The sequence below is a fragment of the Neolewinella persica DSM 23188 genome (assembly GCF_000373105.1).
Classification (GTDB): Bacteria; Bacteroidota; Bacteroidia; order Chitinophagales; family Saprospiraceae; genus Neolewinella; species Neolewinella persica.
Map to the genome: position 1 here is coordinate 220,511 of NZ_KB890447.1, position 57,671 is coordinate 278,181.

A 57,671-nucleotide genomic window follows, 5' to 3' on the forward strand; every position below is an offset into this window, starting at 1 on the left:
AGCGCAGCGACCCTGCACCCCCTGCAACCGGAGCGCAGCGACCCTGCAACTCCTGCAACCGGAGCGCAGCAACCCTGCAACTCCTGCAACCGGAGCGCAGCGACCTACAACAACCACTTAGAAGGCGGCACCCCAAAATGCGCCCTAAAGTGCCGGGAGAAAGTCGCCAGATCCATATAGCCAACAGTGTGGGCGATCGTGGTAAGGCTGACCCGATCCAGCCTGATCTGGTTTGCTGCGGCCTTCATGCGTAAGTTCGTCTGCATCCGGAGGGGCGTAATGCCGAAGGCTCGTTTGAAAAGGCGGGCAAAGTGATATTTAGATAAGCAAGAAACCCGCGCGAGGTCCGCCAGTGCGAAGTTTTCTGCATAGTGGCAACGTAGATATTGGCGGGCGGTTAACAGGCTTTTGCTCAGCTCCCGGCGGGTTGTTGGCTGATTAGCGACGGGGTGTAGGGCATCACCTAACGCGATGGCACTTTCCAAGAATGCCTTGATTTCTTGCTGGAGACCAGGGATTTGTGCGGTGGCCAGGGGGTCGGGAAGTGTGTCCCAGTCCGCCAGGTCGGTCAGCCCCAGCTCTGCAACGCGAAAGGTACCGCCGTAGAGAAAACCAAACCCGGATTCTTCCGGCAGGTCCGCCAGGAAGTCGATGCAAACGCCGGTGGTGGCCTGGCCGACCGCACCTGGTTTGGCGCCGTAGGCGGTACCGGCGGGAAGCAATAGAAATTCGCCGGCATCGAGCAAGACACGTTCTTTGCCCACAGTATATTGCTCTTGCCCCCGACCGACGTATTTGACGGCCACGCCCTTCGTTACTCCCATAAAGGTCGATTCCCGCGTTACGCGGGAACGGCGTACGATGGCCTCGGGGCTGTGGTGATCGAAGTTGATGCGGAACAAAGGGTGACGGTTTGGATGAGGGGTAGAACGATACTTGTACTGACGAAAATACGGCGCGGACGCGGGATGCCGGGAAAGTTGCCCGGCCTTCAGGCCGTGAGGGTTTTAAGCCTTGAGGCTTTTGTTAGGCCCGTAATGCCTCCGCTCGTTCCATACCAACCTTCCTAAACTGATCCACTCCCACCAAAAACCGCTCCAGAAAAGTGCCATCCACCTCCTGGAGGATGACCTCCCAGTAAAGCAGGCGGTAGAAAGTAGGCGTGATGGTTTCTTCCGAATCCACCCTGATGGGAAATGCCAGCCCTTGACTCAACTGGTCCGGGCTAACCCGCTGATGGGCGGACCACAGGACCTCGCGTTCCCAGGTAATGTGTCCGTCATTGGCTAAATCGAAGCGGCACTCCAGGATGCGGTTCAGGAAGACGTCGTATTGCTTGCTGCTGTTCCTGCTCAGCCCATCCTCGTAGGAAAAACGGACGGTATCTCCCTGGCCGTAATCGAGCTGGTTGAAGGCGGCTTTGCCAGTGATGCGCTTCCAGTAGTTGTTGAGGCTGTTGGTGCCGATGAACGACTGTCGGAGGTCAGGGGCTTTAACGTTCCAGGCGGCCATCCTGAGTAAGCATATACCGGTCAGCACGGAGACCCAACCCAGTGGATAGAGGAAGAAGGTCAACAGCGCAGCAATTAGCAGGCCGAGGCTTACGATGACCCGGTAAGCAAACCTGAGAAGGTAATTTCGGTGGCGCGATTTGGTCGTGACGAACTTGTCTTGCCGTCCCTTATTGACCAGGCGTAGCACCGCGAACATCAAAAAACTGGCAACAACCAGCAGGGAAATGGGAAGGGTGTCATTGGCATTATTGACCAAGGCAATTATGGTCACGATCAGGATACTGATTCCGGCCAGAAAATTGGCTTCGCCAACGGTTTCTTTCCTTGGCGCCAAGAGCGCACCGATTGGATCAATGGAGGGTGGAGGAGGAGGCGCATGAGGTAGAGACATGATAAATTGCTTTCCAATAAAATAAGGCGTTGACGTGCGTTTTTTAGTATTTTGCGGATGAATGCTTGGGGGTTTTCGACGAGGTTTTTTGAATCTATTGGTGTAGCCTTGACTTCTGCCAAGCGGGTGATAGCCCCGTCTCTTGCCAATTCCCTATCTTCCCCCTTTAAGAGAACCTCATTGCCCTCACGCCCATGTCACCCACCCTTTTAAGTAAAAAACTTGGTGTAGACCTTCAGCCCTGCCAGGAAGAAAACCCCGCCCGCTGTGCCCTCTCCGACCAGCACGGGCAATACGTCCTTGATGACCAGCAACGGATCGTCGGACTTAATCTCTTCGGCTATAACGGTGAGAAGGATCGCCCGGCCCTTCCATCGCCAGCCAATTGGCTCCACAAGTTGCCCCATCTGAAGTACCTCAACCTGGCCCAGTGCGGATTGACGGCGCTTGACTTAACCGGGCAAACGGAACTGGTCGTCCTCTTCGCCCAGGAAAACAAAGCCCTCAAAGAACTAACGTTTCCTACCGCCTTCCCCGCCCTCCTCCGCGCGGTCCTCGACCACTGCGCCCTGACACAAGTTATTTGGCCCGACAGCCCCGTACTGGAATTCCTCAACGTTAGCCGACAGCAGGAAAAAAGCCTGACGAACTGGTCCTTCGCCAGTGCCTGCCCCAGGCTTTACTTCTGTGATTTGAGCCATAATGGGCTAACTGGTTTTCAGCTGGGCGCTGGCTTTACCAATTTGGGCATTCTTTGTTTGGAGGATAATGCGTTGACGGAGGTGACTTTTGATGGGGTGATGCCGGGGTTGGAGAGTTTGCGGTTGAGTGGGAATCAATTGACCATACTACCAGCCAATTTTCAGAAAAACGCGGCTTCGGTTAAAAACCTTTTTCTAGAGAATAACCCGTGGCAAGATGATATCATTCGTGGCCTTTTAGAGGACTCTACGCCGGCTACCACCGTCAACAAACTGTTCGATTACCTTGATGATCAAGTGGGGAAAACTGATTATGACCGCGCCTGTAAGGTGATCATTGTTGGTAACGGAGGAGTTGGTAAAACTAATATTCTCAATCGGCTGACGGGGAAGGATTTTGACGGCAAGTCCGTAAGTACCCATGGTGTAAATATTGTGGAACATCGCATTGGGGAGTACGACGTCCAATTCTGGGACTTTGGCGGACAGGATATTTATCACGCTACCCACCGGCTTTTTCTTGGGGCAAACGTTGTTTACCTGGTCGTATGGGATAATGTAACGGAAAGACAAGAAACAAGCCGACGCGAGGAAAAAGGAGTAAATCATGATTATGAAAACTTCCGCTTGCCGTACTGGCTTGATTACGTTTATAGAAGTGCGGCCAGGAGTGGTGAAGCGAAAGCGGACGTACCCGTGCTGGTCGTGCAAACAAAAGTGGATGATCGTAGCAAGCGCCATGAGCACCCTGGCTATCGAAAGCGTTTTGATCAGCGGTTTGGTTATTACGAGGATGGTATCGCTATAGATTCGGAGACGGACGCTGGCTATGATGATCTTAAGTACCATCTTGGAAAAGTTTTAAAACTAGCTAAAAAGGGTACAGATACCTCACCTGGCCCCAAATTACCTGCTGATTATCTGAAAATTCGTAGTCGGCTGCAAGCCCTACGTAAGCAAGGAGATAAAAGCATAAACCTGACAAAATACCGCGAAGAAGTATGTGACGGCATTAAAATGGAACTTGCTCCTGAAGTTTTATTGGAAAGCTGGCTGCATAAAACAGGCGTTGTCTTTTATCAGCCGGGCTTATTTAAAGACCAAATTATTCTTGACCAGGAATGGGCGACCGAAGCAGTTTATACCCTGCTTGATCGGGAGGGCGCTAGTGATGCCTACAGATACATCCTAGCCAGAAACGGCCGGTTTACCGGTGCGGACTTAATTCGTTTTTGGTCGGGTTACAACCAGAGCGAACGTAATCTGTTCGTAGATTTCATGTTGTCCTGTTGGATGTGTTTCGAACAGCAGTCCGTTGCAGAAAGCGAAAAACCTTACCGCCACAGGTCTTTTGAGGAACGAGTTTTCATAGCTCCCCAGTTGCTGCCAAAAGAAAAGCCCCCAGCAGTACATAACATTACCGAGCTACTTGGAAGTCAGGAAAACTGGTGGCACGTACGTTATCAGCACCGTTGGTTGCACGGCCATCTGATGAATCGTTTTATCATTGAAACGCACCAACTGGCGGAAAATGATTGGATGTGGGAGTCGGGTATTCTCCTCAAAGACGACAAAGGTGCTTTTGCATTAATTGATTCCGATCGTGCTCAAGGGAGCATCTCCGTCCGGGTAACCAAGAATAAAGGTAAAGTCCTGCTAGACAAAGTTCTTGGTTTGCTTGAGCGGATACAGCAAAACGACGAGCCGGGGGTAACCTACCTTAGTGTGGATGGTGAGCAGGAAATTCTGGCCGATCAATTGGAGCAAGCCTACAAAACAAAGACTCCCTATGTGATCAGCGAAAACGGTCAGCAGCTACCTATTGACGATTTCGGTGCTTTTTTCTGGCGATTCGATAAGCCGCTAAACGTGGACGACTTTGACGGAGCCTCCGAAATGGCTAACCTTCAGAAAACTGGTCAAAGGACCAATAAACAAGAGCATCCTCCTATCTTAAGCCTACCGCCGAGGGAATACGGAGACGATGATTTAGCGGGCAAAGTATTGGCCCTTTGCGCCAATCCTACGAACCTTCCACACCTGAAATTCAAAAAAGAATTAGCGGCCATGGACGAGAGTGTCCGAAAAGGCTTTTACCTAGGTGCTCCGGTTTTCAAAGTAGCACAGGTGGATAAAAAATCCTTTCATTCCGCCCTGAGAAAACCCAAGCCGGATTACTTGCACTTTGTCGGGCATGGTACCGTAGATGCCCTCGCCGAGGATGCAAGGAAGATGGGGCTGGAAGCTTTTGACCAAAGTGGCATTATGCTGTGTGAAACTGGTGGAAACGCTAAGCTTTTACCGAAGACAACAATCTTGAACTGGTTGCAAAACGCTAACTTAAAACTGGTGGTATTCAATGCCTGTCATACGGCCGGTTTAGCCGAGGAATTAAGCATCGAAGGACCTCCCGCTATTGGTGTTGATGGGGAAATGGACGATAATGTTGCTCTGGCTTTCACGGAAGCCTTTTACGAGTACCTTTCTGATGAGGGGCTACAACAGTTAATTCAATCTTTCTTCCAAGCCCGAAATTATGCGAACGATGTCCACGGTTTTGCCGTACGTTATCAACTATACATAAATGGAAAACAAGTAACCGAATCAATATGAAAGAGTTAGAAAACAGCAAGCTGAAAGCAGCAATCACTACGCTACAACGACCCGATCTTCTGTCGAAACGCCTCCTGCAAGGGGAACCCATCAAAGAAAGGACATATTCTTTTCCGGCCGGGATGACAAAGGAAGAGGGAGCTGAATTGATGATCGCCATTGCCACCGTTACGGCGGTTGAAGACGAGGCGTTCGGAGCGCTATATGAGCGAGCGCGGATTCAAGAAAAACAAAGGACCGTTCGTTCCGGAGAGACCATAGAAATAATTGGACAGGCTTACCAGTTCTTACACGACCATTGGGGGGAAATTGCCTTTTTTGTTGAAGTGCTGGACCGCAGGAAGGCTTTTGATAAGTTGAAAGAGAAAAGCAAAAACTGGAAAGCAATTTTCGGAACTATTCTCGAAGAGGAGGAAGATAAAGAGGACGAATCTGAAGAGAAACCCGAATAAATTGTGATGCTTACTCCTCTTTTTCAAAAAATCATTTTACCATCTTTAATATCTAACACCGTTGGTGAAGTAGATTTTAATATGCGTATTCTCCCCGGCGCCGAAAACTTCCCCATAGGCAACAACAAAGGAGAAGAAGACAGTTACGAAGACGAGCAACCACGCCACTCCCGCAGCATCGCCCCCTTCGCCCTGGCCGAATACCCCGTCACCCAAACCCTTTGGACGGCAGTGTACAATCTGGCTGAGGAAAGAAACTTGAAGTTCGATGATGATCTACTACGCCCCAATCCTTCGAATTTCCTAGGCCCCAACCGGCCAGTAGAAAAAGTAAGCTGGAACGACGCCCACGAATTTTGCCGCATTCTGAACCTACTTTGTGGAAAGCCCGAAAAATACTTCCGCCTCCCCTCCGAAGCAGAATGGGAATACGCTGCCCGGGCGGGGAAACGGGAAACGCTCTATGCAGGAAGTAACCAGCTGAATGAAGTTGGTTGGTACGGTGAAAACAATAAAAAAGAAACCATGCCTGTCGGACTACTAACGCCAAACGTCTTCGGTTTGTACGACCTTAGCGGTAACGTATTTGAGTGGTGCGAAGACGATTGGCACGGAAATTATGAAAATCACCCATCGGACGGGCAGGCCTGGATTGATGATCCCGAAAAGCGCGCCTCCATCCGCGTGCGGCGCGGCGGCTCCTGGTACAACCTCGCCAGGTACTGTCGCTGCGCCCTCCGCATCGGGAACGGGCCGGACCTCCGTGACCGAGTCTACGGCTTCCGCCTCGCCGCCCCAGTTCAGTGAGCCCGGCCAGCCAGCGAGCGAGGCTCGGCGTAAGCCCTCGCGGTCCGCGGCGGAGCAAGCGGGACGCAAGGGGTGGAGTGGGGCCGAGCTAAAGCAAAGAAAGAGATGCAGATAAAAATATTTTCGATGCCGGTCTGGGGTGATGAAGCTCAGGAGGAAAAACTCAACAAATTCCTCCGGAGCCACCGAATTCTACAAGTAGAAAAACAATTCATTGCAGATGGCAGCAACAGCCAATGGTGTTTTTGCGTGGAATACCTGGAGGGAGGTGAGCCAATAAAGCGATCAAGTAGGAAGCAAGCCAAAGTAGACTACAGGGAAGTTTTATCCCTGGAGGCTTTTGCCCGGTTTGCCCGCTACCGGGAAATCAGAAAGGCCTTAGCGGTGAGTGAGGGGATTCCGCCCTACGTCATCTTTACGGATAAGGAGATCGCTGCCATGGCGGAAGTAAAGGAGCTTACAGTATCTAGTATACGCTCCATTAAGGGTATTGGTGAGAAGAAAATAGCCAAGTATGCCACTCATTTTATAGTGGTCAATACAGATGAAACGAAGAAGTAACCTTATCCCACTGATCGCCGAGCCGGAAAACCTGCGGCGCGCCTTCGTAAAGGCAAGACGCGGGAAAACGGCCAGTAAGGAAGTATTGGCTTTTACAGACGATTTGGACGACCAACTGCTTCAACTCAGAACTGATTTACTGAGCGGAGTGATAAGACACGGCGGGTACCGGAAATTCATCATCCACGAGCCAAAACGCAGGGAGATTTGCGCGGGTAGCTTTTCTCAAAACGTTTTGCACCACGCTATCCTGAACCATTGCCACGAAGATTTTGAGCGGCATCAGCTTTTTGATTCCTATGCCTGTCGGCGGGGTAAAGGAACCCATGCTGCCGTGGCGCGTGCCCAGGGTTTTTCGCGGCGTTACGCTTGGTACCTTAAGCTGGATGTGCGCAATTTTTTCGCTTCCGTTCATCATGAAACGCTAAGCGGACAGCTTCAGCGATTATTCAAAGATGAACGCTTGCTGAATATTTTCGACCAAACACTGTCTACTTACTCGGCCATTCCTGGCAGAGGCTTACCACTCGGCAACCTAACCAGTCAGTATTTCGCCAACCATTACCTCACCCCCGTAGATCGATGGGTGAAACAAACGATGTGCTGCCCGGCTTACGTGCGCTACATGGATGATATGGTGCTATGGCATGATGACAAAGCCCAACTGCTTTACGCCTTTCAGCAAATAACGGAAATCGTCCACTTAATACTGAAGGTTGAACTCAAGCCGGTAATACTAAATCGAACAACTAAAGGGCTTTCTTTTTTAGGCTACCGCATACTGCCCTATCAACTAAAACTTACGCACGCAAGTCGCAAGCGTTTAGGGCGTAAACTTGTCCGCCTCAATTCCGAATACCATCAAGGCCTCATTTCGGAAAAAGAAGCACAACGCCGTGCCCAAAGCCTCATCGCTTTTGTAGACCACGCAAATACTGCCGCATTACGCAAAGATTTGCTGAAAAAAGCCGACCTTGCTTCCGGGGCACCTCTATAAGCGCGCCTCCAACCGCGTGCAGCGCGGCGGCTCCTGGAACAACAACGCCAGGAACTGTCGCTGCGCCAACCGCAACAGGAACAGGCCGGACAACCGTAACCGAAACAACGGCTTCCGCCTCGCCGCCCCAGCTCACACCCGGCCGGATGGCCGGATCTGAACAGGAGGTGCTCCTGTTCCTGCATCAGCAGGACAAAGATGCCTTACCTTAAGGCGGGTCGGTGGGCCTAGTAGCAATGCCGAAACGCCCACCGCCCCTTTACAGAATAACAACTTATGTCCCTTACCGCACTTTTCGCTCCGGCAAACTCCCAGCAAAAGGTATTTACCATCGGCTCCACCTCCTTCCGGATGATCACACTGCCCGGAAAAGAGGGCTTCTGGATGGGGGAGGATGAATCGGCTAGAGATTCGGAGAAGCCCAGACACCAGCGGGATATTGCTCCTTTTGCACTGGCAGAATTTCTGGTGACCCAGCAGCTGTGGGAAGCGGTGGTAGCAAAGGGCCTTCAGCACCCTCAGGCGCGGACGCTGGTGCAAGGTCATGCAGAGGAGCAAACTTTGCCACTCAACCCCGCTTATTTCCGAGGGAAAAACCGACCAGTTGAATATGTGAATTGGCACGAGGCACGAAGATTTTGCGCAGTACTTAGCATGCTGACGGTCGGGAAACCTGATTTCTTTCGGCTGCCTAGCGAAGCTGAATGGGAATATGCCGCCCGTACGGGAGCCAGAGAAACTGTTTACGCGGGGAGTAACCAACTGGGGGAAGTGGCGTGGCATGATGGCAATAATGAAAAAGAAACCATGCCCGTTGGCCTTCTCCTGCCTAATGCATTCGGATTGTACGATCTGAGTGGCAACGTATGGGAATGGTGTGAAGACGATTGGCACGACGATTACAAGAACCATCCAGGCAACAGTGCTGCATGGAAAGATGGTGAAACGGAAGAGGCGCGCGCCTCCCTCCGCGTGCTGCGCGGCGGCTCCTGGGACTACGTCGCCAGGAACTGTCGCTGCGCCAACCGCTACTGGTTCAGGCCGGGCAACCGTGGCCGTTACTACGGCTTCCGCCTCGCCGCCCCAGTTTCAGATTCAGTGTGAGCACAGCCGGCCAGCACGTTCCCGGCGCAAGCCCTGGCAGCCTGCGGCGGAGCAAGCGGGCGGCAAGGGGTGTAGTGGGGGGCGTGGGAAGGGGACTTTGTAGCACAGGTCCGGGTTGATTGATTTTTCAAATCAAAGCGTCCGTAGCATTTTCTCATCCGATGCATCTTTCTGCTGGCGTAGCCGCAGGAAGTTCATCGGATGTGTAAAATGCGTGAAAGAGAAACGACAGTATATCCAGCATTGAGTGCAGTTGAGGCCGGAGTGAAATAAGCACTTAACCCAAGCTGGTCCGACACATCCGATGAACTTTTGCCCGGCTGCGCCAGGTCAAAAGATGCATCGGATGAGCGGCCGGACACACCGGCCTTTTTTGAGAAATTAATTAACCCAGATAAGACGTAGGGTTGGTGCCATGGCGAGTGACTACCCAATATCTTCGAAGCAGGAGCTCCTCGCCCGAAGCACCGCCGCGCGGCCGGAGGCCAACGCTTCCGCTCGTTGCCGGAGGCAACTTCGGCCAGGCCGGGGTACCCTGCTCTTTAAAAACCTTCCTTTGCACCCGCGACCGCGCCCACCTTAGTCTGGTAGTCCAGTAGTGCTTGTAGTCTAGTAGGGCCCCACGCGTTCAGTCCATCGCAATACTCGCCCTATCCCTTGCGGAAGCCCTACAAGACGACTGGACCACCAGACTACAAGACTATCCATTGTGGAAAACTATTTGTTGGAAAAACCCGTCTCCTTCGTACCTTGTGCAACAAGCGTAAAAGTCCCTATCCATGCCCGAATTCTGCCACCTACACTGCCACACCCAGTACTCCCTCCTCGACGGCGCGTCGGAGATCGGAACCATGATGGATAAGGCAGTTGCGGACGGTATGAAAGGCGTAGCCCTGACCGACCACGGCAACATGTTCGGTGCCTTTAAGTTCGTGAACGAAGCCGCGAAGCGGAACATCAAACCGATGATCGGCTGTGAGTTCTACATGGTGGAGGATCGGCACAAGAAGGCCTTTAGCCGCGCTGCCGGAGAGAAAGACAAGCGCTACCACCAGCTGATGCTGGCCAAGAATAAGACCGGCTACATTAACCTGAGTAAGCTCTGCTCCATTGGCTACATCGAAGGACTCTACGGTAAGTTCCCGCGCATCGATAAGGAGCTGATCGAAAAGTACCACGAAGGGCTGATCGTGACCAGCTGCTGCATTGGTGCGGAGATTCCGCAGCTGCTGATTGCCGGTAAGGACGACGAAGCGGAAGAAGCCCTCAAGTGGTGGCTGAACATCTTCGGCGAAGATTATTACATCGAAATTCAGCGTCACCGCGGCATCGATGACATTGATCTGGGGCGGGACCGCGAAGGCCGGACCATCTACTCCGGTAAAAGCCAGGAAGACATCAACGTGAAGCTGCTGGCCCTGGCCATGAAGCACAACGTGAAGGTGATCTGTACGAACGACAGCCACTACGTTGAGGAAGAAGATTACCTGCCGCACGACTTGCTGCTGTGCGTCAATACCGGCTCGTTAAAAGAAGACCCCAATCGCTTCAAATTCCCCAGCTCCGACTTCTACTTCAAGAAGCAAATGGAGATGTCGAACCTCTTTCACGACCACCCGGATTCGGTGGCCAATACGATGGAGGTCTACGATAAAATCGAAACGCTGAAGCTGGCCAGCGACGTACTGCTGCCCAACTTCCCGATGCCCGCCGAATTCGAGACGCAGGATGCTTACCTCCGCCACCTTACTTATGTGGGCGCTGAAAAACGGTATGGGGAGATCAACGAAGTTACCCGCGAACGGCTTGACTTCGAGCTCGACGTCATTAAAGCCTCGGGCTACCCGGGCTACTTTCTCATCGTTCAGGATTTTACCACTGCCGCTCGCGAGATGGGTGTGAGCGTGGGGCCTGGCCGTGGCTCGGCCGCCGGCTCGGCCGTCGCCTACTGCGTCGGCATCACCAACGTGGATCCGATCAAGTACGACCTCCTGTTCGAGAGATTCCTCAACCCGGAGCGGGTATCGATGCCCGATATCGATATTGACTTTGACGACGTGGGCCGGCAGAAGGTCATCGATTACGTCATCGATAAATACGGCCAGGAACAGGTGGCCCAGATCATTACCTACGGTACGATGGCGGCCAAGTCGTCGCTCCGCGACGTAGGCCGCGTAATGGATGTTCCGCTGAGTGAAGTGGACCGGGTGGCGAAGTCTTTCCCCGTCCAGTTGGGCGCGTCGCTGCGCGACGTCCTGGCCGACGGCGACATCAACCCCAAGCTGAAGGGCAAAATGAACGGCGAAGACGTCGACAAGGCCTACGCCTTCCGGGACCTCGCCGAAGGAACCGATCAGATCGGCGAGATGATCCGCATGGCCAAGAAGCTGGAAGGATCGATCCGCAATACCGGTATCCACGCCTGTGGCGTCGTGATTACCCCCTCCAACATCACCGAGCACGTGCCGGTGACGGCGGATAAGGACACGGGGATGTACGTTTCCCAGTTCGATAACTCCGTAGCCGAGGATGCCGGATTGCTTAAGATGGACTTCCTGGGCCTCAAGACCCTGACCATCATCAAGGACGCTCTGCGGATGATCAAGGAAAACCACGATGTCGTCATCGACGTGGACGATCTGCCACTCGACGACCTTAAGACCTACGAGCTCTTCCAGCGCGGAGAAACGAACGGCATCTTCCAGTATGAATCCGGCGGGATGCAGAAGCACATGAAGAACCTTAAGCCGACGACTTTCGACGACTTGATCGCCATGAACGCTTTGTACCGCCCTGGTCCGCTGGAGTATATCCCCGAATTTATCGAGCGGAAGCATGGGCGCAAGCCGATCGTCTATACGCTTGATGCGGAGGAAAAATATCTCAAGGAAACCTTCGGTATCTACGTCTACCAGGAGCAAATTATGCTCCTGTCGCAGTCCATCGCCAACTTCTCCAAGGGCGAGGCTGACGTGCTGCGTAAGGCGATGGGTAAAAAGCAGAAACACGTCCTGGATAAAATGTATCCGAAGTTCGTGAAGGGCGGTAACGACAATGGTCACCCTGATGATAAATTAGACAAAATCTGGAAAGATTGGGAAGCCTTCGCCTCCTATGCCTTCAATAAGTCCCACTCTACCTGCTACGCGCTGGTGGCCTACCACACGGCTTACCTCAAGGCACATTACCCGGCCGAATATATGGCTTCGGTACTGACGCACAACAAGAGTGACCAGGGGAAAATGAGTTTTTTCCTTAGGGAGTGTAAGCGGATGGATGTTCCGGTATTGCAGCCCGACATCAACGAAAGCCAGGCAGAATTTTCGGTGAACAAGAAAGGTGCAATCCGCATCGGGATGACTGCCCTGAAAGGGGTAGGGGAAGGCCCGGTGGAGGCCATTCTTGATGCAAGAAAAGAAGGCGATTTCGAATCACTGTTCGACATGCTTTTGCGCATCGAGCCCGGCTCAGTGAACAAGCGGGTGCTGGAGGCTTTGACCGATGCCGGTGGCTTTGATTGCTTCGAAGACATGCACCGGGCGCAATACTACGCGCCAACGGATAAATTTGATTCTTACCTCGAAGACGCGGTGAAAACCGCCAACGGCACCCTCGCCCGTAAGGCCGAAGCGGCCAGCAGCCTCTTTGCCGAGGCGCAGGACGAAATTTCGGTTGATCCACCGAAGCCACCGGACGCTAAACCTTTCCTGCTGCCCGTGAAATTGGCGCGGGAGAAAGAGGTGACTGGTATCTACGTTTCCGGTCATCCGCTGGATGGCTACAAGCTGGAGATTGATAATTACGTTACCTGTGGTCTGGCGGAACTCGATCCGCGTAAATATGGCCGTAGCACGGTCAAGCTGGCTGGCATGATTGTCGGTGCCCGCCACCTGGTGAGTAAGAACGGTAACGGCTGGGGTATCTTTGAACTTGGCGACTACGACGAAACCATCGAGTTCAAACTCTTTGGCGACGACTACCTGAAATTCAAGCATGTCCTAATCGATGGCGTTGCGCTGTTCCTGACGGCGACCTTCCAGAAGAAATGGCAGAGTGACGAGCTGGAATTGAAGATCTCCGAGATCAAGCTGTTAGAAGGCGTTGGGGAAGAACTGACAAATGCGATCATTCTCAAAATGACGCTCGACGAGCTGACTACGGCCAAGGTCGTTGCCCTCGACGATCTCTGCCAACGCTTCCAGGGAGATGCCAAACTCCGGATGGTCTTTTATGACCGGGAAGAAGACTCTAAGCTCAAAATGTTCTCGCTGAAGCGGACGGTGCAGGCCGATACCGACTTCGTGAAGGAGATTGAGCGAATGGGGATTAAGTACCGGTTGGAAGGGGCGTAGTTTAGTCTGGTCGTCTGGTAGTCTGGTAGTGCTTTGTTCGAAGCTCACTTCGTTCGTTAGGCTACCGCCTCTTATGGTGGTATCGGTTCTACCGTTTGTTGTCCGGGGAGGAAGCCGCCACGGGCGCTAGCGAGCATAGCTACAGACCGCAGAGCTTGACATCCCAGGCCTTGCGTGTGCGGGCCGGGGTGTTCGCTTGCGACAAGAAAATCATCGTCGGGGAACGTTTCGGCGATGAATCTGAAGCCTTTGTGGCCTACATCGATGGGATGATCCGTATTGGTGGGGGTCCACAGAGTCGCCGGGAGGTAGAGCTATTTAAAGCTTTGCACCCCGCACCAGAATTGAGCCGCCGGTTGCTGGAGGAAGAGGTCGATTGGTACGGGAAATAAATAAACCAACCTATGTAGGTTTCGACTCGTTTTGAAGGCATGAAAAATATCCTGCTCATCGTCGGCCACCCAGACGCAGAGTCCTACAATTTTGCGTTAGCTGATGCTTACGAGAAAGGTTTAGCAGCAGGCGCGGACGCAGGTGCAATAAGAAGATTAAATATCAGGGACCTGAACTTTAATCCCAACCTCCAATTCGGCTATCGCAAGCGGACTGAACTTGAACCCGATCTGCTGGCAGCATGGGAAGACATCCAGTGGGCCGATCACCTCGTCTGGATCTACCCGGTTTGGTGGGGCTCGGTACCGGCCATCATGAAGGGGTTTATTGATCGGGTTTTTCTGCCGGGTTTTGTCTTCAGGAAACACGAAGGCTCCAAAATTAAGTGGGATAAACTGTTGAACGGAAAAACGGCTCGTATCATCCAGACCTTGGATCAGCCCGGTTGGTACTACCGCCTGGTGTACGCCCGGCCAAGCTATCATGCCATGAAGCAACTGACCATGGAGTTTACGGGCGTCCGGAAAGTGAAGGCGACGACCATCGGCCCCTTACGATTGTCTACGCCGGAGTGGCGGGAAAAGCAGTTGGCTAAGGTAAAGATGATCGGTGCCAAAGATGGTCAGTGAGACGCCCTGGTAAATGCGGCGCTACGCGCATTTTTGCATTTAAAATATTGTTTTTAGCTTTTTATTGATATTAAATATATCCTTATTGGTGTATTGCAAATAATAATTTTGATTTAACTCTCGAACATATGGCACTACGGAGCGGGTTATGTTAGATACCTGTCTATCCCAATAACTATTATTATGAGTGCTTCTATCAATCCCAATTATACCGTATGCATAGACCAATGCCTTAACACCCTGGTAGCTTGTAGGAAATTGCTTTCCCTAACGCGGCCAGAGAGTCCCTGCTATGCAGCGGCTAACGAGTGTCTGCATTTTCTACGACAAAGCATCAAGATGATGCGAAACGAGCACGAATTTACGGTTCGTTATCTGGTAGATTGTGCGGATGTGTGTGAGCGGTGCGCCAAGCTTTGCGAAGCTTGTGATGACGAAAATTGTCAGCGGTGTGGTGCCGCCTGCCGAAGGTGTGCCCTCGCTTGTCGGGCCAGGAACCTGGCCTTATAAAAAAATCAGGGTAAATTCTCGGCTTCAGAATTAGGTGTATTATCGAATTCTATACGAATCGGAATGTCCCTTTCCCCGCCGTACAATTTCACCTCAGTAATATCGGCTGGCATATTGTAGGAATTTGCGTCGATGGCGTTCTTGATGTCCCGCATCACCAGGCCCCTGATCTGGGTAGCGTTGGCCCGAAAGTCCTTAGTGTCTACCCACAGGAATATCTTCAGGTTGACCGTACTGGCCGCAAGCTGATCTGCCACGACAAAATTTTCGTGTTCGTCATCATGTACCAAATTCGGGTGCTGGTCGAGTACCTGCTGAATAACGCCTTTCGCTCCTTCAATGTCATCCTCGTAGGCGATGCCGACGACGAAGTCATAGCGAATAAAACCATCGGCAGTATAATTCTGTACCGGATTTTTCAGCACGTCGGCGTTAGGGATATAAATGTCCTTGCCGTCAAATGTCTTAATGTGGGTGTACCGCAGACTGAGGGCTTTTACTTTACCAAAAAAATTGTCTACCCGAATGGTGTCGTTGACGTCAAACGGGCGGTTGAAAGCGAGGACAATACCCGCGATGAAGTTTTCACCAATGTCCTGAAAAGCAAAGCCCAGGACTACCGCCCCAACCCCGGCAGCGCCAAAAATACCCGCTGCGATGCCACCAAGGCCCGCCGCGTTGAGGGCCAGCATTAATACCCCCAATACCAGGAGGATTCGCAGGGCATTGGTCAGGAAGCGCCCCATCAGGGGGTCATCCATTCTGGAGAGGATTTTTCGTCCGGCCAGCTTCGCTAACCATCGGGCTATGAATAAGCCAATAATGAAAATTACCAGCGCAAAGATCACGCCGGGAATAGCTTCAATGAGATCATTCCAAAATTCATTAAGGACCGTGCTGATGTCTTTTACCTGGGTTTCCATGTCACTGCAACGAAAGTGGACGGTGTGAGGTTTGGTCAGTTTTTATTGGGCCCAAGATTAACAGCGTACCAAAAATAGACGCTGCCAAAAAGGTAGGCTATGTAGTCGTAGTAATCCCGGACAAAGGCTGGTTCCCACCTGGGGAAACCTTCTTCAAATATCAGCATCAACACGATGGATACCAGGCAGACTTCCAGCAGACTCAATCGCTGGATTCGAAAAATCAGCCGCCGTTCGAAAAGCAAAAGGCCAAGCAGTATCGGTAACGCTAACAACGGATCAAGATAAGCATCCACCCACGGCGTCGACCAACCAAGAATATATTGCACAAATTGATGTAATAGGAAAAGTAAGAAAGGAACCCACCAGGCTGGCTGTCGTAAAACCTCCATCAGGAAACGGCCATCAGTGCCAGAAGTAATCCCAGTAGAATCAGCGGCGACATGGCCAGCAGTACGAGGATTCCGATCACGCGAAAACCGATCTTGGCGGCTCCTAACCAGAGGGGGTCTTCGGCGTGAAAGGTAGCGAGGTTGTCCCACCATTGATAGGCGGCCTGTGCCTTTTCGGCGAGTTCTTCGCCTTTGGAGGGGACTTTGTGCTCGGAAGGATCTGGAGTTGGCGTGGCGGACATAAAAATTATGGAATGTTTAGGTGTAAAACGGGTAATAAAGGCAGGTAGTTGGTTTTTGACATGAATAGCCTGCTATCTGGATAATTTCTGAAACGGACGCTCGCAGGATTGAAAGGTCTTCCGCTCTGATTCGGCTGCGTGGTACTTCGTGCTTGAGAAGTGGCGAGCGTCCAGCCCCAATTCTTGAAAATGTCTAAAAGTGTGCCTGAATAGAAAGAAAAGGGTCAACAAAATCCAACGTAAAGCATTATTTTAATAGTATTACTTTCATGCTAATCTGACTGGGTATAAACCAAATTGTCGCACTAACCGGTAGCACTGGAGTGCTTACGCCGGGTCAGCGCGACAATTTGGTTTACCCTGTTCTGACTTTCGCCAACCCGTTGAAAAATGAAAAACTACTTACCTGCCTTCTTCACTTTCCTTATCTGCTGTTTCGCCTTACACCTTGGTGCACAGGAAGTGAGCAAACCTTCTCCGGTAAAATTACTGGTAGGTGGTGCGCTGGAACTCGGTGGTGACCGCGCAGGCTGGGTGACTACAGAGGACGGCGGTACGCAGCTCATCCGGGGCGCTCAGGGTGTTTCACTGGTTACCGGTGTTCAGCTGCGCTTACCTTCGCTTGACCGCTTTATGCTGCACGCAACGGTAGGCTATAAATACTGGCGTACGTTCACGGACGGTGCTAACGTTCGCATGACCAGGATTCCGCTGCACCTTACTGCGCACTATTTCGTGACGGATAACATCCGGGTTGGGGCGGGCGTGCTGACCGACCGGAACATTCGTTTTAATGGTGACGGGCTGGGGGAAAATGCAGAATATGATCCTTCTTTCGGCCTTAAATTTGAGGTCGGCTGGCGTAACCTTGCGCTCGGATATACCAGAATGAATTATAATCGCTTTGGCGACCGGGAGCGTTGTGCGGGCGGGTTTGGGCTGACTTATTTACGGACCATTTCCGGGCGGTAGGTGACATTTAGTATTCAATTGAAGGTTTTGTTTGGCGACCGGTGCGCCCGTCCGACGAATTCTTTCCCGTTTGCGACGGAGGAGCTAAAACAGGAAAGTCCGTCTGACGGATCGCGGGATAGTCTTGACCTAAGCCGACAGACAAACTTTTGTCCGGCTTCGCCGGGCCAAAAGGATTTGTCGGACGGCCGGAGCACCGGATAGCTGGGCAAAATCCTAATAGTCTACGTCAGGAGATGGGAGCAATGATTTGTCGTTGAACGATTGCAACCTGCAACTTGCAACTTGCAACCTGCAACCTGTAACCTGTAACCTGCAACTTGGAACCTGCAACCTGCTAACTTCCAACATTGCTATCTTTGCCACCATGCTCCTTCAACTCCCCCTGCACCTGCGGCCGCGCCTGATTCTGCTACTCTTGATGGCGTGCTCTACGCTTACTGCCCAGACTCAGAAAGACACCCTGCCACCGGGGGATGCGACTGACGTGCAGGAGCAGCTGATTGAAGACGTCCTGGCCAACAGCGAAGATGACACCGATGAGTTCTCTTTTAACGGGGCTTTCGAAATACTGGAAGATTATCGCCGCCGCCCGCTCAACCTGAATAAGGCGACTTATGAAGAATTGACGGAGTTGCTCTTACTCAGCCCCATCCAGGTTGGCCAGATTATGGGATACCGGGACCGGATGGGAAGTTTTCTAAGCCCTTACGAACTGCAAGTGATTCCGAGTATGGACCTGGAGGCCATCCGTCGGCTAACGCCATTTGTTCGGGTAGGTAACGACCTGGACGACGCCAAGATCCCGCTAAGCAGGATGTTTGCCGAAGGAGACCGGGAACTCTACCTGCGCTGGCAACGCCGCCTGGAAACCACCAGGGGCTATGAACTCGGTCCGGAAGACGGCGTCACGAATTACTACCTCGGTAGCCCCGATCGGCTGTACGTTCGCTTCCGCCAACGGTACAGTAATAAAATGAGCTTTGGGATCACCGCCGAAAAAGACCCGGGGGAAGCCTTTTTTACGGCCAACAATAATAAGCGCGGCTTTGACTACTACAGCGGTCATTTCTACCTCGCCGACGTGAACCGTACCGTGAAGGCCGTGGCACTGGGGGATTTTTCCGTCAGCTTCGGTCAGGGATTGATCCTGTACACCGGTTTCGGTTTCGGTAAAAGCAGTCAGGCGACGAACGTAGCCCGCGGCGGCCAGGTGATCCGGCCCTACACCAGCGTCAACGAACTGAGTTTTATGCGTGGGGCAGCCACGACCCTTGCGCTGGGAAAGAATACGGAACTCAGCCTTTTTGCCAGCCGCCGGGGCCGTACGGCCAACATCGTCTCCATCACTGATTCCATCGATATAGACCTCGAGGATCTTGGCATTACCAGCCTTGATCTTACCGGCTTGAACCGTACGCCCAGTGAAGTGGAAAACCGTAATTCCATCACGCAGGTTAATTACGGTGGCAGCCTTCGCTTCCGCCCCACTCAACGACTACACCTGGGCTTCAACGTGCTGGGCACCAACCTCAGCCGACCACTTCAACTTCGGGATCAGCCTTATAACCGATTTTTCTTCCGGGGAACGGACCTGGTCAACGCCGGAATAGACTACCGCTACCGGCTCCGGAATTTTACCTTCTTTGGCGAAATTGCCGGCTCAGAAAACACCTCCGAAAATGCTACCGCTGATATCGGTGTCGCCCAGATCCACGGCGTGATGGTTGGGCTGGATCGCTTTGTGGACCTTTCCATGGTCTACCGCAATTACGGCGTGGATTACCAGGCACTCAATGCCCGTCCTTTTGGCGAAACGACCGGCGCCAGGAACGAGGAAGGCCTTTACTTCGGCCTGGAGGTCCGGCCAGGTCAACATTGGCGGGTAAATGCCTACTACGATCTCTTTCGCTTCCCCTACCTGCGCTTCAACATTGACGCCCCCAGCCAGGGGCACGAGTACCGCTTCCGGCTGACTTACTGGCAGAAGCGAAAAATGGAAACCTACCTGGAGCTACGTTCCGAAACAAAGGGCTTCGGCACCGATGGCGATGAATCGATATTTACCAACCTCGATCCCGTAGTACCCCGCACCCGGTTCCAGGCCCGTTTGCACTTCGCCTACAAAATCGACAACGTCTGGGAGTGGCGTAGTCGCTTCGATGCCGGCTTCACCGAAGACCCGCTCAATGGACGGGAAAACGGTTTTATGGTGTATCAGGACCTGCACTTCCGGCCACGAGGCCCCCTCAGCTTCAGCGCGCGGATGGCCTTTTTTGACACCGATGGCTTCAACGTCCGGTTCTACGAATATGAAAACGGTTTGTTGTACAATGCCCAGGTACTCCCGTATTATCATCAGGGAACCCGTGCCTACCTGCTGGTCCGCTACAAAGGTATTCGGGGGTTAACGCTGGAAGGGCGTATCGCCCAAACCTTCTTTACGGACGGTACTACTTTCGACAACAGCCTGGAGGCTACCGGTGGACCACGGCGTACGGATGCGGGGCTGCAGGCTATTTGGCGGTTTTAGGAGGCGCTTCGCGCCTGGTTGCAAGGGTTGCAGTAGTTGCAGTGGGATAGCCACCCCTGTACGCGAGCGAGTCCCTGCAACCCCCGCAACGTGAGCGCGAGCGAGTCTCTGCAACCCCCGCAACGTGAGCGCCAGCGAGTCCCTGCAACCCCTGCAACACGAGCGCCAGCGAGTCCCTGCACCCCCCGCAACGCGAGCGCGAGCGAGTCCCTGCAACCCCCGCAATGCGAGCGCCAGCGAGTCCCTGCAACCCCCGCAACGCGAGCGCCAGCGAGTCCCTGCAACCCCTGCAACGCGAGCGCCAGCGAGTCCCTGCAACCCCTGCAACGCGAGCGCGAGCGAGTCCCTGCAACGCCCGCAACGCGAGCGCCAGCGAGCCAAGCCGAACAACCATCCCCCATTCTACCTTCTCTAAGCATGCAATACACCCACGACTTAATCGTAATCGGAGCCGGATCCGGTGGCCTCGGCTGCGCTGGCTTCGGCTCTTCCATCGGCCTGAAGGTCGCCCTGATTGATAAAACCGCAAAGAATTTTGGCGGCGACTGCCTCAACTACGGTTGCGTGCCGAGCAAGGCTTTGTTGCACGTGGCAAGTTTGTTTGCCGGGGGAAAGCAAGCAGAGGCGTTCGGCCTGAAGACGGAAGGCAGGGCCGACTTTAAACGCGTAATGGCGTACGTACACGGCCGGCAGGAAGTAATTCGCCCTAAAGAGACGCCGGAGCATTTTCGGGAGGAATTCGGCACGGATGCCATCGTTGGGACGGCGAAACTGACGGGGAAACAAGAGGTAACGGTGAATGGCAAAAAACTCACGGCTCCCAAGATCGTATTGGCTACCGGATCGGTTCCGCGTCATTTGGACCTTCCGGGCATTGAGCAGGTAAAACAGTGGGATAATGAATCGGTTTTCTGGGAGTTGGAAAAGCTGCCGGAGCACTTGCTCATCGTTGGTGGTGGCCCCATCAGCTGTGAGTTGGCCCAGGCGTTTGTCCGGCTGGGCAGTAAGGTGACCTTGCTGGTTCGGGATGGGAAATTATTGGCCAAGGACCCGCCGGTCATGGGAGAAATACTAGCCGGAAAACTACGGGAGGAAGGCGTGACTATTCGCTTTAATACGGAGGTTGCTGAATTTACCGATGATAAGACAGCGGTGTTGAAAGGAGAGGGCGGGGCCGCAGGTGCAAAGGGGGGAGCCGATGCTGCGTCCGTTGAATTCTCCCATCTTTTGGTGGCCATCGGGCGGGATGTCCGAACCGAAGGGCTGGGCTTAGAGCAGGCCGGGGTTAAGGTGGAAAAAGGTAAGATCGTCACCGATGATTATTACCGGACGACCAATAAATACATCTTTGCCATCGGCGATGCCTTCGGGCAGGAACAGTTCAGCCACGGTGCCGAATTCCACAACACCCAGCTGTGGAATAACCTGCTCAGTCCGCTGAATAAAAAACACAACCTCGACAAATTTACCTGGGTCACCTTCACCGATCCGGAAATCGCCAGCTTCGGGATGACTGAAGAACGGCTGAAAGAAAAAGGCATCGACTTCGAAACGGTTAACCTTCCGCTTCGGGATGACGACCGGGCCATTGCTGCAGATTACCGCGATGGTCACCTCATCGTTTATCTCAGTAAGGGGTGGGGGAGTGGAAAAGTATTGGGCGGCTGCCTGGCCGCCCCCGCTGCCGGGGAGATGATCCAGGAACTGCACTTCCTGCAATTTAAGGGCATGAAGTATTCTGCGCTGACAAATAAAATTTACGCCTACCCGGTAGGCAGCCGTATCATCCAGAAGGGGGCGCGAAAAGGCGCTTCAGACCTGCTGACAAGTGGACCTTTACCTAAAATTTTGCGGGGGATGTACCGCCTATTTAACCGGTAATGCACCGTTCTTCAGCATTTATGCTGAAATACATTGAACGGTCTATATCAAATCTCCCAGCTTAATCGGAAATACCTTCACCAACTTACCCGTAGCGTTGTATACCGCATTCACAATTGCGGGGGCCATCGATACTAATCCAATCTCTCCGATACCTTTCGCGCCGATTTCATTGATAATCTCATCCTTTTCTTCGACAAAGATCACGTCTAACTCGTGGATGTCGGCGTGGACTGGTATGTGGTACTCCCCAAGGTCGGTATTAACGTACTTACCCAGCTTGGTGTCCAGCAGGGTCTCCTCGCGCAGCGCCATGCTTATGCCCCAGATCATGCCGCCCAAAATCTGACTGCGGGCCGTCTGTGGGTTCATGATGGCACCTGCCGCCACCGCAGTGACGGCCCGGGTAACGTTCACTACTCCAAGCTGTTCGTCTACTTCCACTTCAACGAAGGCGGCTGAATGCGCCGCCCGGGTGTATTGTTTTAATTTGAAGACATTGGGAATATTGGACTTTGATGCCTTGACCGCTTTGCCACGATTGAAGGCAATTACGTCTTTCAGAGGAATGCGAACTGAGGGGTCTTGCTTCAGGACAATTTCACCCCCAATAAAATCTACATCTTCAGGGAGTGCGTCACCGAGCGGGAACCCATCCATGATCTGTGCCAGCTTAAAGAGTTTATTCTTTACCGCTAAGCAGGCTAGTTTTACGGCTGACCCTATTACTCCGGTGGTGTAGGACCCTCCCTGAACTGGAGATAGGGGGTGCTTGCTTTTGCCGTATTTGAAGGTAACGGCTTCCAGAGGAAGGCCAAGCTGATCGGCCGCAATTTGGGTCATCACGGTATTGGTGCCCTGACCATTATCGGTCACTGCGCTCTTAACGATCAACCTTCCTTTCTTCGTGAATTTTGCACTGGCATTACCTGGCAGGGCAATCACGTCCCAGATGCCGGTACTCATGCCGTGTCCGACCAGGCGGTTACCCCGTCGGTTGGTGCGTGGTTCCTGGTGTCGGTCAGACCAGCCGAAACGTTCCGCTCCCTGGCGGTAGCACTCCCGAAGTTCTTTACTGGAAAATGGCTTGTCCGCGCTGACGTCCCGTTCCGCGTAATTCCGGAGCCGGAACTCCAGGGGGTCCATTTTTAGCTGGTCGGCGAGTTGGTCTATGGTGGTTTCAATGGCCATCATTCCGGTACTGCCGCCGGGCGCACGCATGTCCATGGGGGTGTAGAGGTCTAATGGGACAATCTTATAATCCAGCAGTGCATTTTTTGCCGGATAAAGCATATTCCCCCAGTTGACCACCACTTCGTTATATTCTTCAAAACTGGAAGTCTCCGAGATCGCTGTGTGGTTGATGGCCGTCAACTCTCCGTCCGAGGTGGCACCAAAGCGCGTTTGTTGAACAGTCTCCGGGCGATGGCCGAAGGTGAACATCTGCGAGCGGTCCATCGTCACCCGTACATTGCGTTTCAGTGTCAATGCTGCCATTACGCTCATCACCAGTTGATACTGAGGGCGGAGGCCCGATCCGAAACTGCCGCCCACAAAAGGAGCAATTACCCGGACGTCCTTAAAGCGTAAGCCGAACAGGTTGGCTATGTAAATTTGAGAATTGTTGGTTCCCTGAGTTTTATCGTAAATCGTCAATTTTCCCGGACCTTCGTACACCGTTGTGGAGGCAAAGAGCTCCAGGGGGTTATGGTGTTGGGAGGCGTGGTGGAATTCCCCCTCGAACCGTACTTCCGCGTCCGCATAAGCAGCGGAAAAATCGCCACGAGGGTTAGGAGGCAACGGTTTAATAAAGGTCGCTAAACCTTTGGCTGGTTTGTGCGCTTTTTCGAGGTTGGCCCTTAGGTCAACGTCGAAGTCCACTTCCTCATAAGTAAAGTTCAATAGGGCGGCGGCGTATCGCGCTGCCTCAAAAGTATCCGCCACTACAAGAGCAACCGGTTGACCGGAAAAGGTGATTTTCGCGTCATACAGCGGTCGAAAAGGAGATCCGGGAGGGGCATCCATATCCGAATACATTATATCGAAACGGGGTAACGCTAAACGCCGTTCGTGATGAAGAATCTCCATCACCCCAGGAACTGCGCGCGCAGCTGTTTCGTCAATAGAGGTTATCCTGCCCTTGGTGATGGTAGCGTTGACAACGTAGCCATGCAGAAGATCAGGAACCTGGTACTCGCCGGCATATTTTGCCTGGCCGGTTACTTTGAGTTCTCCCTCGATACGGCGACGGGCACGGCCTATTTCTTTTGATTGGATCATGGTGGATAAGCGTTTAAAGCGAAGGCTGAGCGCCGGGGCGCTGAGAAGAAGGGTTTAGGGCCATCAGGCCATTGCGGATAATGGCGCGCCGGGCCAGTTCGATCTTAAAATCGTTGTGACCGAACCCTTTTGCATTCGCCAGAATAATACCGGCAGCCTGACCAAAGGATTGTGCGGTTGGTGCCTTACCAACCAACAAGTCTTCAGCGGCGGATACACGCCAGGGCTGATGGGCAACGCCACCCAGTGCGATCCTCGCCCGCTTGATCGTTTTATTTTCGAGTTCGAACCCGGTAGCAACGCTTACCAGGGCAAAAGCATAGGAATTGCGATCCCGTAGTTTAAGGTAACTATGATGAGGGGCGAAACCAGTCGGTGGCAGATCGATAGACGTGATCAGTTCATTGGGTTGCAGCGTATTGTCCCGTTCTGGGTGGTCGCCGGGTAAACGGTGGAAGTCAGAAAATGAAATCTCCCGCGAACCGTCAGGGCCAGCCACCTGGACTACCGCTTCTAATGCCGCCAGTGCCACGCACATATCGGAAGGAAAAACTGCGATACACTTTTGGCTGTATCCCAGGATGGCGTGTAATCGGTTGTGCCCCTCTATCGCGGGGCAGCCCGATCCTGGATTTCTTTTGTTGCAGGGGGAGGCCGCATCGTAGAAGTAGTAGCACCGCGTGCGTTGCAGCAGGTTCCCCCCGTTAGTCGCACTGTTGCGAATTTGAGCCGTTGCTCCGGCAAGGATAGCTCGGGATAGCAATGGATACCGCTCCCGGACGATTGCATGATGCGCCGTAGCAGCATTCGAAACCAGCGCACCAAGCCTTAATCCTCCGTCCGGCAATTCCGTAATGGTTTTTAACTCAGACAAACCGTTTATATCCACCAGGCGATCCGGGTGCGTAAGGTCATATTTCCACAGGTCGATCAAGTTGGTGCCACCCGCGACAAAATTGCTTGCAGCATTGTCCGCAACTGCAGCAATTGCTGCTGCGGGAGTATCAGCCTTCAAGTATTTAAAGTTATTCATAACGACCAGCTTTTACTTCCATGATGGCATCAATAATGTTTGTGTTGGCCCCGCAGCGACACAGGTTGCCACTCATCAATTCTTTTACTTCCTCACGGGTCTGTGCGTGTCCTTCCGCGATGAGGGCTACGCCGCTGCATATCTGGCCAGGGGTGCAATAACCACACTGAAAAGCATCGTGATCGATGAAAGCCTTTTGCAGCGGATGCATTTCTCCTTCCACCGCAATGCCTTCGATGGTAGTAATCTCCGATCCGTTTTTCATCACGCCCAGGGTCAGACAACTCAGAATGCGCTCTCCGTCACAGATGACCGTACATGCGCCACACTGTCCGTGATCGCAGCCTTTCTTGCTGCCAGTCAGGTCGAGGTGGTCCCGTAAGGCATCCAATAAGGTGACCCAGGGCTCTAGTTGAAGCTTTGCTGGTTTACCATTAATCTGTAACTGAACTTCGTGGGAAGTGGCGCTTGGTGGACTATTCATTATGGGCGTAAAAAGGTAATTAGACAAATATGTCTACTATCCTAACCTGACAGTGTGGTTGGGTGTTCGCTAATCAAAAGGTAGCTTGAGTAGGGTTGGGACTTTTCTCCGTCCGTATGGAATGAGTCAGGTAATTATCGGAGCGATCCAATTGTTGATGAATAGCACAATTCTCGAATTAATCGACCCACAGCCCCGGTCTGCGTACCGGAAAGTTTCGCTCAATTTCCGGCGAGTTCTGGTCGGGCTTCAGGCCTTTCCATACCTGCATCATCCGCTCATCTTCGTAGGCTTTGGCCGCCAGTAAAAGACCGACGGTCTGCAACGGTACTTCGTCGAAGTTCTGTACGTCGGGAGGGTAGGGCCAGGAAGCTTTGTCTTCGATATAGGGCAGCATAAATGCCCAGCCCTTTTTTAAGCTGCGGTTGTTTTCGGTGAATTCCCACAGGTCATCTTCCGGAGTGGAGGCCAACTCCGCCAGAATGGAATAACCCTCCAGGTGGAAGAGCTCGTAGATGTAGGGTTTGGTGCGTTTGAGTTCATCGATGAATCCGCCCTCTTCGTTCATCTGCTCGGGTAGGAGGGCTTTGAAGCGCTGGCGCGCCAGTTGCATCTCGGCCTCCCGGCCGGTCAGGGTGGCGAAGGCGGCCACCTGGGCCGCGTACCAGGTACTGTGGTTGTTGCCGTGCATTTGCTCGTCCTGGCCGTATGGGTGAGTGGTCATCCAGGTCAGGTACTGATCGAACCAACCGGTGATGGTAGCAAGTTCTCCTCCCTTCAGGTAACCAAGGTCCCGCAGTACCTGGATGGCTTTAGCTACTTCGATCAGGTGAATCGTGTCGATGATGCCGATGCCGCGGCCGGTTACTTTTCCACTGATGGCCTGCGCGTAGAGCAGGTGTGGGGTCATGCTGGTGGTCGGGTCGACGAACCAGGTACGTAGGTACTTCATGGCATGGTCGGCGTACTTCTGATCACCGGTTTCCTGGTAAGCAGCAACCAAAGCGGATACGGCCTTCGAAAGATTAACCATCGCATGCCGATGGGCGACAAAATTATCGGGATTAGATTTCCCATCCCGGCGGATGTAAGGGCCATCCGGATTTTCGGGGTCGGGCCACCAGTAGTCACCTTCGGAGTAGAAGTCGCGCGGGCCACCCGCGCTGCGGGGGCTTACTGCTGCCGTAATGGGTATTGGTTGTTCGGCAAGCCAAACATCCGCTGGGTGGCTTTGGGCCGTTTCCGTTACGGCCGGGTCTTGTCCAGGTTTGCAGCTTACGGTAAGTAGGAGAAAGAGGATCAATGGCAGTAATTTTGGCATGGCGGAGTTGTTTTTGCGTCAAGATAACATAGTTTACCTGGAGGTGAAGGCATTGCTCCTTAAAAACCTGCTTTGCATCCTGCGACCGCGCCCTTATTAGAAGCTCTCCGACAGCCTGCTAGTGTCCTTAACTATGTAATGCAGGCGGACAGAATTCTGCTATACGCTACAACTTGCGTATTATGCATAACTTTAGGATCCACGTGCAAAATACCTGGTGGGCGGTCATGAACTCAGGAATCAGCCACTAGCCATTTAGCTTTCTTACTTTACCAATCTTTAGATTATTTGTATAGAAAAAAGATACTTGACCTTAGCGAATACTTCCTTTCACCTCATGTTCCGGGGGTGGTAGGTGGCGCATCATTGCTTAATTCAATTTGCTGGCTTAAGCGGTATATGTGCCTGGTGGTATTTGGCCTTTTTGTGGGAAACAGTTGCCTAACTGCCCAAGCAGGATTTCAAGGCCTAACTGCACCAATATCCTTTGAGCAACTGACGACCAGAGACGGTTTAGCCGCAAATAAAGTTATCTGTGTTACCCAGGACCAACAAGGTTTTATTTGGATCGGTACCCAGGAAGCCTTACACCGTTACGATGGCTATGAGTTGCTTAGTTTTACCCACGATCCTGATGACGAAACTTCCCTGTCGAACAGTACCGCGGAAGTCATTTATGTGGACCGATCGGGGGCGATTTGGGTGGGCACGTGGAATGGGCTGAATCGCTACGATCCCCTGGAAAACAAATTCACGCGCTACCTAAATGTTCCGGAAGGGGGGAGCGAAAATATAATACATGCCATCAGCGAAGATCAGGAGGGCCGGCTGTGGATTGGAACCAGCAAGAACGGCTTAAATCGTTATGACCCAATTGCCGACAGGTTTATCAGGTATGACCATGATTCGGAAAATAAGCAAAGCCTGAGCAGCGCCGTTGGCTTTAAAATATATCTTGATCGAAAAGGGACTTTATGGGTAGGTACCGGAGATCCCTGGGACGACTACACCAACTGGGGTGGGTTGAACCGCTACAATCCGAAAACGGATGCCTTTGTTCGCTACGAACATGATCCGACAAACCCTTCCAGTCTTGGCAACAATGAAATCAGTACACTTTTTGAAGATGAGGAAGGAAATTTCTGGGTAGCCACCTGGGGAGGAGGTTTGCAATTAATGGATAGGGAATTGGGAACTTTTACCGATCCAACCAAGGCTGACTGGCCTGCTACCGCGCCTGAGTGGCCCACCCTACGATTGGCGTTAGGTAAGGAAGCGACCATTACCTGTTTTCGGGAGGATCACTTGGGTGTTCTTTGGACCGGGGCTTTCCAGGGAGGGCTTGATCGCTTTGATCCCGAAGCGGGTACGTTTGATCATTATGAATATGATGCTGCAAAGCCAACCAGCCTGAGTGGCAATATTGTTTGGTCGCTCTTTGAAGATCAGCAAAATATTTTATGGGTAAGTACCTGGAATGGGCTTAATAAGGTACTGCCCAGGACCACTTCCTTTCAGGTAATCGGGCAAAAAACATCACAGGCCGCCGGCCTCGTAGATACCCACGTGGAAGAAGTTTTGTTGGACAAGCAAGGAAATATTTGGGCAGGAACGTGGGCGGGTCTTGAACGTATCGATGCGGTAAGCGGCACCTACAAATTATTCCGGATAAACAACCACTCTACTACCGGAACCCCCTCAGAGATGATCCTGTCTTTGCACCTGGACCAGGCAGATAATTTTTGGGTAGGGAGCCACCACTACGGATTGCTACATTTTCACCCATCAACCGGTCAGCTTAGGCCTCATCGAAAAGTGGATGCCCGAAAAATGCGATTTTACCTTGCCTCCATTACCGAGGGGCCATCAGGAGAAATATGGGTGACGGGAACTGAGGGGGTCAATAAGGTAGTGGCTGGAAGGGACGGTTTTGAGGCACTGCACGACCTGTCGGGGGACTTCCCGCAGCAGGTGTCTGGGAACGTACTTAGCCAATCGAAGGATGGAAATATCTGGCTTGGTGCAGACCAGGGTTTGTATAAAATATCGCCGGCCGGGACGAAAGTTACTGCGGTGCTGGAGGGGTACAACATCTCTACTGTCCTGGATGACGGCTCGATCGTATGGCTAGGTACAAATGGTGGGCAGTTATTAGCCTTTGATCCGGGTACCCGTGAGGTGACAAGCTTTTCGAAAGAAAATGGACTGCCAGGCAATACCATATGTGCCCTCATCAAAGACGAAAAGAACCGGTTGTGGGTTAGTACGGACCATGGCCTGGCCTGGTTAACGGAGGGGGCAAAGGAGCTCCAAACTTTCCCCGAGTACCAGTTGCCGCCAATTCAGACCTTTTACCCACACGCAGTAACTACTGCAAATGATGGAGACTTACTTTTTGGCGGAGATGGAGGCATCTTACGGTTTGACCCAACCACGGTTTATGTAGACAGTTTCGCACCCGTGCCCGTCATCACCGGCCTGATGATTTTCAACAATGATGCCGATACGTTGATCAGTCGGCAGGTGAATGATTCCGGTGAACTGGAGGCCTCTATTCATTTATCGTTTCGACAAAATGACCTGACCTTCAAATACGCAGGTCTGCATTTCGTCCGACCGGAAGCAAATGAATTTCGCTACTTACTGGAAAACTACGAGGAGGACTGGCGCTACGTCGGGGATCAGCGTACGGCCATTTATCCCAATCTTCCACCGGGAGAATATGTATTCCGGGTACAGTCCGCCAACCCTGAAGGGACCTGGAGCCAGCAGTCTGCCACGATGAATATCATCATTCGGCCGCCATGGTGGAAGACCCCTATTGCCTTAGCCCTCTTCATTGGATTATTGGTCGGGGCCATACTTTTCATCCGGATAAAGGAAAGGGAAAAGCTCCTTAAGTCTGAACGTGCCAAAGCGAGTGTAACGGAAGCCCGATTGCGGGCAGAAGTTGCCGAAGACAAGATGCAACAACTCCGGGAACTTGATGAATCGAAGGCCCGGCTTTATGCCAACATCACCCACGAATTTCGAACGCCGCTCACCGTCATTCTTGGCATGGTGGACAACATTCGTGGTCATCAGCAGGAACGAAACCTGATCGAGCGAAACAGCCAAAACCTGTTACGCCTCATAAATCAGCTGTTAGACTTGTCCAAATTGGATGCGGATGCCATGTCAATAACTTTGGCGCAGGGAGATATTATCCTCTACCTGCAATACCTGACCGAATCGTTTTATTCGATGGCCCAGGAAAAAGAAATCCGCCTGCTTTTTTACCCGGAGACGCCATCGGTGAATATGGATTTTGATGAGCAGGTTGTACAGCAAGTCATTTACAATCTGCTGTCTAATGCGCTGAAGTTTACGGATAAGGGTGGCAAAATATTGCTGCACGCCACGGAGGAGAAGCGGGGAGAACAATCTTTTTTAAAGCTCAAGGTCACCGACACGGGCATCGGGATTCCTCCAGAAGACCTGTCCCGTATTTTTGATCGATTTTATCAAACGGACAGTTCTTCCACCCGTACGCGCGGAGGAACTGGAATTGGGTTGGCCCTTACTAAAAAACTGGTCGAATTGATGGGGGGCACCATTGAAGTGGAAAGCTCGGTTGGTAAAGGAACGCTCTTCACCTTGTTTTTGCCAATACAAAACGAAGCAGCCGTACAGCATAAGGCGTTTCAGGCCGTCAGTACTTCTGTTTCACCTCCTGCGCCATCGTCGAAACTAAAATCATTTGCTGGCCTTGACCCTGAAGGCGAGAAGCCTTTACTCCTACTTATTGAAGACAATGCAGATGTCGTTTTTTACATTGTCGACTTATTAGCTCCCACCTATGAGGTCGTCACTGCTGCCAATGGCCAAAGTGGCATTGAAAAAGCCCTGGAGGTTGTTCCGGACATTATCATCAGCGATGTGATGATGCCAGGAAAGGACGGTTATGAAGTTTGCCTGATACTGAAACAAGACGAACGTAGCAGTCACATTCCCATTGTCTTGCTCACGGCTAAAGCAACCCATGAGGACCGGCTTAAAGGGCTCAAAGTTGGCGCAGATGCCTACCTGGTGAAACCTTTTCACAAAGAGGAGCTCTTCGTATGGTTGGATAATTTGGTCGTGCTTCGCAAAACCTTGCAAGGCACTTATTCCGGCACCTCCTCCTTGACTGAAACCTTACGGACCAAGCAGGACCCTACGCTTGAAGATCAGTTCTTGAAAAAGTTAATCACCGTCGTTACGGATCGAATAGATGATCCGGACCTGGGTGTTGTCCACCTTTGCCATGCAGCCCGGCTCAGCAATACGCAGGTGAACCGGAAGCTTAAGGCCTTGACGGGAAGAACCCCCAGCCAGTTTATTCGGTTTATTCGCCTGGAGCGAGCGGCAGAATTATTGAAAACGACGGAAAACAACATCTCTGAAGTCGCCTACTCGGTGGGTTTTAATGACCCCAACTACTTCACCCGGGTGTTTTCTGATGAGTTTGGCTTTCCACCGGGGGGAATTCGTAAGTAGTTGATATGCAGTTATTAAGGGGGTGTTTTTCAAGGTAAATGGTGAATATGTGCTACTCTTATTTCGCTGATGTGGAATAGGTGAAGAGTACTTGGAGCGGCTAAGTTGCACTTTGCGATTGTTCTTAAGGAGGCGCGCCTCCTGCTACTATCCACCTAATCGAACAACTATGAGATCCTTTATTCTTTTGCTGGCTGTTGTGAGCTTTTTACTCCCTATTCACCTATCTGCCCAAGAGGCGGATACCCAATACGCCATCCTGGAATACATGAAGGTTGAAGGGGAAGCCCGGTATGGGAGAAGCCTGCCAGGACTGCCAGGCCGCCTGGAAACATATCCAGGAAGCATGCAAAAAAGTCAGCTACATAATTGGTTGGTAACTCGAAGATACCCTCTGTGCGGGTGGAACCGATGCCTCCTGTCATGATACCGCAATAGCGAATCTGTAGGCGCGAACGCAGGGGCCATAAAAGGTAAAAGAGCAAGGTGGACAATCACCCCCCTCCGCTGCTCAAAACCTTACTATGCACCTGCGGCCCCGCCCAAAAAACATGCCAATTAAATAACTACTTGCCTCGTGCCTGTAGCTAAGATCCCTAAGAAGAACATCACCTGTAAATAACAGATCACCATGTCATCCTTCAATAGAAATATCCAAAAAGCAGTAAGTAAAAAAGCGCGCTTCTTGCCCATTTTTTCTTCCCTGGAAACCTTATGCTTCTTATGCGCGCTACTCTTCAGTATCCCCCTTTCTGCTCAGTCCTGGGGCGCTCCTAAAAAAGACCGTTGCATCGGTAGTGGTATAGCCACCTACTCTGCCAAACTGGCGAACGACGGCGGCAAGGGCTGGGAAGCTGCGGCCAAAAGCACCTCCATCCGCATTCTTGGGATCAACCAAGGTACCCCCGACCGGACCAGCAACCAGGGATGGGGCGGCATGTGGGGTGAATGGGACATCAAAGATGCTTCCTGCCTGCCCAAATGGGGTGCTCCAAAAAAGGACCGCTGCATCGGAAATGGCAGGGCTACTTACTCCGCCCGCTTAGCCTCAACGGCCGGCATGAGCTGGGAAGCCGCCGCCAAAAGTACCTCCATTCTTATCCAGGGCGTTGATCGGGGACGCCCGGTCCGCACCAGTAATCAAGGTGTCGGCGGTATGTGGGGCGAATGGGACATCCCGGACAATACCTGTACCCCTAAGTGGGGAGCAGCCAAACGTGACGATTGTAAAGGCAATGGCATCGTACAGTACTCCGCCCGCCTGGCTTCTGATGCCGGAATGGGCTGGGAAGCTGCCGCCAAAAGCACTTCCATTACCATCAACGGTATCGACCAGGGCCCACCCAAACGCACGAGCGACCAGGGTGCCGCCGGTGGTATGTGGGGCGAATGGGAAATTAAAGACGATACCTGCGTGGCCAGATGGGGCGCAGCTAAAAGCGATGGCTGCAAAGGCACTGGCATCGTGCAGTACTCCGCCCGCCTGGCTTCTGATGCCGGGCTGGGCTGGGAAGCTGCCGCCAAAAGCACTTCCATTACCATCAACGGTATCGACCAGGGCCCACCCAAACGCACGAGAGACCAGGGTGCCGCCGGTGGTATGTGGGGCGAATGGGATATTGAAGACAATACCTGTGTGGCCAAATGGGGCACACCAAAAAAGGATGATTGTAAAGGCACCGGCATCGTGCAGTACTCCGCCCGCCTGGCTTCTGATGCCGGGCTGGGCTGGGAAGCTGCCGCCAAAAGCACTTCCATTACCATCAACGGTATCGACCAGGGGCCACCCAAACGCACGAGCGACCAGGGTGCCGCCGGTGGTATGTGGGGCGAATGGGACATTGAAGACGATACCTGCGTGGCCAGATGGGGCGCAGCTAAAAGCGATGGCTGCAAAGGCACTGGCATTGTACAATACTCTGCCCGCCTGGCTTCCGACGCCGGGCTGGGCTGGGAAGCTGCCGCCAAAAGTACTTCCATCGTCATCAATGGCGTCAACCGGGGTACGCCGACACGGACCAGCGACCAGGGCGCCGCTGGTATGTGGGGCGAGTGGGACATTAAAGACGATACCTGCTTACCCGAATCGAAGATCGCCAAGTGGGGAACCTGGACCAAACAAGATTGTACCGGAAGTGGTAAGCGAACCTACTTTGCTCGCCTTGAGAACACCCAAACCGAGGATTGGAGTACTGAATGCAGCAACACCCCACTAACGGTTAATGGCATTTATTTCCCCCGACCGGACCGTTGTGTCGACAAAGGAATTGCGGGAATGTGGGGAGAAGTTGATCTTGAAGCTTCCGATTGTAAGGCCGAGGTCACCTTACCAAACGGCTATGCCGTTCGACTTAGCGAACAGACCCGCACCGGCAGAACTGACTTTACGGAAGGCAAAGGGCAGAGTAGGATCCTATTTGAAGACGGACCATTGGTGTACCCAAACCAAACCAAGTTTGCTTTTGATAAAAACCTGTTCAGTATGGCTATTATGTCAGATACACAAATAGGGTTTTGTGTAAGTACCCCCTGTAAAGATATTGCCGGGACGAGTGAAACGGCAAATCGCTGGCACATTCAGAGCCTGGTCACCGCAGCAACGGAGACGCCTAATTTTGCCGGGACAATTATTAACGGAGACTTAACCAACGTTGCGGACGACGCCCAGCTAGCCTTTTTCGAGGAAGAATACCTCAACCGGGGACTAAATCTCTACTTAGGTTTAGGCAACCATGATTATGACAATTACGCACTAAGTTGGGCAGCTTACGGAGGAAATGCCCATGCAGCGAACGGGAGAGGTGCCAGGCCACTCGATCAGATGGCTGAACACATAAAAACTATTCCAGGTGCTACTAATAACGGAGCCCGGCCCGACTTAATGGAATCACGGTTCAAAAATAAAGGCAGCTACGCTTATGGATTCAACATTGGAAAGTTTCATTTCTTACAGTTACAGAACTATCCATCCTATGAGATTGATCTCCACGTTTACCGTTCGGGTAGAATGGCCACCACTCATTTTGAAGTAACGAAATCATTGGATTGGTTAGAAGCACAACTAAAACGGATTCCCAAAGATGAGCCCGTTGTACTTAATATGCACGCCATTGATGCCAATGCCTTTCATTCTCGTGGTAATCCAGATGCTGCAACCGCTAAAAGTTTGTCGGTACGGGATACTTTATCCGAGTTGGAACGGTCTTCAAACACCTCCGAAGATTACCGCCGGTTTACCGAAATTTTAAGTGAGAACCCCAACGTTATTGCCATTTTCGCCGGCCATTTGCACGAAAGAGTCGGTCAGTACGATTACGGACAAAGTTACTCCTCACCCGTAAAGAAGAATTGGAAAGTAACCCTCCCGGGAGATGAAACAAGAACAGTGCCCATCTTTTTTGGTGGAGCAGCTGAGTACATGAAGTACCCACTGGTCAAGTTCGATTACGTGAAAAAAGAAATGACCGTCGAAGTTATTAATTCTGAGAATGGGAAGTTTGAGCGCGTACAGGAAAAAATTGTAGTGGACTTCAACTATATTTTACCCTAAAAAGTACTGGTGCCAGAGAGGTTGGATGAGTCTGGTAGTTTTAACGGCCAGAGTAATCTTCTTGGAGGGCAGAATTAGTTGTATAGTTAAGGAGTCAGGGAGTAAGATGGTGCCGGCCGCATTGTTTGACTCCCTGACTGTTTGACTAATTGACTCGTCCAGCTTCCTCCCCAATCCCAGTATCCCGCTTCCGGCGCTGAATTTTCTGGTTGCCGAAGGTATAGCTAAGTGACAGCGCCACCCGCCGACTATCGTAATTGCCGCCACCGAAGCCTTGCTGGCCATTAAAGTTAGTTTCGCCCGACCAACCCACCTGGTAAAACAGGTCATTACCAGCGAGTTTAACGTTCAGTTGATCGTTGAAAAACTTGCGCTGCAGGCCCAGGTTAAACGACCAGCTCTCGTCGTACTCAAACACCCCGCCCCAGATGCCGGGCCCGGCGAAGAAGCCACCGATCTCCCCCGTAAAATTCCACGGAAGCTTGAAGGTATGCTGCGTAAAAATGTTGTAGCTGAAGGCCTGCAGGTCGATCACCGCGCCGTCGCCATAGTCAGCCTGGTTGTCGATGTGGCTGGCGCTGAGGTTGAAAAAGGCGTCCCATTTCGGTGTAACGGTGAAGGGTAGGGCGGCGTTGAAACTGATGACGGTGTTCTCGGCCAGGTTGTCCCAGCTAATGAAGCCGGCGCGGGGGTCTACCGGGTCGGGACCGATCAGGCGGGTGATCTGGTCACTGGTCTTCGAGTAAGCTAGCTTGAAATTGTAGCGGTAGGCGAGGGTGTAGCCCAGTTCTACGTTGTCGACGATCTCCGGGTTCAGGCGCGGATTACCGAGTTCGAAACTCAACTGGCTGACCTGGATGCGGAAGGGGTTGAGCACGTTGTAGTCGGGCCGGTTGATGCGCCGGCCGTAGTTCAGCGCCAGGCTGTTGCCCTTCTCCGCGTCGAGCTGGTAAGTCAGACCCGCGGAGGGGAAGAAGCTGACGTAGTTGAGTTCCACCGGCGGCTCCGCCTGCCCGTTGAAGGCGGTGAGGATGCCCGTGGCATCGGTGATCTCGGCCCGCAGACCGGCGGCGTAGCTGACGCGGTCGGAGAAACTACCGTTGTAGCTGAGGTAACCCGCGTAGACGTGCTCATCGTAGGCGAAAATATTGGACTGGTCGACGTTGAAGGTCTCCACACCACCAATTTCGTCGAAGAGCTGGAAGCTGTTGTCCGTCCCCACCTGGCTCAGTTTGATGCCGGTGCCGAACTGGCCTTTGCCGAGCGGCCGTTCGTAGTCGACCTTGAAGGTGGCGATACTGATGTCGGTGGGCGTATCGAAACTGTTGGTGATCTCGCTCAGCTCCGTTGTCCGGTCGGGCGCGAAGTAGACGTTGGGCTGGCGGCGGAAGGCGCGGTTCCGGAAGGTACCGTAGTCGAGGTCGACGTTCAGGCTCGTGCCCTTACCCGCATCGAAGCGGTAGTTGAGGTTGAAGGTGGCGCGGTCCTGGTCGTCGTCCGAGCGGGAGCGGGCCAGCAGGATGCTGTCTACTGGTTGGTCGATCAGCGCGATCTCGATGTCGGACCGGTTCGTCTGGATGCCGTGCTGCGTCTGCCCGTCGAAGAGGATGCCGAGGGTTTGTTTGTCGGACAGGAAGAAGTCGGCCCCCACGCGGCCGTTGACGTTGTTCCAGGTAAAGAAATTGCGGCTGTCTTCCAGTGTTTGCAGGCCGTTCTGGAAGGTCAGGAAATCGACCTGGGAGAACTGCCGCCCGTCGTTGCTACCCACTTGCCCGAAGACGTTGAGATTTCGGTTGCGGTAATTGCCCGCCACCGAGCCGTTCATCTTCTGGTAGCGGCCCTGGCTGATGGTGTAGTTGGCCGTGCCGTTGGCGCCTTCCTGATCGCTTTTCCGCAGGCGGATGTCGAGGATACCAGCGTTGCCTTCCGCCTCGTACTTCGCGCCGGGGTTGGTGATGATGTCGATGCGGTCGATCTGTTCGGCGGTTAGGTTGCGGAGGTAGTCGGCGAGGTCGGCGCCTGCCAGGGGCAGGCGTTTCCCGTCTACGTAAACGAGCACGCCGCTGCGGCTCAGTACGTTGATGTTGTCGTTATTGTCGATGGTGACGCCCGGGGCTTTGCGCAGCAGGTCCAGCCCGTTTTCGCCTACGGCGTTGATGGTGCCCTGGACGTTGAAGACGGTGCGGTCGGGTTTGATCTCCACCAGCGCGCGTTTGGCGGTGATGGTGGCACCTTCCAGTTCTACGGCGGCGGGGGCGAGGCGGAGGATGCCCAGGTCCAGATTGCTGGTGACGGAGAGTTCTTTCACCAGGTCTGGTGCGCCTAGGTAGGTGGCGATGAGGGTGTAGTCGCCAGAGGCTACGTTGGTCATGCGGACAATGCCGGCGTCGTTGGTGGTTTCAACTTTGACGAGGTTGGAATCTGCGTACAGGGCTATGTTGGCGTAGGGGACGGGGGCGGAATTGGCGTTTTGTAGTTGGGCGGTTAGGGTGTTTTGGGCGCGGGCGCTGGTGCAGAGGAGGGTTAATAGCAGGGCTAGAGACAGGCGGGTAAGTCTTTTCATCTAGAGGATGTTGGTTTGGAGGGACGAAGGTCGGGTTTTTGTAGCTGTCTATGGTCGAGTGGTCTCCGGCCCGAGTAGTACCGTGCGGCAGCACTACGGTGTTGCGCGCACAGGTCTGAGACTAAGAGATCACAAAGAATACCTCCTGTCGCTCCTTCATCGTGGTTGCGTCTAATGGGAAGCGTACATTGGGTTCTCCTTGGAGGTAGAATGTACAGAATTTTGGGCTTTGCGGCCATCGCTAGAAATCGCTCGTCGGCCGAGGCGGGCGCTAGCCCTGACTCGTCCGCCGAGTGATTTTGGGTCTTTAACGACTGCTCGGCCGACGAGTCAGGCCTAACGGCCGCCTCGGCGGACGAGCTAAAACCGTCGCCAATCTTCAAATTCTGCACACTCTACTTCCGGGGAGAACCCAAACCTTTAGTAGTCAGTAAATATTAGCACAATTACCTTTATCAAACCCAAACACAAAAAAATTGAACAAACTCCTACCCCTACTAACAATCCTTTCGTTCACCTACTTCCAATCACCTCTCCACATGCTAAAAGATGGATGACGAAGAAAATATATGAAAGGGGGACCTATCCCTACACAAGAGAACATGCGCCTAGTAGCACGTTGAATGCTTCAGCTAAAGAGTTGAGTAAATGGATGGTTTCTTTTCTTCATAGCCTGGCTGGCCCAGACTTAAATATTGATCATTTGGCGATGATAATGCCCACATTTGAGCCATATCCATACACCGGTTTGGGGTTTCAGTTAAGTGCGCTTAACGGGAAAAAAACAATTGGCCATTATGGGGGTGATAGAGGCTTTAGAAGCTGTTTGATCATGATTCCGGAAGAAAACATTGGCTTAGTCTTATTGGCAAATTGTGACTATGAGGAAGATTTCAGGCAGGAGATATTGCATCCGATCGTTAAGCTCATGCTGGCGGGGTATGACTAATGGGGGCAAACCAAATTGTCGCATAGCGCGATGCTTTAGGGTGACGGCCTTACCTGCATTAACCGCCGCAGGCAGCCGCGTAGCGCAATCAGGCCTGTGCTACAAAGCTCTAACGAGCTGAACCGATGCTCGCTACCGCTCGTAGCGGCTACCGCCTTTGCTACGTTTGGTTTGCGCCATAACTAGTCGTAGCATTGGCTTCATCACCAAAGTGGATGGTTTAGTGCTGACAACACTTAAACTAAATAGCTTACAAAGCTTAAAAGTCAATTAAAGCTAAGAATAAATGAAAAATAATAGTCAAATACGAATAGACGATATTTTTAATATTGAGACGATACATTACCTTAGAGTTATGTCGTTAGTAAGCAATTGTACGATTTTGTTGTCGTTTTTTTTATTAATAAGCTGTAGTAATGAGTCTGCTAACAATAAAGATATTCCCCAGAGTGAAGTGGTAAGTGTAGTAGGTGCTGAAAAATCAGCTGTAAGCGAAGTGGAAAGTAGAAAAGATATTGATGCAGATTCTTTCAGGATCACAGAAAGAATCACAGATTATTATCATTTATTTGGAATAGGAGTAGATTTAAATTATTTCAAAAACCTGACTAGAGCGCAAGCGCACAAACAAAAGAGTTTTGTACTCGGTACGCTCAACCATAACAAAGGATTTTTAAGATTTCATACAAGCAATACTCCTCTGGATTGGGATGGAGACGCTGAAACGGAATGGAGTTATGAGATGACTTATTGGAATTTAAAAGATAGCAGAAGGTTTATTGCTCTGGTCACCAATGTAGTAACATGGGTTTCAGAAGAGACAGACTCAACTGCTTTTTACGTTCATGATAGAGAAGGTGTTAAGAAAGTTCATTGGGATGGATTCTCTTGGGACCTGGGCGATTTTATTGGGCAAGAATATGAATCACTGTTTGACGAACGTGTATGGACTCATCCACCAGTATATATTATGCTTCCAGAAGAGGGTAAAGAAATACAAGTAGAGCTGGCGTTTCATGAATATATGGAAAATGAAAATGCTTATGGTGTTTATGATTCATTACAGCTCTTTGAAAAAGAGTCCATGCTAAAGTTTAACCCACTTACGGATTTTTAAGTTGATAGTTGTTAAAATGAAAAGTGGTTACTTGCACAGTATTGCTGGAAAAATTTAAAATGCATTTATAGACGGACCCCGATTACATTTATGCATGGGCTTATGTCATTTGGCCGTTACGTCTCGTTGAATGAGGCAAAGTAGCTCCATCAGAACAGCATTTGGGGTAAACGACCGTTGGTCATCGTGACTCGCCTGAACGGCGCAATGATGTTAGCTAATATTAGCATATTTTGTTGGCAGCTGAGGAGGTTCGTGTAGCTCAGCCAATTGGCCCCAGAAAAAAAATGCCCAATGCGAAACCTATTATTCATCAGTCTGCTATGCTTATTTGCTTGTCATAACCCAGCAGAAACAGGAAGCAAGGCCACCCCGCCCACCGAGGACCGCAGCATGAAAGTACTTGGCCTAATTGGCGGTACCTCCTGGCATTCTACCATAGACTACTACCGTTACATTAACGAAGCCGTCAATGAGCATTTTGGGGACAATACCAATCCGCCCCTGATGGTGTTTACCATGGATCAGGCTAAGGTGCATAAATACCAGGTGGAAGATAACTGGTCGGGTATTGCTGATATGCTGGTAGAAGGCGGCAGGCGCCTGCAAAATGCAGGCGCAGAAAAGCTCCTGTTCTGTGCGAATACCCCCCATAAAGTCTACGGCCAGGTAGAGCACCAACTAAGCGTTCCCATCATACACATCGCGGATGCGACGGCAGAAAACATCAAAGAAAGAGGTATTGAAAAAGTTTGCTTCTTAGGGACAAAATATTCCATGACCGAAGACTTTATTACCAAACGAATTGCGGACAACGGCATCGAAGTATTAGTACCTGACGACGCTAAGGTTATCGACGAATTGCACCGCATCATCATTGAAGAATTGACTTATGGGGAAATTGTTCCTGCATCAAAAAAGTATGTCCTGGAGGTAATTCAATCATTTGTGGACCAAGGCGTCAAAGGCATAATTTTAGGTTGTACAGAATTTCCTTTGATGATAAAGGAAGATGATTTAGAGATTCCGTTGTTTAATACAACCGAGATTCATGCGAATGCTGCGGTTGATTATATTTTGGAGGAATTTGAATGGGAACGGGACTAAGGGGTGTTGTGGTCCGCCAGCCTGACGGGATAGGCAAATACGCTTCGATCATCCAAAAATAGATGCAGGCTAACGAAAACAAGTCCGTAAACGGCCTTGCTGCAACAGACGAACCCCCAGCCCTGGTGTGGTAAGACCGTAGGTCCGTCTCTCGTAGCGTTAGGGTTTGCCCCAATGTTTTCGTTGTACCGTGCCTCCCTAAGAAACAAAGCATCCAGTATTCTTCCTCTGCCTTTCAACTTCCCCCGCACCTGCGCCCCCGCCCCATAATCTTCCAGGACATTAATGGAAACAAAATCTCAAAATAAGGCTTAAAAGTAGCAACCGGAACATAAAACTGGCAAATCATGAACGATACGAACATCCCCGTCGAAGCGCAAACCTTACATGAGGAAGCCCGCCAGCATGGAGGAAAGGCGAATACGATTTAGCGGGCCAAAAACTACTACGTGCTAACGAGATAGCCCGAAAATGGGCCTGCCCATTATACGATCTGGGCTACACCTACCTGCTGCAACAGGACTTCCCCAATGTGCATAAGTACTACTGAAGGACAAACCAGCAGTACATTGTTCTTTAGTAAATAAGAAAATATGGATGGTTTCGTATTGAAAGGGCGTAGTTGTTACCGGGAGTCTGTTTATTTTTCATATATTATGGCTTCAGTTGATTACTTAAATAAGTAAATATGAAACTATCAAATGATAGACGCCCGTTCGAAGTATCAAACCGAACCATAAAAGACCTGGGAAGCCTACCGGCCAGACTTGTTGTAAATCAAATTTCAAACTCTATAGAGACGTACGATAATAGTGTCATATCAGAAATTGCACCATCTATTACCAGTGATGATCTTAAAAATTTTAAGAAGCAACAAAGATATATATTGATTATAGGTGCAGGTGCCAGTTACAGTATCACCAATAAGATATTACTTGCCAGCCAAGCTGCAAAAAAGATAAGGAAAAATTTAAAAGTCGATAAAAGTACTAAGGTAGGTAAGCTAATTGACGACGAATTGAAAAAGTTAACTACGGTTTATAAATTAAATGAAGATGACTTCGAGACCCAATTATTTGCTTTCAGCAAGTATTTCCCAGAAGAAGTAGTAGAGGAGTTAAGAAAAATATATAACGTTAGATATGAAGTCGGACGGTTTTATGAAGTCGTCGCCCATATGTTCAAGCATAGGTTTATTGACGTGATCATTAACTATAATTTTGATGAATTACTTGATAACGCTATTGATGAAGAAATTAAAAATGAAGACTTTACGGTGGTTTATAGTGATGGGCACTGCCCGCAAGATTACCGAAAAGACTTATTGAATGAAAAAAACAGGGGTTTAAAGTATCCTATTTATATTAAACCCCATGGAACTATCTCCCATCCGAGTACCATGAGGTTTACCCGCGATGATTACTACACGATTTCGGATGATATTGACAATTTGATAAAAGACTTATTGAAGGGGGAGCATAACGATGAAGATCATAAGTACGAAATAAACTTGTTGGTTGCGGGGTTTGGGATGAAGTCGTTCGAACTCAATCAATTGATAAAAGAGACGAATTCAGGATGCGTTATCAATACGCATATTTTTGACCACGCTCCTCCGGATAAATATATCTCGGAGCTGCACAATGAGTTCCAATTATATGATACCGTAAAGCATCCTTTTAGTTGTATGGAGGATTACATGTCCCTTGAAGAATATAAGGCAATTGATAAACCAATCTATAAGGGACCATTATTTTACCATTCCTACTATCGGACATCTGACGACAATTCAATTGACAAGTTCATAACCAAGATGTGGAAGGAAATAATGAATTTGTATGATGCGCCTTACAAACCCAAGGATATTACCAGGCATATATTGATAAGTACATTGTTTCAGAATAAGTCCGATTTGCTTAACTCATATACGAGTGAAGTACATTACTTTGAAGAGAGGACCTATGTTGAAATAATAATTCTATACTTGAAGAGTGATGGAATAATTAACGAAACAATTATTAATAAGAGCAGAGTTAGAAAATATTACCGACTTTATAAAAAAGCATCAGGTCAGTATTCTTTAAGTCAGATTCTGGTGAAATTAGGGTTTCAGGTGTATAAGGGTTACCTGACGGATACATACGTTCATTCCAAATTTAAGAAATTTGGCAATGCAAATGCTATTGCTAAAGGTATGTACACTGCCTTGTCTAAGAATATTAAAAATGTAGTAATTTTAGATAGGTTAAAGAAAAGGAAAAACGATATCATCAACGATCACTTTAGAAAACTAAAGGAGAATAATAGATTAGTCGTTGAGTACTCTGAAGAGGTTAAATATGATTTACGGTTTAATAATCTTGAAAACCATTCTCTTATCCGAACGGATTTACACTGGTCTTATGAGTATCAGAAAATCTTAAAAGCGGATGATTGGGATTTAGCACTTACGGTATCAGAGATGGGGCGGTTTCTGCTTTCAGATGCAAATGCTAAGTTTTTAGAAGGCAAAAAAGTTGAAGTAGTACTCGCTAACTACGGAATCAATCGTGAGAAAAACATCTTTAGTAAAATAGACAAAAAATTGTTGCTTTCGGGGAAATTATTCGAGATTCCCTGGTGGATGCACAATCAACATATGATTGTCTTTCTTAAAAAGGTCGACAAATTTTGCCCAGGCTGCTTAGAGAATAATCTTCTCCCCATCGTAGGGTTCTATCACAGCGGAAGGTTGCTTGACCGAAATGTTAGTCCGATTATTTTAAAGGACATAGACAACTTGCACACCTTGGTAAATAACTTTACGAATTATTGGCAGAGAGCTGGAGCAGTGAAGAAGCCTCAGTTAAAATCCACAAATATTGATTCTTTTGAAGAGCTCAATTCCGTAAGGGAGAAATTATTGAAAAGGTATAGAAAATAATTTTTTCGACTCAAATCCGGGCGTAATACAGCGGAACCGGGAACGGGAGTACTACATAATGAGTTATTGTGTTTAGAGATAATGGCTTTACTGCGTGACCCACTTTCTGCAACGGTCTCCTCATTGCTGGTGGTACCCTGTGGGTTTCCATTTTAAATCCGGTGGAAACTGTGCTGGGGGCTCAAGCGATCGACATGCTTGGCCGCGCCATGCGCCGGCAATTTTACAGCGGCGCCAACTTTGCGATGGCTACCGCTCGCTTGCCCCGGGGCACTTACTGGTTGAAGGTCAGTGCAGAGCGCGAGGCTTGGATGCAGTAGGTTGTGATGCAGTGGGGGGGTTAGGTGCGCGCGCAGGCTAAGACCCCGCAAGCCAAAATAAAAAGGAGGTTTCATAACTATATGAAACCTCCTTACCTACAACAAGGAATACAAACGAGGTGAAAACACCCGATCATTTCTTATTGCGTAATTGGTTGCCGCAATGTAATGGCGCTTTCCCCTTCCGAAATGCCGTTTTTGGATAAAATACTAGCTCAAAAGGAATAAGACTCTGCCATAAGCTATGTTTTTTTGCCGGGCCTCCCCCGCACCTTTAAGGCGTCAGGAATATCCTGGATCGGTTGTTTACGGGCTTGCTTGTTTTTTAAACGTATCTTGTCTGTTCACGCGTGCAAAACAGCCCGAACCCGTAATGCTAAACTTAAAAGAAGATCCTGCCTCAGAGCACGTAAGAGAAATGGCAGCACACTTCAACGCAAAATTTGATAATGGCAACGATGCTTCTACAATTACCGTTAACAACGATCAAGCAAAAGGATTCATCAGTTCTTATCGATTATTCGCTGGCTTGTCAGTATGGGTTTACAACATCACTTTTTGCGAAGACTTCATAGTTAACCTTGGTCTTTCGGAAGACCGGCCATATTACTTTAGCTACAACGTAAAGGGGCATTTTTTTCATCGATTCGGTGACCACGAAGAATTCGTCAAGGTGTTACAGAATCAAAACATGATTGTTGTAAGCAGCCCCGAGAATTCCGTTCAAATTGTATTCCCTAAAGAGGTTAAGCTTGAAATAGCGGTAATAATTGTTGACGTAAAGTTGTTGGAAGAGTTAAATATAAGAAATGCAAAAAGGATAAATTTTAAAATACAAAAAATATTTCAAAACATTCCTCACGATTATCCTTTCAGGCACCTGGGGGAGATTGATGCAGAGACTGGAAAGTATGCTGCTATCGTGTGTAAGAACAATGATATTGATCTGATTGGTGGTCTCCTCACGGAGGGCGCTGTCTTGAACATGCTGGCAACACAACTCAGGTCGTTTAGGGAAGATAGGGTAGTCAACCATGGTTTTGAGTTAAGTAGATCCGAACTGTCGAGGATAACTTCTCTGGGAGATTACATTATTGAGAATTTAGAGGAAAAAGTGACGATAAAAGAATTAAGCAAACTGTTTCAACTAAGCCAAAAGAAATTACAGATCGGTGTCAAGCATTTATACGGAGAAACGGTAGCGCATTATATTTTAAACTTACGCATGGGGCAGGCTAAATTTCTGTTCGATACTACGGGGCTTAACGTCTCAGAAGTTTGTCACCGGGTTGGGCTGTCCAGTCAAAGTAATTTTTCCAAAACATTCAAAAAAAGGTACGGCTTACTACCTAGCGTTTACAGGAAAAAAACGACATCGTAAATGCTGGCGCTTATTAATGTTTATCCCACAATACTGGACATTTTTGTTTAGCCCTCTTTATTCCGATGACTACGTTTAAGAAATTGTTGCAAGGATTGCAGTAGTTGCAGGGGGGGCAACACCTGCAACCCTTGCAGCTCCTGCAACTTTGTCTCCGAAAAGCAGCCTTCAATCAACGGTTTTAGAAAATTGTCCAGTAGTATGTGTTCATTCTTTTATTTATAGAAAATGTTGCCAGCGGACTGGCGGACCAGAGGACCTTCTGAACTTGGTGCCGGGAACGTTGATGATACTGGTGCCTTGAGCAGCGATAACGTAGAGCCAGCTGCCTGGTTGGTACTTCGGGGGATGGGTCAGCCTCCTGGCTTACTGCCTTTTCCTTGCTTTTAACCTTCCCCTGCACCCGCGTCCCCGCCGCCTAACCAGTCAGAGAATCAGCTAATACGTTCTGTACTTTCTGACTTCCTGACTGCTTGACTCCCTGACTAATTGACCCGGCCCGCCTCATCTTCAAGCCCCGTCTTCCGCTTCCGGCTTTTCACCTGCTGGTTACCGAAGGCGTAGCTCAGTGAAAGGGCAGCGTTCCGGCTGTCCCAGTTCCCGCTTCCTTCACTGACCTGACCGTTGAATTCAGAGCGGCCGATCCATCCACTTTTGTAAAAAATGTCGTTAGCACTCAGCTTAACGTTCAACTGGTCGTTTAGGAATTTCTTCTGCAGCCCCAGGTTAAGGGCCCAGTTTTCATCGTACTCGAATACACCACCCCATATACCGGGACCGGAGAAATACCCCGAAACCTCAAAGGTGAGTTGTCCGGGGAGCTTGAACGTTTGCTGCTGGAAGAAACTGTAACTGAACGCCTGCAGGTCAATGGTCCCGTTTTCACCGTAGTCCGCCTGGTTGTTGATGTGGCTCCCACTGATGTTCACGAACGCATCCCAATTTTTGGTCACGGTGAAGGGCAGGCTGGCGTTGAAGCTGAGGACCGTCTTTTTAGCCAGGTTGTCCCAGCCAATGAACCCGGCGCGGGGGTCAATGTCGTCCGGACCAATAAGGCGGGTGATCTGATCCGAGGTCTTACTGTAGGCCAGTTTGAAGTTGTAACGGTAAGCCAACGTGTACCCCAATTCCAGGTTGTCCACGATCTCCGGGCGGAGGAACGGGTTCCCCGTTTCGTAGCTCAGTTGGCTGATCTGGTTGCGGAAGGGATTGAGCACGTTGTAGTCTGGCCGGTTGATCCGGCGACCATAATTCAGGGAGACAGTATTCCCCTTTTGCTGGTTCAGCGCGTAGGTCAGTCCGGCAGAGGGGAAGAAACTCAGGTAGTCTATCTCCACGGGGTCTTCCTGGAGTTCTGTACGGAAGGCGGTCAGCCTACCGGTAGCATCGGTCAGCTCCGACCGCAGACCGGCGTTATAACTGATCTTTTCACTGAAGTTACCGGAGTAGCTGAGGTAGGCGGCGTAGACGTTTTCGTCGTAGTCGAACAGGTTAGAGCGGGTATCGCTTTGTACTTGCTGGTTTCCCTGTTCGTCGAAGAAAAGGAAAGTGTTCTTTGTACCAATTTGGCTCAGTTTGATGCCAGTACCGAATTGCCCCTTTCCAATTGGTTGCTCGTAATCCACCTTAAAGGTGTAAATGTCGATGTCTCGTGGCGTATTGAAGGTGTTCACGACTTCGGTGAGCACCGTTTCCCGGTCTGGCGTCACGTAGGTATTCGGCTGTCGGCGCAAATCAGTATTCCGGAAAATACCGTAATCGAGGTCTACATTTAGGCTCTTCCCTTTGTCGGGGGCGTAACGATAATTGAGGTTGAATTCTCCCCGGTTACGGTTCGTATTACCGGTGGAGCCCGCCAACAGTACACTGTCCACTGGACCGCCAATGGTAGAAATTAGAAAATCGTCGCGTCCTTCATTATCCCCTTGTTGCAGGCTTCCGCTGGCCAGAAAGCCAATGGTACTGTTTTTACTCAGGAAAAAATCGGTGCCGAACTGGCCGAAGTAATCCGTGGTATTTCGCTTGGTGTACAATTCTTCCTCCAGCTTCAGGCCATTCTGAAACATGTCGAAGTTAGTGAGGTGGTAGTTCTCAGAACGCACATTACCCACGCGGCTGAAGACGTTGAGCTTATTGTTTCTGTAGTTGCCCGCCACCGATGCGTTAGAGCGGTTATAACGGCCCTGGGTAGAGGTCAGGTTCGCGGTACCGTTGGCGCCCTCGTTTTCGGCCTTGGACAGCCGGATATCGATGATGCCAGCGTTGCCTTCCGCCTCGTACTTCGCGCCGGGGTTGGTGATGATGTCGATCCGGTCAATCTGTTCGGCAGTGAGGCTGCGCAGGTAATTGGCCAGTTCTTCGCCGGCCAGGGGAAGTCGTTTGCCGTTGACGTAAACAAGTACGCCGGAACGGCTCAGCACGTTGATGTTGTCGTTGTTGTCGATGGTGACGCCCGGCGCTTTTCGCAGTAGGTCCAGACCGTTCTGGCCCACGGCATTGATGGTCCCCTGAACGTTGAAGATCGTCCGGTCGGGCTTAATCTCCACCAGGGCGCGGGTGGCGGTAACGGTGGCTTCGGCTAGTTCAACGGCTGCCGGGCTCATTTGCAAAATACCAAGGTCAAGATTGCCCGGCCCGACGGTTATTTCGCGGACCAGGTCCGGTGCGCCGAGGTAGGTTGCCATCAGCACGTAATCGTTGGGAGCGATATCCGTCAGCTGAAATAGTCCTGCGTCTCCGGTCGTTTCCACCTTCACCAGGTTGGAGTCGAGGTAGAGCGCGATGTTGGCAAAGGCGACGGGGGTTTTGTCGGCATCTTGTAGTTGGCCTTTGATACTGGCCTGGGCGCGGACGCTGGTGCAGAGTAAGGATAAAAGCAGGGTGAGGGCTAAGGAATGGACTGGTTTCATCGGGCAGCTTATTTGAGCGGGCAAAGGTCGTGGTTTATTTGTTCCCCGGCACTTGTGCCGGAGAGTTATTATTTTGACAAAAGTGCCGGGAGCAATTACTAACCGAGGAAAATCGGATCTCCAAATGTATAAGGATGTTCTTGAAAACAGTTCACTACTCCTGCTTGCTCCGCATTACGCATGATGTACCAAAATTCCTGCATGAAATGCTTCCTGTTACGAATGTATCGATCGTAATAACCAGGTGCCCAGAGTTTTCCTTTTCTACCAAGCGACTTATTAACGTCATTGGCCGAACCACCCTTTATTTTTCCTATGACAGAAGCCAGGTTCCGGTAGGAAGGAATTGGGCTAATGAAATCCCAGTCTTTAGGGCATTGGATAGAAAAATCAAGCAATAAGTGAAGATGGTTTGAAAGCAATGCGTAAGCTACGATCTTGTAGTATTGACCGTCGTAACGCTTTAGACGTTCAATAACGGCCTCTGCGGCACGGGAGTTATTAAAAGGATGTTCTTGGGTACGTCTGGCATGTGTTAATTTTTCCAGATGTTGATAATAGAGTTCGTTGATTCGTTCGTGCCGGCCCCTTTTATTCGGGAATCTATCATGAGCAATCTCTTGCAATACCTCAATTCTTCTGCTTTGTAACTGAGTAAGTAATATTGCCGGAATTGCATCATGCGTCTTGATTGTTACTGAGAATACTCCGCCAATAAGCTGGTAGTGGGGCTGAAGAAGCCTATGGAAGACCGTTCTATGATCATCAATGTGAGCCATCTGATTATACGATTTTGTTCCCCGGCACTTGTGCCGGAAAGGAAATGAATAATCTGATGGACTGAGGTTATAATTGTTTTACTGGAGGAGGGGAATGCTGCATCAGAGACTAGTGTGTTACAAATATACATTTATTTTTTTAATAAAAACAAAAAGTTTATATTTTGTCTTGTTCCCCGGTACTTGTGCCGGTACCATAAAGCATTCGGCACAAGTGCCGGGGAACAAGGCTAATCTTTGTGCCGGTACCATAAAGCATTCGGCACAAGTGCCGGGGAACAAGGCTAATCTTTGTGCCGGTACCATAAGCACCCGGCACAAGTGCCGGGGGACAAGACCAACCTTTGTGCCGGTACCATAAGCAACCGGCACAAGTGCCGGGGAACAAGCCCTCCTTGCACCTGCGGCCGCGCCCTCATTAGTCTGTAGTCTGGTTGTCTTGTAGGCCCACCGCAAGAGGATGTTCGCTGCGCTCGCTCTGAATTAATGTTGAAAGTAACCCAGATCGAGGCATCGAAATTTGGTGGTGTAGGCTTTCATTTTTTTCTTGCACTACAAGACTACAAGACTACAAGACTACAAGACTACAAGACTACAAGACTACAAGACTACAAGACTACAAGACTACAAGACTACAAGACTACAAGACTAGTTAACCCGTCCCGCCTCCTCACTAAGCCCAGTACTCCGCCTCCGGCTCTTCACCTTCTGATTGCCAAAATTGTAGCTCAGGCTAAGGGTCGCCCGACGGCTGTCCCAGTTGCCCCGACCTTCAGACACCAAGCCGTTAAATTCGGATCTCCCCCGCCATCCGGAGGTAAAGAACAAATCGTTGCCGCTGATCTTCACGTTCAGCTGGTTGTTCAGGAATTTCTTTTGCAGCCCTAAATTAAGCGCGCCGCTCGTCTGGTACTCGAACACCCCGCCCCAAATGCCGGGCCCGGAGAAGTACCCGCTCACCTCGGCCGTAAAGCCTTTGGGCAGGTTGAAGGTTTGCTGGGAGAAGACGGTGTAGGTAAAGGCCTGCACGTCGATCGAAGCCCCGCCCTCATAATCGGCCTGGTTGTCGATGTAACCGCCCGAGACATTGAAAAAGGCATTCCACTTTGGTGTAATGGTAAAGGGCAGGGCGGCACTGAAACTGTAATTGGTTTGCGTGGCCAGGTTGTCCCAGCTAACGGAAAGGGCGGCGGGAAAGACTTCGTCCGGACCAATAAGGCGGGTGATCTGATTGCTCGTCCGACTGTAGCCCAGCTTGAAATTATAGCGGTAAGCATGGGTATAGCCTAACTCTACATTGTCCACAATCTCCGGATTCAGAAATGGGTTGCCACTTTCGTAACTCAGCTGACTGATCTGGTTACGGAATGGATTCAATACGTTGTAGTTGGGCCGGTTGATGCGACGGCCGTAATTCAACGAGAGCGTATTCCCCTTCTGCTGGTCAAGGGCATAGGTAAGACCGGCACTGGGGAATAAACTGACGTAGTCAAGCTCAACCGGCGGTGCGGCAAGGTCCGCACGGAAAGGCGTCAATACGCCCATCGCGTCGGTCACTTCGGTACGCAGGCCGGCCGAGAAGTTGAGCTTCTCGCTGATCTTACCTGCGTAGTTCACGTAAGCGGCGTACACGTTCTCATCGTAATCGAATTGGTTGGAACTGCTGTTGTTTAGGGTGCGGATATTGGCCGCGTCAACGTCGTAGAACAGGAAGGTGTTCTCGGTGCTGACCTTACTGAATTTCAGGCCGGTGCTAAAGTTGCCGCCAGCAAGTGGTTGCTCGTAATCGAGCTTAGCCGTGGTAATATCAATATTGGTTGGGGTGTCGAAATAGTTGTTGAATACACTGAGCACTTCTGAACCATCGGGGCTCAGGTACCGGTTGGGTTGGTCGCGTAGGCTCTCGTTACGGAAGCTGCCGTAATCCAAATCAATGTTGAGGCTCTTGCCCTCGCCAGCGTCAAAACGGTAATTTAGATTATAAGTTTGCTGGTTGCGATCACCGTTGCCGAAGGTTTCTGCCCGTAGGAGGCTGTCCGGGGTTTCTGATGAATTGGCGACGGTGTAGATGTCAATATTGTTGTACGAGAAATCTTCACTATTGCTCTGCCGACCACTGAGGAGGAAGCCGATGGTGTGTTTGTCTCCCAGGAAAAAATCGGTGCCAAACCGATAATTAGGGTTGCTATTGGTGCTTTTAAAGAAGATCTCGTTATCCAGGTACAACCCGTTCTGGTAGCTGTCGAAATTGACCGTATTGTAAGACTGGCCAGCTCCATACCCTAAGGTGCCGAAAGCATTTAGTAACCGGTTGCGGTAGTTGCCGGTAAAGTTACCGTTGTACTGGCCGTAACGCCCCTGGCTCACGGTAGTGGACACCGTACCGTTGAAGCCTTCGTTTTCGTTCTTTTTCAGACGGATATCGAGGATGCCGGCATTCCCCTCGGCCTCGTACTTGGCACCGGGGTTGGTGATGATGTCGATCCGGTCGATTTGCTCGGCGGTCAGGCTGCGGAGGTAGTTCGACAGGTCATCGCCAGACAGTGGCAGGCGCTTGCCGTCTACGTAGACCAACACGCCGGCGCGGCCGAGGACGTTGATGTTGTCGTTGTTGTCAATGGTTACTCCCGGAGCTTTGCGGAGTAAATCCAGGCCGTTGTCGCCCACCGCATTTATGGTGCCCTGGACGTTGAAGACCGTTCGGTCGGGCTTGATCTCCACCAGGGCCCGGGTGGCGGTTACGGTGGCTTCGGCGAGTTCAACGGCGGCGGGGGCCATTTTTAGTACCCCCAGGTCCAGGACGCCGTTCACGGCCTTGATGCCTTCTTTGCGGAGGTCGGGCGCACCGAGGTAAGTCACGACCAGGTTGTAAGTACCGTCATCAATGCCTTCCATACGGAAAATACCGGCATCGTCGGTGGTCTCTACCTTGACCAGTTTATTGTCCGGGACGGTGTAAAGCGCAACGTTGGCGAAGGCAACGGCCTGGCCGTCGGCATCCTGCACCTGGCCTTTGATCTCGTAGTCGTCCGGCCTTACTTCTTCTGTGGCATTCGGGCCGGCAGCACGCTGAGCATACGCGCTAAGCGGTAGGAGCAACGCGACCAATAAGAGTAGCGCCTTGACGCCTTGACTAAATGACTGTTTGATGCGCTGACTCTCTGACTCCCTGACTCCCCGACTTTTCAGGGCGGGGCCGCAGGTGCCAGCGGGAAGGATAAAAGAGCAAAGCAAATTCGTTGATGGTGTAAAGTTTCTCATGTAACTAGCTATTTGGTGCCTTGGGGAGGCGTTATGCTAGAAGGACGTCCATGAGCACTTCGGGCTGCATGTTAAACCATGCCTTTCGGTTGATGTGGGGTTTGGGTCGACTAATGCTTTTGGTTGGTCGACTAGAGGTGGTGCAGAGGGACCGTAATAAGCATAGACGATCAATTCTTGGGGGTAACGTGGGTGCCGCTAGTGCCGGGCTCCATAGCTAAGTGAGGATATTGCTAACGCCGCCACCGTGCGGAATAACTAGCTGAAGGTCGGGCGTGTGAGTGAAGCCCGGCACTGGGGTTGAGCCGTTTGCAAACGGCTCGGTCATCCCAGCTCAAGTGCGAAGTGGTTCTGCTCCGTTATTTACTACCTTTAGCAAATGTTACCTGGAGTAGCGGAGCCCACTAAATAGCATGAAATTTAAAAATACCACCATGAAATACATTAAAATCATCACCATACTACTACTCAGTTCAGCCATCTCTTTCTATGCCTGTAATGACAATTCTAATGACGTCAGGCAAAAAGCCAGGGAATCGCTGAGAGTTTCAGATTCGCCTACGCCACCAAGTGCTGCGGTTCAAAATCCGGCCATTCCTGAGCCTACTCAAAATGCAGCAGGTGTCTGGCACTATACCTGCAACCAAGGTTGCGCTGGAGGTGGGGGAAAGGATGATACTTGTGCCACGTGTGGAGGTGCTTTAGCACACAACACGGCTTATCATGCCAATGATAATATTGCGCCTCCTGCCAACCCAATAGCGCCTTCAGCCACACCTCCCGTAGTAGAAGCTGCTCAAAATGCAGCGGGTGTATGGCATTATACCTGTGGAAATGGATGCGCAGGGGGTGCCGGAGTTGCTGGCACATGTAGCACTTGTAGTGGTGCCTTGGCGCATAACCCTGCTTATCATCAGTAAGCGGCAAACGCCGATGCGAAAAACTACCATGAAAAAGTATTTTAAACCACCAGCCGAATGAAGACTACCTGTTTCACCATCGGCCTGCTCTGTCTGTTCGGCCAGGGGCTAACCGCTCAGGAGTTCTCTATGCAAGCCAATGTTCGACTGATTCTGGGAACCTACGAAGAACTAACCGCCTCCGTCTCCTGCGGAGACATCGACGGCGACGGCGACAACGATGTCCTGGTCGCCAACGGCAGGCACTGGCCGGGGCAGAACCGAATTTTTATCAATAACGGTCGAGGAATATTCACCGTCGAAAAAGATCTCGGAAACGATAGGGCTACTACCTATGCGACCGAGCTGGCTGACCTGGATAACGACGGCGATCTCGATATTGCCGTCGGTAACGATATGGCGCCCAACAACATATTTCTGAACGACGGTAAGGGAAATTTTACCCGGAGCGGTTCCTTCGGAGAACCATACTCCTCCACAAGAAACCTGACCCTGGGAGACCTGGACCAAGATGGGGATGTCGACATTCTGATCACGAACCGGGGCCGACCCAACGAAATCTGCCTCAACGATGGTACCGGCAATTTTCAGCAAACGATGAACTTCGGTAATAAAGAAGATGCTACCATCGACGTAGAAATCGAAGACATGAACGGCGACGGTAATCTGGACCTGGTGCTGGCGAACAGAGATGAACAACCAAACTATGTTTACTTCAACGACGGGAAGCTGGGGTTTTTCAGGAAAACACCCTTCGGCACCGGCAAGGACAATACCAGGTCCGTGGCGGTAGCTGACCTGAACGAAGACGGGTTCCCAGACATCGTTACGGCCAATATTGGCGAACCTAATGTGATCTACTTCGGGAGCAACCAGGGTACCTTCTCCACGTCTGAAACACTTGGCCCGGACGAAAATGACAGCTACGCCGTGGCCGTGGCTGACGTGGATGGTGACGGTGATCAAGACATCATCGTCGGGAATTCCGAAAGTCCAAATGTTGTCTACCTGAATATGGGAATAGGGGCGAAGTGGACAAAGTACCAGCTCACTGACGACGCCTTCGATACCTACGACATCATTGCCGCGGATCTAAATGGTGACGGACTGCTCGAAATCATCGAAGCTAATTCGGACGAAATAAACCGCTATTACTTTAATCGGACGAAACGCTGAATATCGAATATTTCGACAGTTTCACCGTTAGGGTGGTTCCCTTTACTCCGCTTGCTCACCATGGCGAACAAAGCGTAGCGAAGAGAGTGGTTATTGCGGTAGCCTATTCTCTCCTTTAATTATTCGCTGAATCCCAAGCTAGTTGTAGAGCAGCGAGACTCACTTTAGCGCTTGATTCGCGTTATTACTATTAAATAATTCAACTACAACTGGATAAGAGGGGGAAACAATAGTAACTATACATCACGCCGTAACTTGCAGCAGTAATACATGCTAACCTATTGGTTTTCGTTTCATTTACTCCTAATCTTCCCTATGAAACTATTTGTGCGCTACGTTATTCCGATATTCCTTTTTTTATCTCCCGGTTTTGTTTCTCTCTTTGGCCAATCGCCGGTTGCGATAACCGGCGAAGTTCCCTCCACTCAAAATGGTCGGTTGCCGGACGAAAGGATAGCTTCTTTTCCGTTTGCCGGTGGGCAAATGATCGTCTCCATTGCAAATGCCTTTTCCCGCCTTTATCATTTTGACGGCCAAACGATTCGCGACGTTCTCGTAGAAGATGACATCGTCGTGAATGATTTGGGGGCGGTACCCGGAGGTCGGATCTTTTTTCTGGAAGGGGGAAGCTTCGATGCAGGGGTTTACCTACTGTCCGAAACAGATATGTTGATCACGCCGCTGACCAACGTTTTTGGGCGTTTAGTTCCCGAAGCGGTAACTACCAATACCGGCCTGATTCTTTATCGGGACATAAAGGGTGACGAAGGTGTAATAGCGCTTCACGTTACGGGTGATCCCGCCGAAAACAGGGAGCTTTTCAGGGCTGAATCCGGAACTTACAGGGTGGATCAGGAAGGAGACTTTTGGGTCTTTTCCTTGCTGTCGGGTGGGCTGTACCTCACCGACGGAACCCCCGCCCGAACGCACCGTATTTTCGACTTCGTCCCTCCACCCGCCAATCGGGTGCGCCTGTACGAGGGAGAATATTACTTCATTGCTGAAAATCGCTTCCACGCCTTTGACCCTGATACTGACTCGACACGTACCCTGCGTACTATTGAATACCCCTCAGGAACCACACCGATTACACTATTCGATTTCGCGCCAACACCCGGCGGTATCGTCTACATCGCCGACGTACTCGGGAACGGTACAGAACTCTTTATCCACGAGGGGACTGCTGCCAGTGCTCGTCTTTTTCGGGAATTCGGGGCTTTTACTGCCGATGGCGTGCAGGGTATTACGCCTAATTTCTTTGCCAGGGAATCCCTCCCGGATGGATGGTTCAATTTTGTTGTGCTAACTGATGACATCTGGCTCCCGGAGATCTGGCAGACCGACGGCTCGGAGGCAGGAACGGTACGCATCGGGACCCAGGCCGGCCTTCCCGCATCGGTAAGTTTCACTTATTACGAGAATAAATCCACCGGCGACGTATACCTCAATACCTCCGCTAATAACTTCCCAAATGAGAACGAGGCCCATCTTTATGGAATACGCCGTATGGATGCAGAACCCCGTTTTCGGATCGTCGATAGCATGCTGATCCGTAGCGAAGACCGCAGTGCTTTCGCCGGAGACTGGTTCCTTTACAACAACCGTTTGTCCGGCAATGACAACTGGGTCTCCCACCACCTGGCCGATGGCAGTCTGCAGCGATTTACTGATGGTTCCGACCCACAATTTGGGATCAATTTAAGCGCTCTGAACGGCATGGCTTACTTCCCTTTGTTTCGCCGTGGTATCGGTCGGAGTCCGGTTAGTCTGGTTCTCGGACAGGATACCGTCACCATGCTTTACGATGCTCCTCCGAATGTGTCTGACGGCGATATTCACTTCTTCGTCCTGAACGATGAAATGTACTTTCTGGCCAATGACCTCATCAACGGTATGTCCTTATTTCGTACAGATGGTACCCGATCCGGTACTCGCCTGATCCTTGACGTCCACGACTTGGTGGGGGAGAATAATTTCACTACCCTCGATAAGATTGGACAAGAGATGGTTGCCGTTACCGTTCATGGTGAGGCTTACCGACTGGACCCCGCCGGCGATAGTTTGCGCATCCTGGCGGCAGGCGTAAACAAACTGGAAGAAAGAACTGATAATGGCTACTATGTGTATACCACCCGCTCAGCACCTTCCATTAAGCTGATTAATGATACCCTGACCCTGAATTTAATCAACTTTTTCCCCGACCTGGACAGGTTTACCCAAGTACTCACGGTAGGGAATGAGGTGATTTTTATCAACCAGGATGCTTCTCAGGGAGATTGGCAGTTGGTTTGCTTTGACGCAGAAAATTACGACTTACGGACATTTGATCTTCCCATACCCGGTTTTAATAACCCAAGTAATGCCAGAGACCTCATTTTCAGGTTGGCGGATACGGTATTTCTGGCGCTCCCCGGCACCGACGGAAATAACCGCTTTTTTCGCTACGCTTCCGGGGTGGAGGTACAGGAAGTCACGGGGACCGGTCCGTTCACCGGAAGGCGGGTTTCCAGCTTCCGGGGTGGAGGTGGAACCCCGGCCAGCCTTACTACAGAAGATCCCCAAACCGGGGAGGTGAATATCTACCTTTATCAGGGAGGTGCCTTTCAGTTGTTTCGCAGTGAAATCTCCGGCCGGAAACCCTCCCACCTCGGTGCCCTGCCGGATGGCGTATTGGTGCTGACCCCTGACCAGCTTTCCCGCACGGTATCCACTACCGACCTGACCGAAGACTCCCTGGGAGCCCTGGCGCAGGCAGCAGACGTTAATCAACCGTTGAATGACCTTACGGATATCGGTAATGGAACGTACGCTTTCGTACGCCTAAATGGAAACTCCACGGAGGTGTGGCATTCTGACGGTACCGGCACCGGTACCAATATTGTCCTTACGCTGCCCGGAGATCTTCGCCTGTATGATGATGGTCTGAATACGGAGAGCGGCTGGCTCTTGCTGAGTCCCCAATCGGGGCGTTCTCAACTCCGGTATGTCTACCAACCAGCTACGGGTGAATTATTAACCATCGACCTCGATCTTCCGGAAACGGCTTTCCTCGGGAACATAACCGGTTTCGGCGGGCAGTTTTATTTTAATATCACGGAACTCTTCACCAAAAC

Annotated in this window: 36 protein-coding genes (1 of these 36 cut by a window edge); 23 read left to right on the plus strand and 13 right to left on the minus strand. The window is 51.0% G+C overall.

The annotated features are described in order from the left end of the window. Positions 1–104 precede the first annotated feature (104 nt). Complete coding sequence (locus B036_RS32400) at positions 105–902, minus strand: helix-turn-helix transcriptional regulator (protein ID WP_020570496.1); 798 nt, start codon at positions 900–902, stop codon at positions 105–107. Between the two features lie 124 nt (positions 903–1,026). Beyond that, on the minus strand, positions 1,027–1,905 hold the full coding sequence (locus B036_RS0119925) for a hypothetical protein (protein WP_157472251.1): 879 nt from the start codon (positions 1,903–1,905) through the stop codon (positions 1,027–1,029). 194 nt (positions 1,906–2,099) lie between these two features. On the opposite strand from B036_RS0119925, the gene B036_RS0119930 reads away from it, so the two are divergent. From B036_RS0119930 to B036_RS0119975, 10 genes are all read left to right on the plus strand, one after another. Beyond that, positions 2,100–5,219 carry a COR domain-containing protein gene (locus tag B036_RS0119930; protein WP_020570498.1) on the plus strand — a complete coding sequence of 1,040 codons (3,120 nt, stop codon included), beginning with the start codon at positions 2,100–2,102 and terminating at the stop codon, positions 5,217–5,219. Then, on the plus strand, positions 5,216–5,671 hold the full coding sequence (locus B036_RS0119935) for a hypothetical protein (RefSeq protein WP_020570499.1): 456 nt from the start codon (positions 5,216–5,218) through the stop codon (positions 5,669–5,671). Before B036_RS0119930 ends, B036_RS0119935 begins: the two co-directional genes overlap by 4 nt. Positions 5,672–5,752: 81 nt before the next feature. Further along, on the plus strand, positions 5,753–6,478 hold the full coding sequence (locus B036_RS0119940) for a formylglycine-generating enzyme family protein (RefSeq protein WP_044103289.1): 726 nt from the start codon (positions 5,753–5,755) through the stop codon (positions 6,476–6,478). Between the two features lie 105 nt (positions 6,479–6,583). Next, positions 6,584–7,039, plus strand: coding sequence for an HRDC domain-containing protein (locus B036_RS0119945; protein WP_026232157.1), 456 nt, complete (start codon positions 6,584–6,586; stop codon positions 7,037–7,039). Then, complete coding sequence (locus tag B036_RS30255) at positions 7,023–8,036, plus strand: RNA-directed DNA polymerase (protein WP_020570502.1); 1,014 nt, start codon at positions 7,023–7,025, stop codon at positions 8,034–8,036. The genes B036_RS0119945 and B036_RS30255 overlap by 17 nt, the downstream gene beginning before the upstream one ends. Then, entirely contained in the window at positions 8,014–8,196 is a 183-nt protein-coding gene (locus B036_RS33705; RefSeq protein WP_026232158.1) for an SUMF1/EgtB/PvdO family nonheme iron enzyme, read from the plus strand. The genes B036_RS30255 and B036_RS33705 overlap by 23 nt, the downstream gene beginning before the upstream one ends. Positions 8,197–8,312: 116 nt before the next feature. Next, positions 8,313–9,140, plus strand: a complete 828-nt coding sequence (locus B036_RS0119960; RefSeq protein WP_020570503.1) for a formylglycine-generating enzyme family protein — start codon at positions 8,313–8,315, stop codon at positions 9,138–9,140. A gap of 779 nt (positions 9,141–9,919) precedes the next feature. Then, positions 9,920–13,492 carry a DNA polymerase III subunit alpha gene (gene dnaE / locus B036_RS0119965; RefSeq protein ID WP_020570504.1) on the plus strand — a complete coding sequence of 1,191 codons (3,573 nt, stop codon included), beginning with the start codon at positions 9,920–9,922 and terminating at the stop codon, positions 13,490–13,492. 155 nt (positions 13,493–13,647) lie between these two features. After that, a complete protein-coding gene (locus B036_RS30260) occupies positions 13,648–13,884 on the plus strand; it encodes a hypothetical protein (RefSeq protein ID WP_157472253.1) in 237 nt (78 codons plus the stop codon). A gap of 39 nt (positions 13,885–13,923) precedes the next feature. Beyond that, the gene (locus B036_RS0119975; protein ID WP_020570506.1) at positions 13,924–14,514 is read left to right on the plus strand and encodes an NAD(P)H-dependent oxidoreductase; all 591 of its coding nucleotides are present in this window, start codon (positions 13,924–13,926) and stop codon (positions 14,512–14,514) included. A gap of 515 nt (positions 14,515–15,029) precedes the next feature. Here B036_RS0119975 and B036_RS0119980 read toward each other — a convergent pair. The 3 genes from B036_RS0119980 to B036_RS0119990 all read right to left on the minus strand — a co-directional run bounded on the left by B036_RS0119980 (position 15,030) and on the right by B036_RS0119990 (position 16,581). After that, complete coding sequence (locus B036_RS0119980) at positions 15,030–15,947, minus strand: mechanosensitive ion channel family protein (protein WP_020570507.1); 918 nt, start codon at positions 15,945–15,947, stop codon at positions 15,030–15,032. A 35-nt stretch (positions 15,948–15,982) separates the two neighbouring features. Next, positions 15,983–16,276, minus strand: a complete 294-nt coding sequence (locus B036_RS30265) for a hypothetical protein (protein WP_157472255.1) — start codon at positions 16,274–16,276, stop codon at positions 15,983–15,985. 62 nt (positions 16,277–16,338) lie between these two features. Next, complete coding sequence (locus tag B036_RS0119990; protein ID WP_020570509.1) at positions 16,339–16,581, minus strand: hypothetical protein; 243 nt, start codon at positions 16,579–16,581, stop codon at positions 16,339–16,341. A 390-nt stretch (positions 16,582–16,971) separates the two neighbouring features. On the opposite strand from B036_RS0119990, the gene B036_RS30270 reads away from it, so the two are divergent. From B036_RS30270 to B036_RS30275, 3 genes are all read left to right on the plus strand, one after another. Continuing rightward, positions 16,972–17,553, plus strand: a complete 582-nt coding sequence (locus B036_RS30270; protein WP_020570510.1) for a hypothetical protein — start codon at positions 16,972–16,974, stop codon at positions 17,551–17,553. Between the two features lie 367 nt (positions 17,554–17,920). Beyond that, positions 17,921–20,086, plus strand: a complete 2,166-nt coding sequence (locus B036_RS0120000; protein ID WP_026232160.1) for a helix-hairpin-helix domain-containing protein — start codon at positions 17,921–17,923, stop codon at positions 20,084–20,086. 417 nt (positions 20,087–20,503) lie between these two features. Next, positions 20,504–21,967, plus strand: coding sequence for a dihydrolipoyl dehydrogenase family protein (locus B036_RS30275; protein WP_020570512.1), 1,464 nt, complete (start codon positions 20,504–20,506; stop codon positions 21,965–21,967). Between the two features lie 42 nt (positions 21,968–22,009). Here the strand turns inward: B036_RS30275 and B036_RS0120010 are convergent, their stop codons facing one another. From B036_RS0120010 to B036_RS0120025, 4 genes are all read right to left on the minus strand, one after another. After that, positions 22,010–24,247 (minus strand): xanthine dehydrogenase family protein molybdopterin-binding subunit, encoded by a 2,238-nt coding sequence (locus B036_RS0120010; RefSeq protein WP_020570513.1) that lies wholly within the window; start codon positions 24,245–24,247, stop codon positions 22,010–22,012. A 13-nt stretch (positions 24,248–24,260) separates the two neighbouring features. Then, positions 24,261–25,280 (minus strand): FAD binding domain-containing protein, encoded by a 1,020-nt coding sequence (locus tag B036_RS0120015; RefSeq protein ID WP_020570514.1) that lies wholly within the window; start codon positions 25,278–25,280, stop codon positions 24,261–24,263. Continuing rightward, complete coding sequence (locus B036_RS0120020) at positions 25,273–25,764, minus strand: (2Fe-2S)-binding protein (protein WP_020570515.1); 492 nt, start codon at positions 25,762–25,764, stop codon at positions 25,273–25,275. Before B036_RS0120020 ends, B036_RS0120015 begins: the two co-directional genes overlap by 8 nt. Before the next feature lie 178 nt (positions 25,765–25,942). After that, positions 25,943–27,085: an alginate lyase family protein gene (locus B036_RS0120025; RefSeq protein ID WP_020570516.1), complete on the minus strand. Its 1,143-nt coding sequence runs from the start codon at positions 27,083–27,085 to the stop codon at positions 25,943–25,945. A 288-nt stretch (positions 27,086–27,373) separates the two neighbouring features. Here B036_RS0120025 and B036_RS0120030 point away from each other — a divergent pair, with 288 nt between their 5' ends. Together B036_RS0120030 and B036_RS0120040 are read left to right on the plus strand one after the other, a co-directional pair. Then, positions 27,374–31,603: a two-component regulator propeller domain-containing protein gene (locus B036_RS0120030; protein WP_157472257.1), complete on the plus strand. Its 4,230-nt coding sequence runs from the start codon at positions 27,374–27,376 to the stop codon at positions 31,601–31,603. Positions 31,604–32,234: 631 nt separating this feature from the next. Continuing rightward, complete coding sequence (locus tag B036_RS0120040) at positions 32,235–35,153, plus strand: metallophosphoesterase family protein (RefSeq protein WP_044103233.1); 2,919 nt, start codon at positions 32,235–32,237, stop codon at positions 35,151–35,153. 145 nt (positions 35,154–35,298) lie between these two features. Here B036_RS0120040 and B036_RS0120045 read toward each other — a convergent pair whose 3' ends face one another. Further along, the gene (locus tag B036_RS0120045; protein WP_020570521.1) at positions 35,299–37,716 is read right to left on the minus strand and encodes an outer membrane beta-barrel protein; all 2,418 of its coding nucleotides are present in this window, start codon (positions 37,714–37,716) and stop codon (positions 35,299–35,301) included. A 553-nt stretch (positions 37,717–38,269) separates the two neighbouring features. Between B036_RS0120045 and B036_RS0120050 the strand changes: the two genes are divergently transcribed. The 5 genes from B036_RS0120050 to B036_RS0120075 all read left to right on the plus strand — a co-directional run bounded on the left by B036_RS0120050 (position 38,270) and on the right by B036_RS0120075 (position 45,513). After that, positions 38,270–38,665 (plus strand): serine hydrolase, encoded by a 396-nt coding sequence (locus B036_RS0120050; RefSeq protein WP_020570522.1) that lies wholly within the window; start codon positions 38,270–38,272, stop codon positions 38,663–38,665. Positions 38,666–38,951: 286 nt separating this feature from the next. After that, positions 38,952–39,782: a hypothetical protein gene (locus B036_RS0120055; RefSeq protein WP_020570523.1), complete on the plus strand. Its 831-nt coding sequence runs from the start codon at positions 38,952–38,954 to the stop codon at positions 39,780–39,782. A 294-nt stretch (positions 39,783–40,076) separates the two neighbouring features. Continuing rightward, positions 40,077–40,889, plus strand: a complete 813-nt coding sequence (locus B036_RS0120060; RefSeq protein WP_020570524.1) for an aspartate/glutamate racemase family protein — start codon at positions 40,077–40,079, stop codon at positions 40,887–40,889. 688 nt (positions 40,890–41,577) lie between these two features. Beyond that, positions 41,578–43,812 carry an SIR2 family protein gene (locus B036_RS0120065; RefSeq protein WP_020570525.1) on the plus strand — a complete coding sequence of 745 codons (2,235 nt, stop codon included), beginning with the start codon at positions 41,578–41,580 and terminating at the stop codon, positions 43,810–43,812. Between the two features lie 693 nt (positions 43,813–44,505). Beyond that, complete coding sequence (locus tag B036_RS0120075; protein WP_020570527.1) at positions 44,506–45,513, plus strand: helix-turn-helix transcriptional regulator; 1,008 nt, start codon at positions 44,506–44,508, stop codon at positions 45,511–45,513. A 485-nt stretch (positions 45,514–45,998) separates the two neighbouring features. Here the strand turns inward: B036_RS0120075 and B036_RS0120080 are convergent, their stop codons facing one another. From B036_RS0120080 to B036_RS0120090, 3 genes are all read right to left on the minus strand, one after another. Further along, on the minus strand, positions 45,999–48,422 hold the full coding sequence (locus tag B036_RS0120080; protein ID WP_020570529.1) for an outer membrane beta-barrel protein: 2,424 nt from the start codon (positions 48,420–48,422) through the stop codon (positions 45,999–46,001). Between the two features lie 98 nt (positions 48,423–48,520). Beyond that, complete coding sequence (locus B036_RS0120085; RefSeq protein ID WP_020570530.1) at positions 48,521–49,201, minus strand: transposase; 681 nt, start codon at positions 49,199–49,201, stop codon at positions 48,521–48,523. 648 nt (positions 49,202–49,849) lie between these two features. Beyond that, entirely contained in the window at positions 49,850–52,462 is a 2,613-nt protein-coding gene (locus tag B036_RS0120090) for a TonB-dependent receptor (protein ID WP_083926265.1), read from the minus strand. A gap of 434 nt (positions 52,463–52,896) precedes the next feature. Between B036_RS0120090 and B036_RS33710 the strand changes: the two genes are divergently transcribed. From B036_RS33710 to B036_RS0120105, 3 genes are all read left to right on the plus strand, one after another. Further along, positions 52,897–53,382, plus strand: coding sequence for a hypothetical protein (locus tag B036_RS33710; RefSeq protein ID WP_157472259.1), 486 nt, complete (start codon positions 52,897–52,899; stop codon positions 53,380–53,382). Positions 53,383–53,439: 57 nt separating this feature from the next. Continuing rightward, the gene (locus B036_RS0120100; RefSeq protein WP_020570533.1) at positions 53,440–54,558 is read left to right on the plus strand and encodes an FG-GAP repeat domain-containing protein; all 1,119 of its coding nucleotides are present in this window, start codon (positions 53,440–53,442) and stop codon (positions 54,556–54,558) included. Between the two features lie 315 nt (positions 54,559–54,873). Continuing rightward, a protein-coding gene (locus B036_RS0120105) for a DUF7619 domain-containing protein (protein WP_020570534.1) crosses the window boundary here: on the plus strand, positions 54,874–57,671 show its 5' portion. 1,495 nt of this gene lie beyond the right edge of the window; only the first 2,798 of its 4,293 coding nucleotides appear in the window; its start codon is at positions 54,874–54,876; the stop codon falls past the right edge of the window.

What these genes read in the sequence shown, in the direction of transcription:
- B036_RS0120010 (WP_020570513.1), bottom strand. Translation starts at nt 24,247, where the DNA reads ATGATCCAATCAAAAGAAATAGGCCGTGCCCGTCGCCGTATCGAGGGA.
- B036_RS0119935 (WP_020570499.1), top strand. Translation starts at nt 5,216, where the DNA reads ATGAAAGAGTTAGAAAACAGCAAGCTGAAAGCAGCAATCACTACGCTA.
- B036_RS0120015 (WP_020570514.1), bottom strand. Translation starts at nt 25,280, where the DNA reads ATGAATAACTTTAAATACTTGAAGGCTGATACTCCCGCAGCAGCAATT.
- B036_RS0120100 (WP_020570533.1), top strand. Translation starts at nt 53,440, where the DNA reads ATGAAGACTACCTGTTTCACCATCGGCCTGCTCTGTCTGTTCGGCCAG.
- B036_RS0119975 (WP_020570506.1), top strand. Translation starts at nt 13,924, where the DNA reads ATGAAAAATATCCTGCTCATCGTCGGCCACCCAGACGCAGAGTCCTAC.
- B036_RS0120080 (WP_020570529.1), bottom strand. Translation starts at nt 48,422, where the DNA reads ATGAAACCAGTCCATTCCTTAGCCCTCACCCTGCTTTTATCCTTACTC.
- B036_RS0120045 (WP_020570521.1), bottom strand. Translation starts at nt 37,716, where the DNA reads ATGAAAAGACTTACCCGCCTGTCTCTAGCCCTGCTATTAACCCTCCTC.
- B036_RS0120025 (WP_020570516.1), bottom strand. Translation starts at nt 27,085, where the DNA reads ATGCCAAAATTACTGCCATTGATCCTCTTTCTCCTACTTACCGTAAGC.
- B036_RS0120075 (WP_020570527.1), top strand. Translation starts at nt 44,506, where the DNA reads ATGCTAAACTTAAAAGAAGATCCTGCCTCAGAGCACGTAAGAGAAATG.
- B036_RS0119930 (WP_020570498.1), top strand. Translation starts at nt 2,100, where the DNA reads ATGTCACCCACCCTTTTAAGTAAAAAACTTGGTGTAGACCTTCAGCCC.
- B036_RS0120040 (WP_044103233.1), top strand. Translation starts at nt 32,235, where the DNA reads ATGTCATCCTTCAATAGAAATATCCAAAAAGCAGTAAGTAAAAAAGCG.
- B036_RS0120060 (WP_020570524.1), top strand. Translation starts at nt 40,077, where the DNA reads ATGCGAAACCTATTATTCATCAGTCTGCTATGCTTATTTGCTTGTCAT.
- B036_RS30255 (WP_020570502.1), top strand. Translation starts at nt 7,023, where the DNA reads ATGAAACGAAGAAGTAACCTTATCCCACTGATCGCCGAGCCGGAAAAC.
- B036_RS0119925 (WP_157472251.1), bottom strand. Translation starts at nt 1,905, where the DNA reads ATGTCTCTACCTCATGCGCCTCCTCCTCCACCCTCCATTGATCCAATC.
- B036_RS0120065 (WP_020570525.1), top strand. Translation starts at nt 41,578, where the DNA reads ATGAAACTATCAAATGATAGACGCCCGTTCGAAGTATCAAACCGAACC.
- B036_RS0120090 (WP_083926265.1), bottom strand. Translation starts at nt 52,462, where the DNA reads ATGAGAAACTTTACACCATCAACGAATTTGCTTTGCTCTTTTATCCTT.
- B036_RS33710 (WP_157472259.1), top strand. Translation starts at nt 52,897, where the DNA reads ATGAAATACATTAAAATCATCACCATACTACTACTCAGTTCAGCCATC.
- B036_RS0119960 (WP_020570503.1), top strand. Translation starts at nt 8,313, where the DNA reads ATGTCCCTTACCGCACTTTTCGCTCCGGCAAACTCCCAGCAAAAGGTA.
- B036_RS0120050 (WP_020570522.1), top strand. Translation starts at nt 38,270, where the DNA reads ATGACGAAGAAAATATATGAAAGGGGGACCTATCCCTACACAAGAGAA.
- B036_RS0119940 (WP_044103289.1), top strand. Translation starts at nt 5,753, where the DNA reads ATGCGTATTCTCCCCGGCGCCGAAAACTTCCCCATAGGCAACAACAAA.
- B036_RS0120055 (WP_020570523.1), top strand. Translation starts at nt 38,952, where the DNA reads ATGAAAAATAATAGTCAAATACGAATAGACGATATTTTTAATATTGAG.
- B036_RS0119990 (WP_020570509.1), bottom strand. Translation starts at nt 16,581, where the DNA reads ATGTCCGCCACGCCAACTCCAGATCCTTCCGAGCACAAAGTCCCCTCC.
- B036_RS0120000 (WP_026232160.1), top strand. Translation starts at nt 17,921, where the DNA reads ATGCTCCTTCAACTCCCCCTGCACCTGCGGCCGCGCCTGATTCTGCTA.
- B036_RS30270 (WP_020570510.1), top strand. Translation starts at nt 16,972, where the DNA reads ATGAAAAACTACTTACCTGCCTTCTTCACTTTCCTTATCTGCTGTTTC.
- B036_RS0119945 (WP_026232157.1), top strand. Translation starts at nt 6,584, where the DNA reads ATGCAGATAAAAATATTTTCGATGCCGGTCTGGGGTGATGAAGCTCAG.
- B036_RS30275 (WP_020570512.1), top strand. Translation starts at nt 20,504, where the DNA reads ATGCAATACACCCACGACTTAATCGTAATCGGAGCCGGATCCGGTGGC.
- B036_RS0120020 (WP_020570515.1), bottom strand. Translation starts at nt 25,764, where the DNA reads ATGAATAGTCCACCAAGCGCCACTTCCCACGAAGTTCAGTTACAGATT.
- B036_RS0120085 (WP_020570530.1), bottom strand. Translation starts at nt 49,201, where the DNA reads ATGGCTCACATTGATGATCATAGAACGGTCTTCCATAGGCTTCTTCAG.
- dnaE (WP_020570504.1), top strand. Translation starts at nt 9,920, where the DNA reads ATGCCCGAATTCTGCCACCTACACTGCCACACCCAGTACTCCCTCCTC.
- B036_RS0119980 (WP_020570507.1), bottom strand. Translation starts at nt 15,947, where the DNA reads ATGGAAACCCAGGTAAAAGACATCAGCACGGTCCTTAATGAATTTTGG.